54 protein-coding genes are annotated in these 55,707 nt (G+C 65.6%); 33 read left to right on the top strand and 21 right to left on the bottom strand.

Features of this window, described 5'->3' with window-relative positions; genetic code table 11:
- Positions 1 to 144: 144 nt before the first annotated feature.
- Positions 145 to 798, top strand: a complete 654-nt coding sequence (locus ACWGQ2_RS14195; protein ID WP_452018342.1) for a TetR/AcrR family transcriptional regulator C-terminal domain-containing protein — start codon at positions 145 to 147, stop codon at positions 796 to 798.
- A gap of 69 nt (positions 799 to 867) precedes the next feature.
- On the opposite strand, the gene ACWGQ2_RS14190 is transcribed toward ACWGQ2_RS14195, so the two are convergent.
- A complete protein-coding gene (locus ACWGQ2_RS14190) occupies positions 868 to 1,602 on the bottom strand; it encodes a helix-turn-helix domain-containing protein (RefSeq protein ID WP_452018340.1) in 735 nt (244 codons plus the stop codon).
- 224 nt (positions 1,603 to 1,826) lie between these two features.
- Between ACWGQ2_RS14190 and cynS the strand changes: the two genes are divergently transcribed.
- The 5 genes from cynS to ACWGQ2_RS14165 all read left to right on the top strand — a co-directional run bounded on the left by cynS (position 1,827) and on the right by ACWGQ2_RS14165 (position 6,596).
- On the top strand, positions 1,827 to 2,279 hold the full coding sequence (gene cynS, locus ACWGQ2_RS14185) for a cyanase (protein WP_452018338.1): 453 nt from the start codon (positions 1,827 to 1,829) through the stop codon (positions 2,277 to 2,279).
- Positions 2,280 to 2,289: 10 nt separating this feature from the next.
- A complete protein-coding gene (locus ACWGQ2_RS14180) occupies positions 2,290 to 3,117 on the top strand; it encodes a formate/nitrite transporter family protein (RefSeq protein ID WP_452018336.1) in 828 nt (275 codons plus the stop codon).
- Between the two features lie 236 nt (positions 3,118 to 3,353).
- Positions 3,354 to 4,814 (top strand): SLC13 family permease, encoded by a 1,461-nt coding sequence (locus ACWGQ2_RS14175; protein ID WP_452018535.1) that lies wholly within the window; start codon positions 3,354 to 3,356, stop codon positions 4,812 to 4,814.
- A gap of 152 nt (positions 4,815 to 4,966) precedes the next feature.
- A complete protein-coding gene (locus tag ACWGQ2_RS14170; RefSeq protein WP_452018334.1) occupies positions 4,967 to 6,100 on the top strand; it encodes a baeRF2 domain-containing protein in 1,134 nt (377 codons plus the stop codon).
- Positions 5,982 to 6,596, top strand: a complete 615-nt coding sequence (locus ACWGQ2_RS14165; RefSeq protein WP_452018332.1) for a DUF2127 domain-containing protein — start codon at positions 5,982 to 5,984, stop codon at positions 6,594 to 6,596. The genes ACWGQ2_RS14170 and ACWGQ2_RS14165 overlap by 119 nt, the downstream gene beginning before the upstream one ends.
- A gap of 23 nt (positions 6,597 to 6,619) precedes the next feature.
- Here ACWGQ2_RS14165 and ACWGQ2_RS14160 read toward each other — a convergent pair whose 3' ends face one another.
- The gene (locus ACWGQ2_RS14160) at positions 6,620 to 7,333 is read right to left on the bottom strand and encodes an alpha/beta fold hydrolase (protein WP_452018330.1); all 714 of its coding nucleotides are present in this window, start codon (positions 7,331 to 7,333) and stop codon (positions 6,620 to 6,622) included.
- Positions 7,334 to 7,403: 70 nt separating this feature from the next.
- Between ACWGQ2_RS14160 and ACWGQ2_RS14155 the strand changes: the two genes are divergently transcribed.
- A complete protein-coding gene (locus ACWGQ2_RS14155; protein ID WP_452018328.1) occupies positions 7,404 to 8,096 on the top strand; it encodes a helix-turn-helix transcriptional regulator in 693 nt (230 codons plus the stop codon).
- Positions 8,097 to 8,125: 29 nt separating this feature from the next.
- Here ACWGQ2_RS14155 and ACWGQ2_RS14150 read toward each other — a convergent pair whose 3' ends face one another.
- The 7 genes from ACWGQ2_RS14150 to ACWGQ2_RS14120 all read right to left on the bottom strand — a co-directional run bounded on the left by ACWGQ2_RS14150 (position 8,126) and on the right by ACWGQ2_RS14120 (position 15,234).
- Positions 8,126 to 9,727, bottom strand: a complete 1,602-nt coding sequence (locus ACWGQ2_RS14150) for an alpha-amylase family glycosyl hydrolase (protein WP_452018326.1) — start codon at positions 9,725 to 9,727, stop codon at positions 8,126 to 8,128.
- Positions 9,728 to 9,732: 5 nt separating this feature from the next.
- Positions 9,733 to 10,623, bottom strand: coding sequence for a carbohydrate ABC transporter permease (locus tag ACWGQ2_RS14145; RefSeq protein ID WP_452018324.1), 891 nt, complete (start codon positions 10,621 to 10,623; stop codon positions 9,733 to 9,735).
- Entirely contained in the window at positions 10,620 to 11,630 is a 1,011-nt protein-coding gene (locus ACWGQ2_RS14140) for a carbohydrate ABC transporter permease (RefSeq protein WP_452018322.1), read from the bottom strand. The genes ACWGQ2_RS14145 and ACWGQ2_RS14140 overlap by 4 nt, the downstream gene beginning before the upstream one ends.
- An 80-nt stretch (positions 11,631 to 11,710) precedes the next feature.
- Positions 11,711 to 13,027, bottom strand: a complete 1,317-nt coding sequence (locus tag ACWGQ2_RS14135; RefSeq protein WP_452018320.1) for an ABC transporter substrate-binding protein — start codon at positions 13,025 to 13,027, stop codon at positions 11,711 to 11,713.
- Positions 13,024 to 14,052, bottom strand: coding sequence for a LacI family DNA-binding transcriptional regulator (locus ACWGQ2_RS14130; RefSeq protein ID WP_452018318.1), 1,029 nt, complete (start codon positions 14,050 to 14,052; stop codon positions 13,024 to 13,026). The genes ACWGQ2_RS14135 and ACWGQ2_RS14130 overlap by 4 nt, the downstream gene beginning before the upstream one ends.
- A gap of 175 nt (positions 14,053 to 14,227) precedes the next feature.
- On the bottom strand, positions 14,228 to 15,028 hold the full coding sequence (locus tag ACWGQ2_RS14125; protein ID WP_452018316.1) for a PIG-L deacetylase family protein: 801 nt from the start codon (positions 15,026 to 15,028) through the stop codon (positions 14,228 to 14,230).
- A gap of 29 nt (positions 15,029 to 15,057) precedes the next feature.
- Complete coding sequence (locus ACWGQ2_RS14120; protein WP_452018314.1) at positions 15,058 to 15,234, bottom strand: YegP family protein; 177 nt, start codon at positions 15,232 to 15,234, stop codon at positions 15,058 to 15,060.
- 454 nt (positions 15,235 to 15,688) lie between these two features.
- Between ACWGQ2_RS14120 and ACWGQ2_RS14115 the strand changes: the two genes are divergently transcribed.
- The 12 genes from ACWGQ2_RS14115 to ACWGQ2_RS14060 all read left to right on the top strand — a co-directional run bounded on the left by ACWGQ2_RS14115 (position 15,689) and on the right by ACWGQ2_RS14060 (position 27,756).
- Complete coding sequence (locus tag ACWGQ2_RS14115; RefSeq protein ID WP_452018312.1) at positions 15,689 to 15,970, top strand: hypothetical protein; 282 nt, start codon at positions 15,689 to 15,691, stop codon at positions 15,968 to 15,970.
- Between the two features lie 10 nt (positions 15,971 to 15,980).
- Entirely contained in the window at positions 15,981 to 16,364 is a 384-nt protein-coding gene (locus ACWGQ2_RS14110; RefSeq protein WP_452018310.1) for a hypothetical protein, read from the top strand.
- 154 nt (positions 16,365 to 16,518) lie between these two features.
- Complete coding sequence (locus ACWGQ2_RS14105; RefSeq protein ID WP_452018308.1) at positions 16,519 to 17,205, top strand: ABC transporter ATP-binding protein; 687 nt, start codon at positions 16,519 to 16,521, stop codon at positions 17,203 to 17,205.
- A gap of 3 nt (positions 17,206 to 17,208) precedes the next feature.
- Positions 17,209 to 18,753, top strand: coding sequence for a DUF6297 family protein (locus ACWGQ2_RS14100; protein WP_452018306.1), 1,545 nt, complete (start codon positions 17,209 to 17,211; stop codon positions 18,751 to 18,753).
- A gap of 198 nt (positions 18,754 to 18,951) precedes the next feature.
- Positions 18,952 to 19,872 (top strand): sce7726 family protein, encoded by a 921-nt coding sequence (locus ACWGQ2_RS14095; RefSeq protein ID WP_452018304.1) that lies wholly within the window; start codon positions 18,952 to 18,954, stop codon positions 19,870 to 19,872.
- The gene (locus tag ACWGQ2_RS14090; RefSeq protein WP_452018302.1) at positions 19,830 to 20,816 is read left to right on the top strand and encodes a sce7725 family protein; all 987 of its coding nucleotides are present in this window, start codon (positions 19,830 to 19,832) and stop codon (positions 20,814 to 20,816) included. Before ACWGQ2_RS14095 ends, ACWGQ2_RS14090 begins: the two co-directional genes overlap by 43 nt.
- Positions 20,813 to 21,883 carry an RES family NAD+ phosphorylase gene (locus ACWGQ2_RS14085; RefSeq protein WP_452018300.1) on the top strand — a complete coding sequence of 357 codons (1,071 nt, stop codon included), beginning with the start codon at positions 20,813 to 20,815 and terminating at the stop codon, positions 21,881 to 21,883. The genes ACWGQ2_RS14090 and ACWGQ2_RS14085 overlap by 4 nt, the downstream gene beginning before the upstream one ends.
- A gap of 244 nt (positions 21,884 to 22,127) precedes the next feature.
- The gene (locus tag ACWGQ2_RS14080) at positions 22,128 to 23,591 is read left to right on the top strand and encodes a fumarylacetoacetate hydrolase family protein (protein ID WP_452018298.1); all 1,464 of its coding nucleotides are present in this window, start codon (positions 22,128 to 22,130) and stop codon (positions 23,589 to 23,591) included.
- Positions 23,588 to 24,265 (top strand): GntR family transcriptional regulator, encoded by a 678-nt coding sequence (locus ACWGQ2_RS14075; RefSeq protein ID WP_452018296.1) that lies wholly within the window; start codon positions 23,588 to 23,590, stop codon positions 24,263 to 24,265. Before ACWGQ2_RS14080 ends, ACWGQ2_RS14075 begins: the two co-directional genes overlap by 4 nt.
- Positions 24,266 to 24,307: 42 nt before the next feature.
- Entirely contained in the window at positions 24,308 to 25,825 is a 1,518-nt protein-coding gene (gene hpaE / locus ACWGQ2_RS14070) for a 5-carboxymethyl-2-hydroxymuconate semialdehyde dehydrogenase (protein WP_452018294.1), read from the top strand.
- 28 nt (positions 25,826 to 25,853) lie between these two features.
- Positions 25,854 to 26,924: a 3,4-dihydroxyphenylacetate 2,3-dioxygenase gene (gene hpaD / locus ACWGQ2_RS14065; protein ID WP_452018292.1), complete on the top strand. Its 1,071-nt coding sequence runs from the start codon at positions 25,854 to 25,856 to the stop codon at positions 26,922 to 26,924.
- Positions 26,925 to 27,174: 250 nt separating this feature from the next.
- Positions 27,175 to 27,756 carry a dihydrofolate reductase family protein gene (locus tag ACWGQ2_RS14060; RefSeq protein WP_452018290.1) on the top strand — a complete coding sequence of 194 codons (582 nt, stop codon included), beginning with the start codon at positions 27,175 to 27,177 and terminating at the stop codon, positions 27,754 to 27,756.
- Between the two features lie 91 nt (positions 27,757 to 27,847).
- Here ACWGQ2_RS14060 and ACWGQ2_RS14055 read toward each other — a convergent pair whose 3' ends face one another.
- Together ACWGQ2_RS14055 and ACWGQ2_RS14050 are read right to left on the bottom strand one after the other, a co-directional pair.
- Complete coding sequence (locus ACWGQ2_RS14055) at positions 27,848 to 28,609, bottom strand: SDR family NAD(P)-dependent oxidoreductase (protein WP_452018288.1); 762 nt, start codon at positions 28,607 to 28,609, stop codon at positions 27,848 to 27,850.
- Between the two features lie 8 nt (positions 28,610 to 28,617).
- The gene (locus ACWGQ2_RS14050) at positions 28,618 to 29,619 is read right to left on the bottom strand and encodes an acetamidase/formamidase family protein (RefSeq protein ID WP_452018286.1); all 1,002 of its coding nucleotides are present in this window, start codon (positions 29,617 to 29,619) and stop codon (positions 28,618 to 28,620) included.
- 152 nt (positions 29,620 to 29,771) lie between these two features.
- Here ACWGQ2_RS14050 and ACWGQ2_RS14045 point away from each other — a divergent pair, with 152 nt between their 5' ends.
- From ACWGQ2_RS14045 to ACWGQ2_RS14035, 3 genes are all read left to right on the top strand, one after another.
- A complete protein-coding gene (locus ACWGQ2_RS14045; protein WP_452018284.1) occupies positions 29,772 to 30,371 on the top strand; it encodes a M23 family metallopeptidase in 600 nt (199 codons plus the stop codon).
- A 78-nt stretch (positions 30,372 to 30,449) separates the two neighbouring features.
- Positions 30,450 to 31,445: a magnesium and cobalt transport protein CorA gene (locus ACWGQ2_RS14040; RefSeq protein WP_452018282.1), complete on the top strand. Its 996-nt coding sequence runs from the start codon at positions 30,450 to 30,452 to the stop codon at positions 31,443 to 31,445.
- Between the two features lie 12 nt (positions 31,446 to 31,457).
- Positions 31,458 to 31,886 (top strand): META domain-containing protein, encoded by a 429-nt coding sequence (locus tag ACWGQ2_RS14035; protein WP_452018280.1) that lies wholly within the window; start codon positions 31,458 to 31,460, stop codon positions 31,884 to 31,886.
- A 92-nt stretch (positions 31,887 to 31,978) separates the two neighbouring features.
- Here the strand turns inward: ACWGQ2_RS14035 and ACWGQ2_RS14030 are convergent, their stop codons facing one another.
- Positions 31,979 to 33,325 carry an MFS transporter gene (locus ACWGQ2_RS14030; protein WP_452018278.1) on the bottom strand — a complete coding sequence of 449 codons (1,347 nt, stop codon included), beginning with the start codon at positions 33,323 to 33,325 and terminating at the stop codon, positions 31,979 to 31,981.
- 361 nt (positions 33,326 to 33,686) lie between these two features.
- Here ACWGQ2_RS14030 and ACWGQ2_RS14025 point away from each other — a divergent pair, with 361 nt between their 5' ends.
- On the top strand, positions 33,687 to 35,195 hold the full coding sequence (locus tag ACWGQ2_RS14025; protein ID WP_452018276.1) for a S10 family peptidase: 1,509 nt from the start codon (positions 33,687 to 33,689) through the stop codon (positions 35,193 to 35,195).
- Between the two features lie 62 nt (positions 35,196 to 35,257).
- Here ACWGQ2_RS14025 and ACWGQ2_RS14020 read toward each other — a convergent pair whose 3' ends face one another.
- Positions 35,258 to 35,875, bottom strand: a complete 618-nt coding sequence (locus tag ACWGQ2_RS14020; protein WP_452018274.1) for a YdeI/OmpD-associated family protein — start codon at positions 35,873 to 35,875, stop codon at positions 35,258 to 35,260.
- A 152-nt stretch (positions 35,876 to 36,027) separates the two neighbouring features.
- Between ACWGQ2_RS14020 and ACWGQ2_RS14015 the strand changes: the two genes are divergently transcribed.
- The gene (locus tag ACWGQ2_RS14015; protein ID WP_452018273.1) at positions 36,028 to 36,618 is read left to right on the top strand and encodes a dihydrofolate reductase family protein; all 591 of its coding nucleotides are present in this window, start codon (positions 36,028 to 36,030) and stop codon (positions 36,616 to 36,618) included.
- 9 nt (positions 36,619 to 36,627) lie between these two features.
- On the opposite strand, the gene ACWGQ2_RS14010 is transcribed toward ACWGQ2_RS14015, so the two are convergent.
- A complete protein-coding gene (locus ACWGQ2_RS14010) occupies positions 36,628 to 37,128 on the bottom strand; it encodes a DUF456 domain-containing protein (RefSeq protein WP_452018271.1) in 501 nt (166 codons plus the stop codon).
- Positions 37,129 to 37,277: 149 nt separating this feature from the next.
- On the opposite strand from ACWGQ2_RS14010, the gene ACWGQ2_RS14005 reads away from it, so the two are divergent.
- On the top strand, positions 37,278 to 38,309 hold the full coding sequence (locus ACWGQ2_RS14005; RefSeq protein WP_452018269.1) for a hypothetical protein: 1,032 nt from the start codon (positions 37,278 to 37,280) through the stop codon (positions 38,307 to 38,309).
- Positions 38,310 to 38,369: 60 nt separating this feature from the next.
- Here the strand turns inward: ACWGQ2_RS14005 and ACWGQ2_RS14000 are convergent, their stop codons facing one another.
- Entirely contained in the window at positions 38,370 to 39,278 is a 909-nt protein-coding gene (locus ACWGQ2_RS14000) for an SDR family oxidoreductase (RefSeq protein WP_452018267.1), read from the bottom strand.
- Between the two features lie 258 nt (positions 39,279 to 39,536).
- Complete coding sequence (locus tag ACWGQ2_RS13995) at positions 39,537 to 40,739, bottom strand: multidrug effflux MFS transporter (protein ID WP_452018265.1); 1,203 nt, start codon at positions 40,737 to 40,739, stop codon at positions 39,537 to 39,539.
- 99 nt (positions 40,740 to 40,838) lie between these two features.
- Here ACWGQ2_RS13995 and ACWGQ2_RS13990 point away from each other — a divergent pair, with 99 nt between their 5' ends.
- A complete protein-coding gene (locus ACWGQ2_RS13990; protein ID WP_452018263.1) occupies positions 40,839 to 41,279 on the top strand; it encodes a universal stress protein in 441 nt (146 codons plus the stop codon).
- A gap of 9 nt (positions 41,280 to 41,288) precedes the next feature.
- Here the strand turns inward: ACWGQ2_RS13990 and ACWGQ2_RS13985 are convergent, their stop codons facing one another.
- On the bottom strand, positions 41,289 to 42,977 hold the full coding sequence (locus ACWGQ2_RS13985; RefSeq protein ID WP_452018261.1) for an MFS transporter: 1,689 nt from the start codon (positions 42,975 to 42,977) through the stop codon (positions 41,289 to 41,291).
- Between the two features lie 139 nt (positions 42,978 to 43,116).
- On the opposite strand from ACWGQ2_RS13985, the gene ACWGQ2_RS13980 reads away from it, so the two are divergent.
- A complete protein-coding gene (locus tag ACWGQ2_RS13980; protein WP_452018259.1) occupies positions 43,117 to 43,683 on the top strand; it encodes a TetR/AcrR family transcriptional regulator in 567 nt (188 codons plus the stop codon).
- Between the two features lie 72 nt (positions 43,684 to 43,755).
- Positions 43,756 to 44,223, top strand: coding sequence for a ribonuclease E activity regulator RraA (rraA, locus tag ACWGQ2_RS13975; protein ID WP_452018257.1), 468 nt, complete (start codon positions 43,756 to 43,758; stop codon positions 44,221 to 44,223).
- 43 nt (positions 44,224 to 44,266) lie between these two features.
- On the opposite strand, the gene ACWGQ2_RS13970 is transcribed toward rraA, so the two are convergent.
- The 4 genes from ACWGQ2_RS13970 to uraD form a co-directional block, all read right to left on the bottom strand.
- Entirely contained in the window at positions 44,267 to 45,112 is an 846-nt protein-coding gene (locus ACWGQ2_RS13970; protein ID WP_055242495.1) for an HpcH/HpaI aldolase/citrate lyase family protein, read from the bottom strand.
- Positions 45,113 to 45,201: 89 nt separating this feature from the next.
- Positions 45,202 to 46,122 (bottom strand): factor-independent urate hydroxylase, encoded by a 921-nt coding sequence (gene pucL, locus ACWGQ2_RS13965; protein ID WP_452018254.1) that lies wholly within the window; start codon positions 46,120 to 46,122, stop codon positions 45,202 to 45,204.
- A 3-nt stretch (positions 46,123 to 46,125) separates the two neighbouring features.
- The gene (uraH, locus tag ACWGQ2_RS13960) at positions 46,126 to 46,461 is read right to left on the bottom strand and encodes a hydroxyisourate hydrolase (protein WP_452018252.1); all 336 of its coding nucleotides are present in this window, start codon (positions 46,459 to 46,461) and stop codon (positions 46,126 to 46,128) included.
- Entirely contained in the window at positions 46,458 to 46,973 is a 516-nt protein-coding gene (gene uraD / locus ACWGQ2_RS13955; protein ID WP_452018250.1) for a 2-oxo-4-hydroxy-4-carboxy-5-ureidoimidazoline decarboxylase, read from the bottom strand. Before uraD ends, uraH begins: the two co-directional genes overlap by 4 nt.
- A gap of 538 nt (positions 46,974 to 47,511) precedes the next feature.
- Here uraD and ACWGQ2_RS13950 point away from each other — a divergent pair.
- The 5 genes from ACWGQ2_RS13950 (at position 47,512) to ACWGQ2_RS13930 (ending at position 54,704) form a co-directional block, all read left to right on the top strand.
- A complete protein-coding gene (locus ACWGQ2_RS13950) occupies positions 47,512 to 48,354 on the top strand; it encodes an FAD binding domain-containing protein (protein ID WP_452018248.1) in 843 nt (280 codons plus the stop codon).
- Complete coding sequence (locus ACWGQ2_RS13945; protein ID WP_452018246.1) at positions 48,351 to 51,116, top strand: molybdopterin-dependent oxidoreductase; 2,766 nt, start codon at positions 48,351 to 48,353, stop codon at positions 51,114 to 51,116. The genes ACWGQ2_RS13950 and ACWGQ2_RS13945 overlap by 4 nt, the downstream gene beginning before the upstream one ends.
- 54 nt (positions 51,117 to 51,170) lie before the next feature.
- The gene (locus tag ACWGQ2_RS13940; RefSeq protein WP_452018244.1) at positions 51,171 to 51,452 is read left to right on the top strand and encodes a hypothetical protein; all 282 of its coding nucleotides are present in this window, start codon (positions 51,171 to 51,173) and stop codon (positions 51,450 to 51,452) included.
- A 36-nt stretch (positions 51,453 to 51,488) separates the two neighbouring features.
- Positions 51,489 to 52,133: a TetR/AcrR family transcriptional regulator gene (locus tag ACWGQ2_RS13935; protein ID WP_452018242.1), complete on the top strand. Its 645-nt coding sequence runs from the start codon at positions 51,489 to 51,491 to the stop codon at positions 52,131 to 52,133.
- 72 nt (positions 52,134 to 52,205) lie between these two features.
- Entirely contained in the window at positions 52,206 to 54,704 is a 2,499-nt protein-coding gene (locus ACWGQ2_RS13930) for an MMPL family transporter (protein ID WP_452018240.1), read from the top strand.
- The last annotated feature ends 1,003 nt before the right edge of the window (positions 54,705 to 55,707 follow it).

Here is a 55,707-nt window from a genome sequence, read left to right as displayed (position 1 = left end):
AGGATAGGCGTACTGCGTACACCAAGTGGTTCCGACCGTAGGTGTATGCCGTACACTTCGTCAAGAGGCAGTTTCCAGGAAAGGCCGACGACCATGAACCCGAAGCAGCAGGAGCCACCCGCTCCCGCCGCGCGGCGAGCGCGCTTGAACCGCGAAACAGTGCTGCGCACCGGCGTCGTACTGGCTGACCAGGTGGGCATTGACGGTTTCACCATGCGGACGCTGGCGCAGGAACTCGGCGTGGTGCCGATGGCACTGTACAAGCACGTGGCCAACAAGCAGGAGCTGCTGGAGGGCATGGTGGACCTGGTCTGGGCCGAGGTCGCGGAGCCGCACGCGCGCGACGGCTGGAAGCCGGCCATGCGGCAGCGCGCGGTCTCGCTGCGGAATGCGATGGTCCGGCACCGCTGGGCGGTGGGCCTGATGGAGGCCGCCGGAAAACCGGGGCCGGAGAACCTGAAGCAGCACAACGCCATGATGGGGTGCCTCCGGGAGAGCGGCTTCAGATTCCGCACGACGGTCCACGTGACCTCACTGCTGGACGCCTATGTGTACGGCTTTGCACTGCAGCAGAAGACGCTGTCCTTCGAGACTCCGGAGGAATCCGCCCAGGCAGCGGCGGACACTCATGCGGGCGAGGGCGCCGAGGCCGCCGAGCGGTATCCGTACCTGCTGGAGGTCGTATCCGAGCTGGCGGAGAGCGGGTATGACTACGACGCCGAGTTCATCGTCGGGCTGGATGTCCTGCTCGACGGCGTCGAGACCCTGCGCGGCTCCTGGCGTGGGGAGGGGCCCTGAGTTACGGATTACCTGCGGTGAGCAAGGCTCAGCGGATATAGGGGCCCAGCCTGAATGGGAGGAGCGTACTCAGCCGGCCAGCAACGACGCCGCGACCTGGCTGGGTGCCGTGCCAAAGCGCTGGCGGAACGCCCGGGCGAACGTACCCGGATCCAGGAACCCCGAGGCAAGGCAGGCCGTCTGCACGGCATGGCCGCGTTCCAGCAGCGCGCGGGCGTGCTCAAGGCGGACACGGCGGATTTCAGCCGCCGGCGACGTCCCTGCATCGGCAAACAGCGCCTGCACCGACCGGACGGAGAGGTGCGCCGCGGCGGCGAGTTCCGCCGTCGTAAACTGCGGGTCGGTGAACCGGGAACTGATGGTGCGGCACAGGGACTCGCGGAGCTCGGCGCGCGCCTGGACGGGTGAGGTGCGCGGCGCCGACCCGCGGCGGCGCAGCTCCCGCACAATCTGTGCCTCCGCCCGCGGCTCCGGGCTGAAGCTCAGCAGCGTTGCCTGGCCGTCTCCGATGGTGCGCGTGGTCCAGCGCACCGGGCGGGTATCCCCCGCACGGGTGACAAACCATTCCGTTGCCGGCTCTGCTCCGGCGGAGCAGACAATCGGGCACTCATGCTGCGGATAGGGTGAGCCGTCCGGACGGCTGCGGTGCAGCAGATCGTGGCTGGGGCCGCCCACGACGTCGTCATCTCCCCGGTAACCCAGGAAGCGGATCGCTTCGCGGTTGGCGAGCGCCACCAGACCCTGTGCATCAATGACCCACAGCGGTACGGGTGCTTCGCGGACCACCTGTGTCAGCAGATCCATGCCCTCTCCTGTCCCGGACGCAGCAAACTTCATTTCCATTCGGTTTCACCGTACGGACCGCTCAGGCGGAGGAAGTTGCGGCGGTGTTTCATGCAGGTAAAACCCTGAGCTGGCTGCGCAAATCGCGCGATGGGCTGCGCAAAAAGCCTGACGTGCCGCTTTCGGGCGCTCCTAGTTTGGGTTCAAGGCAAGTGCCTGCAGAACCACGTACGAGGAGATTGAAAATGACGAACTGGAACACCAACCGCGATCAGGCCACACTCAAGGTCCGCACCGCCGTCGCCCGTTCGGAGTCTTCCTGGGCGGAGCTCGCTGAGCAGCTGGACCGCCCGCTGCTGTGGACTATCGCGGCACTCCTGGGCTCCCATCCGGTGCCGGCGGAACTGGCCGAAAAGGCCGGGGAACTGCTGGACCTGGATGAGGAGACCGTGCTGGCCCTGCAGGAACAGCCGTACCGGATCGCCGGGGACTCACTCAAGGACGACCCCACGATCTACCGCTTCTACGAACTGCTGGCCGTCTACGGACCCGCACTGAAGGAAGCCATCCACGAGGAATTCGGCGACGGCATCATGAGCGCCATCAACTGCAACGTCGAGCTGACCCGCCGCGAGGATCCCGAAGGGGACCGTGTGCGCGTGATCATCGACGGCAAGTTCCTGAAGTACCAGTGGTAAGGGGCCCGCGATGAGCTATGTGATCCCCAAGGACTTCGCGGTCCGTATGATCGACGCCGGGCATTCCAAGGTGCTGCTTTCCACCCGGGACACCCTGATCCGCAGTTACATGGCCGGCGCCATCCTGGCCCTCGCCGCAGCGTTCGCCGTCACGGTGAGCACGCAGACCGGCTCCCCGCTGCTGGGCGCGGTACTGTTCCCCGTCGGGTTCTGCATGCTGTATCTGATGGGCTTTGACCTGCTGACCGGTGTGTTCACGCTGGTGCCGCTGGCCTGGCTGGCCAAACGGCCGGGCGTCACCCTGAACTCGATGCTGCGCAACTGGGGACTCGTGTTCGTCGGCAACTTTGCCGGCGCCCTGACCACTGCGCTGCTGATGGGGATCGTCTGGACCTACGGCTTCTCCTCTGCGGTCAGCGAGGTTGGCCAGGCGATCGGGCACCTCGGCGAAGGACGGACCGTGGGCTACGCGGAGCACGGTGCCGCCGGCATGCTCACCCTGTTTGTGCGCGGCGTGCTGTGCAACTGGATGGTCTCCACCGGCGTCGTCGGCGCCATGATGTCCGACAGCGTGTCCGGCAAGGTGATCGCCATGTGGATGCCGATCATGCTCTTCTTCTACATGGGCTTTGAGCACTCCGTGGTGAACATGTTCCTCTTCCCCATCGGCCTGATGCTCGGCGGCGAATTCACGCTGATGGACTACCTGATCTGGAATGAGATTCCCACCGTGCTCGGCAACCTGGTGGGCGGGCTGACGTTCGTCGGCCTGATGATCTACGGGACCCACGCCCGGACGGCGCCGGGCCGCCAGTTCGCGGCGAAGGTGAAGGTCTAGCTTTTTCAGGTCGCCGGGCGGGCCGGTATCCGGGGGTTCCCGGGTGCCGGCCCGGTCCGTGTCGGGACGGGGGTAGTCAGCGTCTGACATGGGCACATATACAAAGGAGGCTTTGCATCCGCGGCGCGGCTGGGGTTGGATTGTGAGACCGCCCACCCGTTTATCCGGAGGACAGCACCGTGACACAGCCCAGCACTGCATCGAGTACTGAGACTGAGGAAGAAACCGCTCCCGGGATGCTTGCCCCGGCTGAGGATAGGCGGGTGCTGCTGCGGAAACGCGTCGGGCTGGCGCTCGGCGTCCTGCTCGCAGCAGTGGTCTACCTGATCATGCCCCAGGATGTGGAACAGCCCGCCCGCGCGACCGCTGCCATTGCCGTGCTGATGGCCGTCTGGTGGATGACCGAAGCGATTCCGCTGGCCGCGACGGCGCTTCTTCCCCTGCTGCTCTTTCCGGCTCTGGGCGTGTCCACCATCAAGGAGACGGCGCCGCCCTACGCCGATCCGATCATTTTCCTGTTTATGGGCGGCTTCTTCCTGGCCCTGGCGCTGCAGCGCTGGAACCTCCACCGCCGGATAGCGCTGGCCACAGTGCTTCTGGTGGGAACCAAACCCAAACAGCTCATTGCCGGCTTTATGATCGCCACCGGATTCCTGAGCATGTGGGTATCCAACACGGCAACGGCAGTGATGATGCTGCCCATCGGCATTTCCGTGCTCACACTCGTAGCCAACCTCAACGAAGAAAAGAAGGCACCGCGGAATTTCAGCATCGCGCTGATGCTCGGCATCGCCTATTCGGCTTCCATCGGCTCCCTGGGCACCATCATCGGAACCCCGCCGAACGCCCTGATGGTCGGTTACATGGCGGACGCCCATGACGTGAACATCGGCTTTGGCCAGTGGATGCTCGTCGGCGTGCCGCTTGCTGTCATCTTTATGGCGCTTGCCTGGTACCTCCTGACCTTTGTCATCTTCAAGCCGGAGATCACGGAAATCCCCGGCGGCCGGGAAATGATCCGCGGAGAGTACCAGCGCCTGGGCGCGATGTCCGGCGCTGAGAAGCAGGTGCTGGGCATCTTTGTCCTCGCCGCCGCGTCCTGGATCACGGTTCCGCTGCTGTGGCCCGACTCGAACTTTGCCGACGCCGTGATCGCCATGGGTGTGGCCATTCTGCTCTTTGTCATCCCGGCCAACGTGAAGAAAGGTGTCCCGCTGCTGGACTGGTCCAGTGCGAAGGACCTGCCGTGGGACATCCTGATCCTCTTCGGCGGCGGTCTTGCTTTGTCCTCCCGTTTCACTGCCAGCGGCCTCAGCGAGTGGATCGGCACCAAGGTATCCGGGCTGGAGGCTCTCCCGCTGATCCTGATTGTGGTGCTGATCGCAGCACTGGTCCTGGGCCTGACCGAACTCACCAGCAACACCGCGACGGCGGCAACTTTCCTCCCGCTGATTGGCGGGGTGGCGCTTGGCCTGGGGGTTGATCCGATGCTGCTGGTCATTCCGGTGGCCATCGTCGCCACCTGCGCGTTTATGCTGCCGGTTGCGACCCCGCCCAACGCCATCGCCTTCTCCTCCGGCCACGTCCAGATTGCGGACATGGTCAAGGCAGGTATCTGGCTGAACCTCATTGCCCTGGTGCTGACCACACTGGTGACGTTCACCCTGGCCGTCTGGGTCTTCGGAATCGTGTACTAGGCAGATCCGGGGCAGCCCAACACGTCCGGAGAGAGTCCGCGGCAAGGTGCGCAGCAGCTTCGCCGCACCTATAAATTCCGCCGACGCCGGTGCTAGCGTGGGGCACGGATTGATTCGCTGTGGGGCCGCAGGCCCTGCGGAAGGAGATCGTCATGACCCGGAAACTCCACGAATTCGCTGACCTTTACCGGCGCCGGGGGCCCTGGTGCGCCGCGTACCTAGACGCCTCCGCAGGGAATGTGGACAGTCTGGAAGCCGCAGAGGTCCGCCCGGTTGATGTCAGGAGGGCGCTGGCTAAACAGGGCGCATCACCCCAGGACCAGGAAGCCGCGGAAACCGCCGTGCTTCCCGCCGACGGATTTCCGTCCCCGGTCTCGCGCTTCCTCCTGGTCCAGCAGGGCACGGTGGCGTTGAACGAAGTGCTGCCCGGAGAGCTGGTGGTGCCGGAGCGGGTCTCGGTGGATCCGGTTCCTGACCTCCTGCCGCTGCTCAAACACCGTCCCGAGGAGCTCCCGTATATCGTTGCGGAAGTCTCCCGGGAGGACGCTGAGATCCGCCTGCGCTTCGTCGGCCGTGAAGACTCCTCCGTCGAGGATGTGGAGGGGGAGAAAGAAGACATCACCAAGCTCCCCGCCGGCGGCTGGTCACAGGACAAGTTCCAGCGGCAGACCGAGCAGATCTGGCGGCGCAACGCGGATCAGGTGGCCGAGGAGATCGACCGGATTGTGGACAGCAGCGGCGCCCGGCTGATCGTGCTTGCCGGTGACGTCCGGGCGCGCGGACTGGTACGGGACCAGCTCGCCGAAGCCCACAAGCCACTGGTCAGCATGATCGATTCCCACATGCCTGAGTCCGGAGCGGGCCGCAAAAGTTTCGAAGACAAGGTCCAGGAACGCATTGCCCTGCTGTGGGCTGAAGAGCAGGAACAGATCATGGATCGCCTGGCTCAACAGCAGGGGCAGGCCAACCCGGAATCTGTCACCGGTTTCGGTGCGGTGGTGAAGGCCCTCCAGCAGGCCCAGGTGGATCTCCTGATTCTGAATGACAATGCGCTGGCGGACCGCCATCTGCTGGCCCTCGGAGCCGAGCCCTGGGTGGCCAGCGCTCCGGAGCAATCCCTCGGCGCTGAGGTCCTGGGCCAGGTGCCTGCTCCGGCGGCTCTGGTGCGTGCGGCAGCCCTCACCGACGCCAGTCTGCTGCTGGTGCCCGACGGCGTCCTCCCCCACGGCGTCGACGCTGCCGCCCTGCTGCGCTGGCCTACCGGCCCTGCGGCGCCGCGGGGCTGAAACGGCCGCCCGGAAAGGCGGGAAGTTCCTTACCGTCACCTTCAGGATCACGCTCGTCCTCAAAGGAGTGGACGGGCTGCTGGAAGTGGTCGGCGGCGCGCTTCTGCTGCTGGTGACACCGGGCCAGATTTCCTCGCTGGTGAGGGCCCTGACGCAGCACGAACTGTCCGTTGATTCGGGCGACCTGCTGGCCAATGCCGCCAGACACGCCGCCGATTCCCTGACGGTATCCGCGTCGACCTTCGCCGCCGTGTACCTCCTGCTGCACGGCCTGGTGAAAATCGTGCTGGTCTGGGCCGTGCTCAAGGACTACCTCTGGGCGTATCCCTGGATGATCGCGTTCCTGCTGATTTTCATTGGCTTCCAGTGTTACCAAATCGCGGTGTCATTCTCCTGGGCCCTGGTGGTGCTCACCCTGTTCGACATCCTGGTGGTGTGGCTGACCTGGCGCGAGTACGGGGTTGAGCGGACCCGGGCGGCCGGCTCCCGGCTCTGACGCTCCGCGTTCGCCGCCTCCCGTCAGCCGGCCGCAGCAGCAAGAACCTCCGCCAGGTCACCCGGACGGCTCCACATGGGCCAGTGCCCGGTGGGCAGGTCGAGAACCTCCACGTCCGTGAGCTTCGCAGTTTCGGCGAACATGGGATGCCCCGACTCGGCGAGCTCCATCATCTGCGCGCTCGGAATCGAGCAGCACACCAGCGTGGTGGGGACCTGCCGGCGGGCATCGTTGGTCAGTGCGAGCGGCTCGCGCAGCACGGGGCCGGGTTCGGGCACCGCCCGCTCGCGGAACCGGTCGAGGACCTCATCGCTCAAGCCTTCCAGACTGGCCTGCTGCCCCAGTGACTCGAAGTCCGGCAGCGGCAGCTCGGCCGCGTCCTCCGGGAAACCGGGAAGGAAGACGCTCCCCGGCGCCACCGGACCGGAGTCCACCCAGACCATCCGGCGGATCAGCTCGGGGCGCCGGTCCAGCACCAGGCTGACGGGGAAGTTGGCGCCGCTGTGCGCGACGAGGGTGACCGGCCCGCCCGCGCGGGTGACGACGTCGGCAATTGCCGCTGCCTGCTCATCCAGGGTCCGTGCCGTGCGGCTGGGGTCTTCTGGGTCCAGACCCGGCAGGGTCACTGCGGTCGCGGGGACGTTCGCTGCGGACAGGTGTTTCAGGACTTCATCCCAGGCCCAGGCGCCCAGCCAGTGGCCGGCGATCAGGACGATGGGGCTCTTCACAGTGTTCATGTTCCTACTTTCACCCCTCGTTTGGGCAGGTGTATGTCACTATTTATGTCATGAATTCTCCGGCGGCCGCATGAAGCGGACCGAGCGGCTCGTGGCGCTGTCCGAGATGCTGCGCCGCAGCGGCAACCGCGGTGTCTCGGCCGAGAAACTGGCCCGTGAGTTCGGCGTCTCCGTGCGGACCGTGAAGCGGGATCTCGATGCACTGGAGAACAGCGGCGCCCCCATCTGGTCCCGCCCCGGCCCCGGCGGCGGATACGGCCTGGCGAGCAGCGGCTCCCTGCCGCCGGTCAGCCTCTCCCCGTCCCAGGCCGTGGCACTGATGGCCGCTGTCTCAGCGGCGTCGGACGCTCCGTACGCGGATCTCGCGGCAGCGGGGGTCCGGAAAATCCTGGACGTCCTGGACCCGTGCACCCGTGCCCGGGCCGATGAGCTGGCCTCCCGGGTGTGGGTCAACGCCCCGCCCGCGTCCTCGCGCACGGTCCGTTCCGCGCTGGAGGAAGCCATGGCGGATCAGCGGGTGGTCCGCATCCGTTACACCGCGAAGGACGGCGCGGTGACCACGCGCGACGTCGAGCCCATCCTTTTCGCGTCCACCAGCGGCCGGTGGTTCCTGGTGGGCTGGTGCAGGCTGCGGGACGGGATCCGCTGGTTTACCGTCTCCCGCATCGAACGGGCGAGCGTCACCGCGATGGCGTGCACCGGGCACACTGTGGAGGAGGTCGGCGAGCCGCCGGCGAATGCCCGGCCGGTGCACGGCGGGTAGCCTCGAACGTTGCCCTGCCCCGGTGCCTGTTACGGACGGCTTCTGAGAATCCAGGCAGCCGCATCCGGCGGCAGATGCCCGGCCGCGGTCAGCGGCGACGACGCCAGCAGGACGTCCCCGGCGGGAAGCGGCACGGGTTCATCCCCCATTGCCACGGCAAGCAGGAACTGGTCCCCTCGCTCGCACACGAGCAGCCCGGCGTCGGCGACGCGCCACACGCAGGCATCATCCGGGGAGAAAACCTCTTTGTCTCTCAGCTGCCGGCGCAGGGTGAGTGCATCTCGAACCAGCTGCGGCGTCGAATCCTTTGTCTCCAGGTGAGCTTCCACGGACAGCTCACCCCAGGACTCGGGCACCGGCAGCCAGGGGGCAGCATCTCCAGCGGAGAACCCGTAGGCATTTTCGGGCGCGACCGTCCACGGCAGCGGAACGCGGGCCCCGTCCCGGGAGACTCCGCCGCGGGCCCACATCGGATCCACCCGGGCGGAAAGCGGCACGTCGACGTCGGGCAGGTTCAGTTCCTGGCCCTGGTAAATGTAGGCGCCGCCAGGGAGCCCAAGGATGGCGAGCAGGCCGGCACGCGCACGGCGGACCCCGCGGTCGCCTCCGCCGAACCGGGTCACGGACCGGGCGATGTCGTGGTTCTCCAGCGCCCAGGTGGGCGGCGCCCCGTGGGCACTGCGGGCAGCGTCAAGCTCACGGCCGACGGCGGCCCACGCGCCGGCGTCCCAGCCCAGCTTCACGAAGGCGAACGCGAACGCCTGGTGCATCTCGTCCGGCCGCGTGTATCTGGCGGCCCGGTCCGGTTCCAGGTTCACCTCACCGACGAGGATCGGCTCAGACGCATAGCTGTCCGCGAGGCGGCGCCAGCGCCGGTATACCTCGTGGACGTCCTCCTGGTCGGAGACCTGCGGGTTGGAGCGCAGGCCGTTGACGACGCCGCCGGTGGCGTCGGTGTCCGGCAGCCCTTCGGCCTTGAACAGGGCGTGCGCGACGTCGATCCGGAGGCCGTCCACACCCTTGTCGAACCAGAAGCGGAGCACGTCCTCGAAGTAGTCCCCCACCGCCGGGTTGCGCCAGTTCCAGTCCGGCTGCTCCGGGGAGAAGAGGTGCAGGTACCAGTCCTGGTCGGTCTCCGAGCCGGGCTTCACGCGGCTCCAGGCGCGTCCGCCGAAAACGCTCTGCCAGTTGTTCGGCGGCAGGCCGCCGTCGTTCCCGGTTTCGAAGTGGAACATTTCCCGTTCCGGCGAACCCGGACCGGCTGCCACGGCCGCCTGGAAGAGCGGGTGCTCCGAGGAGCAGTGGTTGGGCACCACATCCAGGATGATCCGCAGCCCCAGCGCGTGGGCCGAGTCGAGCAGCTCGTCGAACTGCTCCATGGTGCCAAAGAGCGGATCGACGCCGCAGTAGTCGCTGACGTCGTAGCCCTGGTCCACCTGCGGGGACGGCTGGAACGGGGTCATCCAGATGCCGTCCACGCCCAGAGAGGCAATGTAGGGCAGCCGCTCCAGGAGACCGGCCAGATCGCCCACCCCGTCGCCGTCGCCGTCCGCGAAGGAGCGCGGGTACACCTGGTAGATGACGGCGTCCTGCCACCAGCCCGGCTGCTGCCCGCTGGCCGTCGTCGTCATTCCGGTCATTTGGTGCCGCCGGAGGTGAGGCCTTCGACGATGCGCCGCTGGAAAATCAGAACCATGATGACCAGGGGAATGGTGACGATCACGCCCGCAGCCATCTGTTCACCGAAGGGTGCCTGGAACTCCGTGGCCCCGGTGAATTTTGAAATGGCGACCGTGGCAGTCTGCAGTTCAGGGTTGTTGATCATGGACAGGGCGATGATGAACTCATTCCAGCTGTGGATGAACGTAAGGATAGCCGTTGTGAACACACCGGGAGCGGCCAGCGGCAGCAGGATCTTCCGGAACGCCTGCCATTTGGTGCAGCCGTCGATCAGGGCTGCCTCTTCCAAATCGAAGGGCAGGGCCTTCATAAAGGTGGTGAGGTTCCAGACCGCCAGCGGGATGGCGAAGGACAGGTTGGGCACAATCATGGCCTGGTAGGTGTTGATCCACCCAATGTCCGTGAACAGCCGCAGCAGCGGCACCACAACGGAAATGCCGGGGAACATCGAGGTGGCGATGACAAGACCCAGGATCACGGACTTGAACCGGAAGTTCAGCCGGGAAATGGCATAGGCCGCAAAGATCCCCAGCACCAGTGCCAGCGTAGTGGTGATGCCGGCAACGATCAGGCTGTTCAGCAGGGCCCTGCCGAACATCGTGGATCCGTCGAACACCTTCAGGTAGTTCTCCAGCGAGAACGGCTCCGGGATCAGGCTGTTGTCGAAGATGTCGGCGGTACGGCGGAAGCTGGAAACCAGCATCCAGTAAAACGGCGATAGGCAGTACACAAAGATCGCCGCGAGCCCGGCGTAGGTGAGGTAGCTCTTCCATCCGCGCTTCTTCGGATTCCGCTGCGGTGCCTCGCTGGGGGTGTCGCTGCGTGTGAGGAGTGGGATCTGGGTCATGAGACTGCCTTTGCCTTCCGGGAGCGGCCTGCTTTGCTGAGGGTGCGCATCTCCTTGGTCCCGGCGACGTCGGCTCCGAGGATCTTCACGAAGACGATCGCAACGAGGGCCACGTAGAGGAACAGGATGATGGCAAACGCCGACGCCGAGCCGTAGCGCAGCTGGTTCGATTCGTCCCAGGCGAGCATGGAGAGGGTTTCCACCGATTGTTTGCCGGGACCAATCAGAACAAACGGCAGGTCGAACATCCGCAGGGCGTCGAGAAGCCGGAACAGTACGGCGACGAGCAGGGTCGGTTTCACCAGCGGAAGTGTGATGGAGCCGAGCTGGCGCCACCAGCCGGCGCCGTCGATGCGTGCGGCCTCGTAAACCTCCTCCGGAATGACCTGCATGCCGGCCAGGACCAGCAGGCCTATGAACGGCGCGGTCTTCCAGACTTCGGCAATGATCACTGCGGCCTTGGCCTGGAAACCCTCCGCGGTCCAGAGGATTTCGGTACCGATGAGGGTGTTGGCGATTCCGTCCGACTGGAAGATCCAGCGCCACAGCAGGCCGGAGACGGCGGTGGGAACGGCCCACGGAATGAGGATGCTGGCGCGGAGGATGCCGCGTCCGCGGAACGCCCGGTTCATGGCCAGTGCCAGGCACAGTCCAAGCACGGTTTCGAGGGTAACTGTGGTGAGCGTGAAGAAGGTGGTGTTGCCGAGGGCGTTCAGGAACCTGGCTCCGGATTCCCCGGCCAGGAGATCGGTGTAGTTGGCCAGCCCGACGAAGGTCTCGCCCTCGGCAACGAAGCCGTTCTCATCGAGGCCGGACTCCTCCCGGAAGAGCGACTGGTAAAGCGCGGATACGAGCGGATACGCGATGACCAGGCCAAGGACGAGCAGGGTCGGAGACAGCAGCAGGGCTGCCATCCTGCCTTCGCCGGCAGTGCGGCTGTCCGGCTTGCGTTTGCCGGGGGGCTGTCCGTGGGAACGGCGCGGGGGCGCAGCAGTACTGGTAGTCATGGAGTTCCTAACTGGGCGCGCGGGAGGGAATCAAGCAGCGGAGGCGGCCGCCGGCAGCTGCGCCAACGGCCGCCTGCGGCCTATTCGGCCGAGAGCTCTTCGAGCTTTGCCTGCATGTCAGCGAGGGCCGTCTCCGGATCCTTCTCCCCCGTGAGTGCCGCGTACGCTTCTTCCTGGATCGCGGTCGTCGTCGCACCGTACTTGACGACCTGCGGCCTCGCCTGAGCGTTTTCCAGCGATTCCAGCAGCGTCGGGTAGAACGGGCGCTTTTCGACGACGGCGGGGTCCTCGAGCAGCGACGGGTAGACCGGTGCCCGCGAACTCTTGTCCAGGCGTGCCCGTGATTCTTCTTCACTGGTGAAGAACTTGATGAAGTCCAGGGCTGTTGCCTTGTTCTGGGTGAACGGCGAGACGGCGAGGTTCCGTCCGCCCAACGTGGAGACGCCCGGATTCTCACCAATGCCGGGAACCGAGCTCATGCCGAATTTATCCACCACGGCGCTGGAGCCGTCCGTGGCGGTGAGCGAGGAGTAGACGAACGGCCAGTTGCGCAGGAACACCAGATCACCTTCCTGGAAGGCGCGGCGGCCCTGCTCCTCCAGGTAGGTGATGGCGTCGCTCGGAACGAGGCCGTCGTTGAAGGCGTCGGTGAGCTGGGTGAGTCCGGCGAGGGCCTCGGGGGTGTCCACCGTCGGAGCGCCCTCGTCGAAGACCTGGCCGCCGGCTGATCCGACGGCTTCCGTAAAGTTCACCGTCAGCGCTTCGTTCTTGTCGAACTGCCCCGCGTAGCAGGACATGCCATCCGCCTCGGGCAGAGCCAGCACCTTCTCGCACGCCGCCGTCATCTCCTCCCAGTTCGTGGGCGGGGCATCGATACCCGCCGCCTGCAGGAGGTCCGTGCGGTAGTAGAGCAGGGCGCCGTCGGTGTAATACGGCGCGCCGTACAGGGTGCCGCGGTAGGTTGCGGTTTCCACTGCGGCAGGGACCATGCTGTCCGTCGGCAGTGCGTCCTCCGGCATTGGCATGATCCACCGGTTTGCGGCGAACTCTGAAGTCCAGACGACGTCGAGGTTCAGCACGCTGAAGGTGTCCGACTCGATTTGGGCGTTCTGCACCAGCTGCTGGCGCTGCTGGTCCGCGGAGTCGGGCAGTTCGATGAATGTCACCTGCTCATCCGGGTGCTCGGAGTTCCACTTGTCGATGGAATCCTGTGCAGCGCCGGAGGCGTCCCGGGAGGAGACATAGTTGATGGGCCCGCGGCCCTCGAAGGCTGCGGCTGCGTCCTGCTGCGTTTCCGGTTCCTCGCTGCCGGCTCCGCAGCCCGTGACGGCGAGGGCGGAGATGGTGAGTACTGCCGTTCCGAGAAGAATCCGTCGATTGTGGCGTCGTTGCCTCATGCTGTGCTCCTTGTAATGGCGAGTGGTGCTGGTGGACTGGGCTCGTGCTGATTCAGGGGCGGTCCGGTGGATCCGCGGGCAATGATTGAGTGCGGCACAATCCTGGGCCCGAGGTCACGGGCACGCAGCAGTTTGCCAACCGCCGTTCTGCCCATCTCCTCCAGCGGCTGGGCGACGGTGCTGAGCGGCGGGTGGACGTGCTGGGCCGTGGAGGTGTTGTCGAAGCCGAGCACCGAGACGTCCTCGGGAACGCGCCGCCCGCGCTCCTGCAGTTCGTTGACGGCGGCGGCCGCCATCTCATCGCTGACCGCGAAGACGGCCGTGAGGTCCGGTTCCTGGCGGAGCAGCTCATCCAGGGCCGGGGCCCCGCTGTCATAGAAGAACGTTCCATGTGCGGTGACGGGCGTCTGCCCGGCCTCTGCCATGGCTCGCTCGTAGCCGCGTTGCCGTGGGTGCGCTACGAAGACCGACGACGGGTCTCCGGCGAGCAGGCCGATGCGCCGGTGACCGAGGGAGAGCAGGTACCGGGTGGCGTCGTAGGCGGCCCGCTCATCATCAATGGAGACACTGGGTGACCCTGACTTGTCACTGATGGCGACGGAGATCAGTGGAATGTTCGGACCGAGTGACTGCCTCATGTCCTCCGTGATGACGGCGGAAATCAGGATCACGCCTGCTGCGCGGTAGGTCCGAAGCGTCCGCAGGTAACCGTCGATGAAGACCGACTTCAACCCGGTGCGGCCGAGCATTACGGCGTATCCCTGTTCCCGGGCTGCTTCCTCAACGCCGCGCATCACTTCCGATGCGAGGGCGTCGGAAACCATGGGGGCAAGAAGCCCGATGACGGAGGTCTGACGCGTCTTTAGGCCCCTGGCCATGAAGTCGGTCTCGTAGTTGAGCTGGGTGACGGCCTCCTCGACGCGCCGGCGGGTTTCCTCGGAGTAGCCCACGAGCCCGTTGACCACCCGGGAAACAGTTGCCGGAGACACACCGGCATGCTTCGCGACGTCCCTGATCGTTGCCATGTCCCTCCTCTCGGACTCACGCACGGGCGCAAACGGTTTACGTAAACGGTTGCGCGATCTGCGTCACACCCTAGAGGGAGATTTCCGGGATCCATGACGTTTCGTAAACGAAGTGTGGAATCCGGCGGACATGGCGGCCTAAGGCAGAACACGGCCGGCGGTTCAGCCCGCCTGTTCAGCCGAGCCCTTCGAAGACATCACCCAGCACGGGCGCTCCAGGCGGTCTTGGCGGCCAGGCCAGCACCAGCGGTTCGACGCCGACCATCCGGTTCCAGCGGGCGTCGTCCTCCGCGTCCGGAGGCACCCCCGGGGAGATCACGTGGCGCTGCGTGCGGTGCTGCAGCAGCCCTGCCACCACCCGGTCCGCCACGGCGCTGAGATCAACCTCAACGCCGATCTCTTCATCCGGAACGGGGTTCACGTCATACATGCGGCCCGCTTCCCACGGCTGCAGCCCGCGCCGGATCCGGCCGTGGTTCCAGCGTTCCCAGACGGAGCGGCGCATAGCGCCGTGCAGCAGGCGCTGCAGGCCCGGGCCGCCGCCGTCGCGCAGCCGGAAGAACGCGGCGTCGGTCGCTGCGCCCACGGCAATGTGGTCGGGATGCCCGGTGAGTCCGTCCGGACCGAAGGTCGCGACGACGTCGGGCCTCTCCTGCGCCAGGATCCCGCCGATCCGGTCCACCAGCTCGGCAAACGGCACCTGGTCCACGCCGCCGTCGTCGTAATCCAGCCATTCATGCCGGTCCGGCGGCCGGCCGTGTGCGGTCCACGCGGCGTCCATTTCCCGGCGGCGGATGCTGCCGAGCTCCTCGCTGACCGGCGGATAGGCGGGATCGATCTGTCCGGCGCCGCCGTCGGTCGCGTGGACCAGCACAAACCGGAACCCGGGATCATGCTCGTGAAGGGCTACGGTTCCGGCGAGGCCGTAGGCGTCGTCATCGGGGTGGGCGACAATCAGGGCCAGGCTGCGGGCCATAACGGCACCTGTGCTCCGGCATCCTGCTGTCAGGTCACATCTGTGATCTTCGCGTTGGCGTTGGAGCGGACGGATTCCACTCCCTTGAGCGCCGATGCCTTCGATTTATAGCTTTCGGAGGAAGCGATGATCTCGCCGTTGCCTGCCTTCAGGCGGAACCTGAATCCGCCGGCCTTGTCCTGATAGACCTCGAATTTGCCTGCCATGGCTGCCTCGCTTTGGTTTGGTCCGGTACGTCCATTCAGCGATTGCCGTTCGGGGAAGTCAACCGATCCCGGAAAGTTCTCAACGTCGCTTCCGCGGACTTCGACGTTGATGCCCTAGGGGAGATTCTTACCCGTTGTCTGCCCTTACAGGCCGCCCTTCCGCCAGATCCACGAGGGGTAGGCGCCTGCGGCCCCTCGTGCAGACATCAAGGACCGGCCAGGTCGCGGGTGGAGGGGAATGAGACCCGGGGGAGACTTCCTGATGGAGTAGCCACGGATGGTGTCGCAGGGCTGGGAGAAGTTCACGTCATTACGTGTGGGGCGATGCGCGCTGACACAGCCGGGGAAGCGTTAGGCTGACCGCGATGACAATCAGGCTGCCATCAAGGAGCGGCGCCGGGCGGATGACCGGGCCGAGTGGTGGAAACGGGTCCAGTGGGCACTGGATGCGTCCATGTCCCTCAGTCCCGTCCGGCAGGACTTGGGATTCCGGATGCTAACCCGGCTCGCCAAGGTCGGGGGCGTCGATGAGGAAGACTTGGAGCTGCTGGAGCCGTCTTGGCTCGAGACCGTTGCCGGCAACACCACGAGGGCCGAGGAAGCCCTGAAGGAGCAGCAGAGAACTCTTCAGGACATGGTGGACCAGGGGTTGATCAGCCAGGACTATCTGAACGAATACCGGCGGATAATGGACGAAGAGAACGGGAACGAGCACAATGGGACCGACACCGACTAGGAGGTCCTCAATGACCGCCCGCAATCTGAGCCGTCGCGAAGCGGCAAAGCTCCTTGAGGAGCTCCGCCGGGACATCTCAGCTGCGCGTCTGCGCGTCACTGTGGATGGAAAGCTTGGCCATGACACTCCGCTATCCGTGAAGAAGCTCGCATCCCTCCCCGACCCTCCGTCGATTGAGGGCACTGATGAATCCCAGGGCACCGGTCCACAGGCAGACCCAATCGCTTCCTTCCGGTCAGGTTGGGAAGCCATGGCCCAAACCGCGGCGCAGGCTTCCCGCGGCATCTCAGACATAGATTTCCCGGAAATATCCGGAATCCTCCTCCTCCCGGAAGCACCGTGGAGGGCACTACCGCTCCTCACAGGGCTGGAGCAACGGACGACCAAGCCGTAGGTCAACTAAGACCGAGACAGCAGCGAACGGCAAGAAGATGGTTCCCTGGTGTCCCCAGAGGCCCGGGCCCCCTCCAGCGGTGTGCAGTGGGACTCGCCCGCATCAATCCGCCGGGTACTGAATAACGCCAACCGCGCTCGGCTAAATTGATCCCATGACATCCCCGGGGGCCGTGCTCGAAATTTCCAACCTGTCCGTAGGCTACGGCGGCATGCCTGTGTGCGGGCCGATCACGGCACGCGCCGACGCAGGCGAGATCCTCGGCGTCGTCGGCTTCAACGGTGCCGGGAAGTCCACGGCCGCCCGTACCATTGCCGGGAAGCAGCAGATGCTCGACGGCGAGGTGTGGGCCCACGGGCTGCCGGTCAACGAAGACGCCATCCCGTTCCGCCGCTCGGTCGCCGCCCTGTTCGATGAGGACGCGTTCTTCCCGTCGCTTTCCCTGCGCGAGCACCTGCAGCTGGTCGCCCGTGGCCACTCGGTCCCGGACCCGGACGCCGCCGTGGACGCCGAACTGGAGTTCTTCGCCCTGCAGGAGCGGGCCGACGCCGTTCCCGCCTCTGTCTCCTCCGGTCAGCGCCGCCGGCTGCTGCTGGCGTCTGCCCTGATCCGGCAGTCGTCGCTGCTGATCCTCGATGAACCGGAGCAGCGCCTAGACCCCGCCATGCGCGAACGGGTGGGAGAACGCATCCAGGCCTATGCCGACGGCGGCGGGACGGTCCTGCTCGTCACCCACGATCCGGCGCTGCTGCTGGCCACCGCACAGCGGTGCCTGCTGATTGACGACGACATCCGGGAGATCGCGCCCGAGCGCGCCGCCGCGGAAATCGCCGGACGCTGACGGATGACCACCGAAACCGTCCAAGCCCCTCCCCCGTTCGACCCGGTCCGTTACACCCGGCAGGCCACGCGGGCGTTTTCCCGCGGCCGGACCCGGTTCCGGGATGTCTTCGTCGACGTCTACACCGCTGTGCTGGCGCTCGGAACCATTGCAGCCCTGGCTGTGGGACTCGTCCTGGCCCTGCGCGAGCAGGTCGCCCAGGCTTGGAACGTCGGTTCCGGGCGCACCCTGGTGGCGCCGCCGTCGTTCTCCCTGCCCGACGGCGCGGCAGCTGCTGTCCTGGTCTTCGCAGCCCTGGCGGCGGTGATGGTGATCGCCCGGAAACTGGGCCCCGCGGCGGTCAGCGGCCCCGAAGGGTACTGGTGGCTGGGCCTGCCGCTGGAGCGGCGGCCGATGGTGGCCGGCCGGCTGGCCCGGCGCCTGCTGCTGGTGTGGGCGGGCGCGTGCGTGCTGTATCTGCCGTTCGGGTTTGTGATGGACCTGGAGACCAGTGTTCGGGGACAGATCCTGGCGGCTGCGACGTTTGGGGTGGGTGCTGTCTGTGCCGTGCTGCTGGCGGGTTTGCAGCAGGCCCGGCCGGCTCCGCAATCGGCGGCTGAGCAGCGCCGCGACATGCTTCCCGGCCTGCTGGTGCTGGCGCTTCTGAGCCTGGGCACGGTGCGGGTCGCCGCGGGGTCCTGGGCGCTGGCGGTCGGTGGCCTGGGTGTCACCGTTGCGCTCGGCTTGCTCGTATTCTCTCGGCTGGATCGGATCCCGGGCCGGGAGCTGATCCGCGGCGGCGCGGTGTCCGGGCACACGGGTGCCGCGGTGTACCTGATGGATCTCAATGAGGTGGGCCGCGCACTTTCGGCAGAGCCCGACGGCGTTGCCTCCGCCCGTGCGGCGCGTTGGTATGCGCGGGGCGGGCGGACTCCGCTTGGAGCCCTGCTGCGTGCCGATACCGCGGCGTTTCTGCGGACCCGCGGCCTATGGGTCCGTCCGGTGCTGGTGCTGGCCGTGTTCGTGGTCGTGTTGCTGGCCGGCGGCGTGCAGCCTCCGCTGGTGCAGCTGGGGATGATTGCAGTGGCCGTGTTTGCGGCGGTTCCTGCTATGGGTGCGGTGGCCCGGCGGACGGCGATCATGCCGGGCCTGGACATGCTGCTGCCGCTGTCGGTGTCCGTCGTGAAGCTGAGTCGGATGGCGCTGCCTGCTGCTGCGCTGGCGCTGTGGACTGCGGTGTTGTGTGCGGTGCTGGTGCTCCTCGGCGCGGGTGATCCTTCACTGATCGCACTGGGTGCAATGGCTGGTGTGGGGTTTGGCGCCTCGGCGGTGCGGGGCGCCTACAGGGTCCAGCCCGACTGGTCTCTTCCACCCAAGGACACTCCGTTCGGGCCGATGCCCAGCGCCCAGGCCGGATCCATGGTCCGCGGTTTCGACACGACGCTACTGGCGCTGGTTCCGCTGCTGCTGGGGCTTTTCCTGGGTAATGTTCCCGGGGTGCTGCTGCTCGCACAGGCTGGGTTTTCGGCGGTTTGTGTTCTTGTGCTGATTTACTCTCGTCCGAAATAGCGGCAAGGCTACTCACCGCGTCGGGTCACCGCCGCGGCCACGGGCGCGCACGGGTACTGCCAATGAGGAGAAGGCTGATAGTCTCCGGGAGCCTTAGGGTGGACGCTCGCAGTGGCGTCACTGGTAAGAGGTGCTTGCAAAAGACAAGGCCCGGTGCATCGGGAACCTAGAATGGGAGAATGCGACAAATGAGGACGGATGGCAGTGATGATCATGCTTGACGCCCGGCTCGCGAGACTTGCAGCGTCACTTTTCTCATCCGCGACCTTCCGTCAAATTGCGAGAGGTAAGCGGCCCGACCACGCTGAGAAAGTTCTAGAATCGCTCGCCTCCGCCGGTGTGGTGTCCAGCGACGCACCTCGTCACGAAGCGCTGGAGATACTAGACACACTACTTCGTAGATCGTATCGGAACGAGCACATTTACAAATCCGCTATCACCACGAAAATATTGCTGGGCCGCCACAACTTGCGTACTGCCACAATGATCAACGAGTTCGCTGTAGGTGCGTCCTGCGTTGATACAGTAATAATCAACGGTGAAGCAACCGCATACGAGATAAAAACCGAACTGGACTCCGCCGCCAAACTGCACAAACAACTGGCAGATTACTATAGAGTTTTTCGCAAAGTAAACGTAGTCGTTCACGAGTCAATGATCGATGCTTACGCCGACATAGTGGACGGTACCAATGCCGGTCTCCTCGCGTTGACCACACGGCACACGCTCGCCACCAAACGGGTCGCTAGAGACTCTTCCGACAATCTAGATGTCACTACGATGATGAAGTCGCTCCGCAAGGGCGAGTATACGGACATCCTAGTTCGGCACTTCGGAGGCAGCCCATCAGTGCCGAGCACCCGCCATTTTTCTGCCTGCTTGGATATGGCAACCACAATCGAACCGACGGTATATCAGAGATACTTCGAAGACGTTCTGAGATTACGAAAACCACGGGAACCAGAGCTTGCGGTAGGCGCAGTATGTGATCCGTTGCGCTATGTATACTTGCAGTTGGATCTTAGTCGTTCAGAACATGAACGTGTTGACCAGTGGCTGAGAGGCAGCGTAGGCAAATGTACTTCCCCTATTTACGCGGAAAGCAGTTCGAGCTCTTAGCCGTTAAGGAAATGGCACAGAGTGGAACGTTGAAGAAATGGGTCCACCCAGTAATTGAACCTGTCCGGGTCCTGCAAAAAGGTGCACTGGAGCGCTGCATCACCGAGCTTCGAGATAACGGTATCGAATGCACTCTCATCTTGAACCCTCAAGTTGGAGATCTGGCGAGAGATGGTCAATCCACGAAGACCATCATCGAATTCTTAAATGATAAGCCAGAGCTGACCGGTCACATCAATCTCGGCATGCTAATAACTCCCACAACTAGTATTATGGAACTAGTAGGTCAATTGGCCAATCTCTCAAGCACAAACAAGAAAGTCACACTCCTCCACCTCGATTACCCAGAAAACCAAGACCAGGTAATTCAATTGTTGGATGAATATGATGTCGAACGACAGTTCGCTACGTCTAAGTCGGCACTGCGCTTATACAGCCGGTTGGACAGCTTCGAGGCCTACAGAGGCAGGTGGGAATCCATTCCGACAGTGAAGTGGAAAGACCAGTTCCCTAAGCAGATCCGAAATTTAGATTATGTAAATGTTCCCGAACAAATATTCTCGGATGAACACTTGTATTATTCAATGGATGGCTACGAAGGAATATCCGATTTTCAAACCATTGGCTCCGAGTATCAAGATGGAGGTAGACTTCCACGCGCCGTAGTCCTTCATCTGACATTCCAAAAAAGGGGTCAAGGGCCTATCTTTATTAGACATTTTGCGTCCGACTCCAATCTTGATTCGTCCGACACTGCGGGAAAGTTCGCAGAAGCGGTAAAAAAGCTCGTAGATTTTGCAGATGAAACCGGGTTGGAAAATATGGCCCTGGAAAAATACCGGCTCTTGCATTCAGAAGGCGGCTTCCCCGGCCTGGGATCGCTGAAGAAGTTATCCATCCAGAACCATATATATGTTATGCAAGAAGCGATAGCCCAGCTGTGAAAGCTTGCCGTTCCTGCTTCGCCGGCGACGGGCCCATTTATGTTGCCACAGTCAAGTCGTCCATAGGCGTCTGTGACTTCTGCCCGGGAGCGAGAGAGTCTAAAGTTTGGGACGTCAGGGACTGGGAGGATCAGTTTGCTGCCCTTCTGGACAACTACGAAGTTGCAGACCATTCGACAGGAAGACCTATAGAAGAGTTCATCGCTGCCGACTGGGAGTGTTTCAGCTTTAATGATCCAGTCAGAATCCGACAGTTCCTGAATGCAGCTTTTACCAAGCCTCACTCTTTGCTTCAGAATGGAGTGATGTCGCGCAGGATGAATACCACCGGAGTCATCGACTATGTTTCGGCATGGGATGAATTTATTCACCACATCAAAACAGTAAACAGGTTTTTTGGCCCCAGAAAGTTGTCCTCTGGCACTCAGAGCAGCAGTAGTTATTGGGATGAAGTTTTAATTTCTCTGGGTGTCGTCATCACCGATAACGCACGGAAAATTGAATCTGGTCAGATATATTATCGTGGGCGGATTTCCTCCCCTGCCAAGAAATTACCACTTTCCAAGATGGGAATGCCTCCAGCAGATGTAGCAACAGGCGGTAGGGGTAACCCTGTCGGCATCCCGCATCTTTACCTCGCGACGGATAAAGAAACGTGCGCCGCTGAATGTAGGGGGGGCGTAAATTCTTATCTGTCTATTGCAGAATACAAGACGCTTTCGCCTGTTAGAGTTTTGGATCTAGCAGAAATTGATTTATTGAGTCCTTTTATCAACGATGGCGACATTGAAAGCTATCTACAGGCACGTGCGTTCCTTACGAGATTGGGTGAGGAGATCTCCAAACCTGCTCTAAGTGCAGACAGCCAAATGGACTACGTCTCCACACAGTTTCTCTGTGAGTATTCCAAGTACCTGGGGCTTGATGGGGTGGTTTACCCAAGCACTTTGAGTGCGTCTGGAAAAAATCTTGTATTATTTAGCGATGAATTCGTAGACGCGACTAAAAAGGTTCAATTGTACCGGGTTGTCAAAAACGATCTCAGTGTCGAGAAGGTTTCTTCCTAAGCGTTTTCCTACTTCGATCAAGCCCTTTCTGGCCTGCGGAGCGACGGCCCGTTGAACTCTCAGGAACTCGTCAGTCCCAGCCACTCGTAAATGCATAGCCGATTGGGCAGGGGTTAGACAGTTCCTCCCCCGGTCCCGCCCCAGAGCTGTGGCTTGTGCAATACCCACTCACGCCCCCTTGACGTGACCCACCCCACAAGGCACTATGGATCATATACGATTTCGTACTTGATCCAGGAGTGAGATGTCCACGAGCAGCACCGCCACATCGGAGACACTGGCACAGGCCGGCAAGGTCATCGCCGTCCACATCAACTACCCCAGCCGGGCAGCAGAACGCGGACGCACCCCCGAGCAGCCCTCCTACTTCCTGAAGCCCAGCTCCTCCCTCGCCCTCACCGGCGGCACGGTGGAGCGCCCGGCCGGCTGCGAACTGCTCGGCTTCGAAGGCGAAATCGCCCTGATCATCGGCAAGACCGCCCGCCGCGTCTCTGTTGAAGACGCCTGGAGCTACGTCGGCGGCGTCACCGCCAGCAACGACCTCGGCGTGTACGACCTCCGCTGGGCAGACAAAGGCTCCAACCTCCGCTCCAAGGGCGGCGACGGCTTCACCCCCGTGGGCCCGGCCATCCTCGACGCCGCATCCGTGGACCCCGCAGCCCTGCGCATCCGCACCTGGGTCAACGGCGAACTCGCCCAGGATGACACCACCGCAGACCTGCTCTTCCCCTTCGCCCAGCTGGTCGCCGACCTCTCCCAGCTGCTCACCCTCGAACCCGGAGATCTGATCCTCACCGGCACCCCCGCCGGCGCCTCCGTGGCCGTCCCGGGCGACGTCGTCGAAATTGAAGTTGACTCCCCCTCCACAGGCCAGACCACCGGCCGCCTGAGCACAACCGTCACCGAAGGCACGACGCCGCTGGCGCCCTTCGGCGCGCAGCCCAAGATCGATGACAAGCAGCGCGAGGAAGCCTGGGGCACCGCCGAAAAGGCTGGACTCACCCCGAAGCAGCCCGCACTTACCCTGGAGCTGAAGGCCAAACTCGAATCCGTCGCCACCGCCACTCTCAGCTCGCAGATGCGCGCCCGCGGCCTGAACAACGTCTCCATCGACGGCCTCACCGGCACCAAGACCGGCCGCAAGGTAGTGGGCACCGCCCGCACCCTGCGCTACGTCCCCAACCGCGAGGACCTCTTCAAGACCCACGGCGGCGGCTACAACGCGCAGAAGCGCGCCATCGACTCCGTCCGCGACGGCGAAGTCTTGGTCATGGAAGCCCGCGGCGAAAAGGGCACCGGCACCCTGGGCGACATCCTCGCCCTCCGCGCGATGCACAACGGCGCCGCAGCCATCATCACCGACGGCGGCGTCCGCGACTACTCCACCGTCGCCAGCTTCGACCTGCCCGTCTACTGCGCCAACCCGCACCCCGCCGTGCTCGGCCGCCGGCACATCCCCTGGGACACGGACATCACCATCGCCTGCGGCGGCTCCACCGTCCAGCCCGGTGACATCATCGTGGCCGACGACGACGGCATCCTGGTCATCCCGCCGGCCATTGCCGAAGAACTGGTGGAAGCCTGCATCAAGCAGGAACACCAGGAAGAGTTCATCGCCGAAATGGTCAAGGCCGGCAATAGCGTCGACGGCCTGTACCCGATGAACGCCGCGTGGAAGGAAAAGTACGAGGCCTGGGCGGCGGAATGAGCACCTCGTCCAACGCTGGGACGGTCAGCAAGGCCGAACAGGCCTACCAGACCGTCCAGTCGAAGATCGCCTCCGGTGAATACGGCCCCGGGTACCGCCTGGTGCTCGGCCGGATCGCCGCGGACCTGGGCTGCTCCGCCGTCCCGGTCCGGGAGGCGATCCGCAGGCTGGAGGCCGAAGGGCTGGTCCGGTTCGAGCGGAACGTCGGCGCCACTGTCACCGGCATCGACCCCACCGAGTACCTCTACACCATGCAGACCCTGAGCCTGGTGGAAGGGTACGCGACGGCGCTCTCCGCACCGCTCGTCACGGCAGAGGACCTGACGAAGGCCAAGGAAATCAACGCCCAGATGCGCGACTGCCTGGAGCACTTCGATCCGGTCCGCTTCACCGCCCTGAACCGGGAGTTCCACTCGGCCCTGTTCACCAACTGCCCCAATCCGCACATCCTGGACCTGGTCCACCGCGGCTGGAACCGGCTGGGCGCCCTGCGCTCCTCCACCTTCAGCTACGTTCCGGGCCGGGCCCAGGACTCCGTTGCCGAGCACGAGCGCCTGCTCGAACTGATCGAGGCAAAGGCCGACGCCGGCACCATCGAGGCCGCGGCCCGCGCCCACCGGATCGCCACGCTCGACGCCTACCTCAAGCACACCCCCGCAAGCTCCACCCCATAAACACAGAACCGCCACAGACCCCCGCATCAAAGGAGACGCCCCATGGCTGAGCACTACATCCCGGAGAACCTTCCGACCCACATCCAGCACTTCATCAACGGCGAATTCGTGGACTCCATCAACGGCGCCACCTTCGACGTGCTGGATCCGGTAACGAACCAGAACTACGCCACCGCCGCCGCGGGCCAGAAGGAGGACATCGACGCCGCCGTCGCTGCCGCCCGCGAAGCCTTCGTGAACGGCCAGTGGCCGAAGATGAAGCCGCGTGAGCGCGCCCGCATCCTCAACAAGATCGCCGACGCCGTCGAAGCCCAGGAAGAACGCCTGGCCGAGATGGAAACCTTCGACACCGGCCTGCCGATCACCCAGGCCAAAGGCCAGGCCCTGCGCGCCGCCGAGAACTTCCGCTTCTTCGCAGACCTGATCGTCGCCCAGTTCGACGACGCCATGAAGGTCCCCGGCTCCCAGATCAACTACGTGAACCGCAAGCCGATCGGCGTCGCCGGCCTGATCACCCCGTGGAACACGCCGTTTATGCTCGAATCCTGGAAGCTCGCCCCGGCGCTGGCCACCGGCAACACCGTGGTGCTCAAGCCCGCCGAGTTCACCCCGCTCTCCGCCTCCCTCTGGGCGGACATCTTCACCGAAGCCGGCGTTCCGGCAGGTGTGTTCAACCTGGTCAACGGCCTGGGCGAGGAAGCCGGCGACGCGCTGGTGAAGCACCCGCAGGTTCCCCTGATCTCCTTCACCGGCGAGACCACCACCGGCCAGACCATCTTCCGCAACGCGGCAGAGAACCTGAAGGGCCTGTCCATGGAGCTCGGCGGCAAGAGCCCGTGCGTGGTCTTCGCGGACGCGGACCTCGACGCCGCCCTGGACTCCGCCCTGTTCGGCGTCTTTTCCCTCAACGGCGAGCGCTGCACTGCCGGCTCCCGCATCCTGGTGGAGCGCCCGGTCTATGACGAGTTCTGCGAACGGTACGCCGCCCGCGCAAAGACCATCGTCGTCGGCGATCCCCACGATCCGAAGACCCAGGTTGGTGCGCTCGTGCACCCGGAGCACTTCAACAAGGTTGCCTCTTACGTGGAGATCGGCAAGACCGAAGGCCGCCTGCTGGCCGGCGGCGGCCGCCCCGAAGGCCTGGAAGAGGGCAACTACATTGCTCCCACCGTCTTCGCCGACGTGAAGCCCGACGCGCGGATCTTCCAGGAGGAGATCTTCGGCCCCGTCGTCGCAATCACCCCGTTCGACACCGAAGAGGAAGCCCTGGAGCTGGCCAACAACACCAAGTACGGCCTGGCCGCCTACATCTGGACCCAGGACCTCACCCGCGCGCACAACTTCGCGCAGAACACCGAGGCCGGCATGGTGTGGCTCAACAGCCACAACGTCCGCGACCTGCGCACCCCGTTCGGCGGCGTGAAGGCCTCCGGCCTCGGCCATGAAGGCGGCTACCGCTCGATCGACTTCTACACCGACCAGCAGGCCGTGCACATCACCCTCGGCAAGGTGCACACGCCCAAGTTCGGCACCGACGACGCCGCCAAGACCGACGCCTAAATCCCCCCGCTCTGTTCGAAGGAGAACCATGAACGCCAACCCCATTCCCAAGCCGTCCATCAACCCGCCGGACATTGTCCGCTGCGCCTACATGGAACTGGTGGTCACTGACCTGGCCAAGTCCCGCGAGTTCTACGTGGACGTGCTCGGCCTGCACGTGACTGAGGAAGATGAGAACGCCATCTACCTGCGCTCCCTCGAGGAGTTCATCCACCACAACCTGGTGCTGCGCAAGGGACCGGTCGCCGCCGTCGCGTCCTTCGCCTACCGCGTGCGCACCCCGGAAGACGTGGACATCGCCGAGGCGTACTACAAGGAAATGGGCTGCCGCACCGAGCGCCGCGCCAACGGCTTCACCAAGGGCGTGGGCGACTCCGTCCGTGTGGAGGATCCGCTGGGCTTCCCGTACGAGTTCTTCTACCACGTTGACCACGTGGAGCGTCTGACCCAGCGCTACGATCTCTACTCCGCCGGCGAGCTGGTGCGCCTGGACCACTTCAACCAGGTCACCCCGGACGTTCCCCGCGGCCGCGCCTACCTGGAGAACCTGGGCTTCCGCGTTTCCGAGGACATCAAGGATTCCGAGGGAGTCACCTACGCTGCGTGGCTGCACCGTAAGGACACCGTGCATGACACCGCCCTCACCGGCGGCGACGGCCCCCGCATGCACCACGTTGCGTTCGCCACGCACGAGAAGCACAACATCATCCAGATCTGCGACAAGATGGGCGCCCTGCGCATCTCCGACCGGATCGAACGCGGCCCCGGACGCCACGGCGTCTCCAACGCGTTCTACCTCTACATCCTGGATCCGGACGACCACCGCATCGAGATCTACACCCAGGACTACTACACCGGCGACCCGGACAACCCCACCATCACCTGGGACGTCCACGACAACCAGCGCCGCGACTGGTGGGGCAACCCCGTTGTTCCGTCCTGGTACACCGAGGCCTCCCTGGTCCTGGACCTGGACGGCAACCCGCAGGAAGTTGTTGCCCGCACCGACTCCTCCGAAATGGAAGTGACCATCGGCGCTGACGGCTTCTCCTACACCCGCGGCGACGAGACCGACTTCAAGGTCGGTTCGCAGCTCTAGGGTCTAGCTGAATTACGACGGCGGGAGGGACAGCTTTGGCTGCCCCTCCCGTTTTCGTGGGGGCTGGGTCGGGTTGGCCTGCCGTGCTTCCCACGCTCTGTTACTGCTGTAGCCAGGTGTGACCACTCCAGGTAACAGCCGTCACGAAGGGTGGGAAGGGCGGCAGGCGAACCGTTTCACCAGGGGGCTGGTCCGGCCGCTGCGAGTCGGCCATACTTATTCCTCTCCCCCGAACCGCAGGAGTCCCCCCATGGGCAAGGTCGTTCTGAACAGCACGGTGTCACTCGACGGGTACATCGCCGACGAGCAGGACCAGCCCGGCGCGCTCTTCGAGTGGCTGCTGGAAGGGGACGTGCCGCTGGATGAGAGCGGATTGCTGAAGGTCTCCCAGGTGTCCTTCGACCACACCCGCCCGTACTGGGATTCAATTGGCGCAACCATCGTCGGCCGCCACGTGTTCGACCTGACCGACGGCTGGGGCGGACAACCCCCGGGCGGAGTGCCGCATGTAGTTGTGGTGACGCACCGCCCCGCACCGGAGGACTGGGATCCGGACGCGCCGTTCACCTTCGCCGGCAGCATCGCCGAGGCCATGGAACGGGCGCAGGACCTTGCTGGGGACCGGGTTGTGGAGGTGGCGGCGGGCGACGTCGGCGGGCAGGTGTTCGCTGCCGGGCTCGTGGACGAGGTGCGGATGGACATGGTCCCCGTGGTGCTCGGTGCCGGGAAACGCTACTTCGGTGCGGTCCACGCCGAACACCTGCTGCGTGACCCGGTTGTGGTGCTGCAGGGCAGCCGGGTGCTGCACCTGCGCTATCCGGTGCGCCGCTAGACGCGGTTCCGCTCCGCTTTGTGCAATCGCTCCGGTACGCCGCGGAGCGATTGTCACAAACCGGAGCAATTCCGGAACGGACCCTAAACGGCTAGAACTGGATCCCGCGGGACAGGCCGCCGTCCACGAGGACGTTCGCGCCGGTCATCCGGGAGGCACGCGGACTGGAGACAAAAACGACGACGTCGGCAACCTCCTGCGGTGTGCCCATCCGTCCGGTGGGGTTCAGGGCAAGGGACTCGCTGAACATTTCCGGAGCATCCGCTTCGAGTCCCTGCCAGACGCCGCCGTCGAAATAGGTGTTGCCCGGAGAGACAGTGTTAGCGCGGATCCCGGTTTCGGCCAGCTGGAAGGCCAGCCCTGCCATGTAGGCGATCAGCGCGGACTTCACCGTTCCGTACGGTCCGGAGGCGAAGTCCACCTCCCGGCCGGAGACACTGGAGATGGCCACGAGCGACGGCGAGTCGCTGCGGCCCACATGCGGGATCGCCGCCTGCATCAGCCGGACGGTGCCGATCAGGTCCACGTTCAGGCTCGCTTCCCAGGATTCGCGCGTGTCCGGGATCGCGAGCGCACTGACGTTGCTCACCACCGCGTCCAGTCCCCCGAAGCCCGCGGCGACGGCATCAACCCAAGCGGCCACGGCATCGCCGTCGCCCACGTCCAGGACCGTGCCCTCCACTTTCACGCCACTGTCAGCGAGGTCTGCTTCCGTCGCAGCAATCTCCGCTGCGTCCCGGGCGCAAAAGGCAACGTTCGCGCCCTCCGCGGCGAACGCCTCCACTATGGCCCGCCCGATCCCCCGTGTTCCGCCGGTGACCAGTGCCGTCTTGCCGTTCAACTGCAGGTCCATGAGTGCTCCTAGAGAAGTTCTGCGCTGCGCCGGCGCAGGTCGGCGTGCAGGCCGTCGTACGCGTCGGCCTTCGGGAACAGGGATTTGCGGGCCTTGACCACCACTGAGTAGTTGGCGTCCACGGCGTTGGCGATCGGTGCCTGGGCGGTCTGGGTGAGCAACTGGTAGGCGTCCATCTGGTGCAGGCCGAACAGCTCACCGAACCAGCGCACCATTTCCACCTGTCCGATCCGCCAGGAATCCTCCATGGGACGGGAGGATCCGACGGCCATCCACTCGCCATCGGTCTCCAGCCGCGGCCAGGCCGGTGCGCCGCCCTTGATCAGCTCCACCAGGATCGTGGAGTGCATGGCGCCTTCGACGGCGGTGCCGCACGCCTCGCCCTCGCCCTGCCGGTAGTGCCCGTCGCCAATCGAGAAGAGTGCACCGGGCTGGTTCACGCCCAGGTACACGGTGGTGCCGGCTTTGACCTCGGGGGCGTCCATGTTGCCGCCGAACCGCTCGGGCACCAGGGAAGACCGGACTTCGCCGCCGGGCGGAGCCACGCCCACGGTGCCGAGCATCGGCTCCAGCGGCAGCGCGACGTCGAAGTCCCCGAACCTCGCCTGAAAACCGACAGTCTGCCGGGCGGAGTCCACGTGGTAGATCCAGGTGGTGTCCGGCAGCGGATCCTGCAGGAACGCGGTGCGGTCGGTGCTGGTCAGGCCGCCGAAGAACGGGATGGTGGCGGAAGCGCCGTAGTCCCGGGCCGGGATCAGCTCGACGATGTGCAGCGCCAGTGTGTCACCGGGCTCGGCCCCTTCCACATAGAACGGGCCGGTCTGCGGGTTCACGAAGTTCAGGTTGACCTTCTCACTGGAGAGATCGTCCACGGAGGTCAGCGCATTGTTGAAGGCGTCCTCCGACCAAAGTTTCAGCGCGGTTCCCGGCTTGATCCGCATCACCGGCTCAGCACCGCCGAAGGTGTAAACCAGCTGGTCCGGGCGTGGGCGATACTCAATGATCTCCATGCGCCGCGAGCCTAGCCGAGGTTTTAGGTTCTGGATATAGCGGCCGTGGCGCGGACCGGCCGGGCCAGTGCCGGGCCAGGCCCGAGCCCCGGCCCTACTCTGAGAGGATGGACCCGCTGCTTTTGGACTTCCCCTTCACAGGACGCTGGACTGTGCAGAACAGTCCGGCCAACCGGGTACCCAGCCACGGAACCCACCTGCTCGGCACCACCTACGCCATCGACTTTGTGGCCGTGGATTCCCAGGGCCGCTCCGCACCGCCGTCGTGGCGTGCCGTCCTGGGCACCGAGGGTCCGGAGAGGTTCACCGGGTTCGGCGTTCCGGTGCTGGCTCCGGTTGCCGGAACGGTTGCGGCAGTGCACGACGGCGAACCGGACCACAAGGCGCGCCGCTCGCCGCTTTCATTGGCCGGCTATGCGCTCACGCAGCGCGAGCGTGTCCGGCAGGGCCCGCCGGGGATCGCCGGCAACCATGTGGTGCTCGCGACCGGCGGCGGGCCGGAGGCGGCCTTCGTGCTGCTGGCGCATCTGCGCCGCGGATCTGTCCGGGTTGTGCCCGGGGACCGTGTGAGACCCGGAACGGTGCTGGGCGAGTGCGGCAACTCGGGCAACAGCACCGAACCCCATGTCCATGTCCAGGTGTGCGATTCGATGGACTGGGAGCACGCGCGCGGGCTGCCACTGGCGTTTCGGCATCCCGGGACCGGGGAGGCATGGCTGCCGCGCAATGCCGAGGTCTTCAGCGCCGGCTAGGTCCGGCTGGCCATTTCCGGTTCCCGGGCGAAGTAGGCTCGGGAGGACAGAACGAACCGGGGGCGCAAGGAGGCAGCAGTGACACTGGTCGATAACGCCGTGTATGTGGACGGGAAGCGTCTGCACAGCCCCGAGACTCTCGAGGAGACGTTTGATCTCACCCGGGAATCCGGTGGCATGGCCTGGATTGGCCTTTACCGTCCGGATGACATCGAGCTGCTGGCCGTCTCCGAGGAGTTCGGACTGAACCTGCTGATCGTCGAGGATGCACTGGCCGGACACCAGCGCTCCAAACTGGAGCAGTACGGCGACCAGCTTTTTGTGGTGCTGCGACCCGCCCGCTACCTTGACGACGTCGAACGCGTGGAACTCGGTGAACTGCACCTTTTTGTGGGCCCGAACTTTGTAGTGACCGTCCGGCACGCTGAGTCGCCTGACCTTGCGCGGGTCCGCAAGCGCCTGGAACACGAGGTGGATCTGCTCTCCCTTGGCCCGCAGGCGGTGCTGTACGCCATCCTGGACCAGGTGGTGGATGAGTACGCCCCGGTGTCCGCCGGACTTGAGAATGACATTGATGAGATCGAGGACCAGCTCTTCGGCGGCGATGCCGAAGTCTCGCGCCGCATCTATGAACTCTCCCGGGAGGTCATCGGCTGCCAGCGGGCCATCAGCCCGCTGGAAACGGTGGTTGGCGAGCTGCAGCAGAACCCGGAGAAGTACGCCGTTCCGCCCGAACTCAAGGACCGGCTGGGTGATGTCCTGGACCACGTCCTGCGTCTGATCGACCGCATCACGGCCTACCGGTCCCTGTTGGACAACGCCCTGGCCCTCAGCTCCACACTGGCGTCGAACCGCCTCGCGGAGACTTCCATCGCGCAGAATGAACAGACCAAAAAGATCTCCTCCTGGGCTGCCATCCTCTTTGCTCCCACGCTGGTGGGGACCGTGTACGGTATGAATTTCCGGAACATGCCGGAGCTGGACTGGGCGCTTGGCTATCCCATGGCGCTGGCCCTGATGGTGGTGCTCGGCATCCTGCTCTACGCAGCGTTCAAACGGAACAACTGGCTCTAGGAGGCCTCGATTATGCGCACCCGGTTTTCGCTTCTTGCCCTGGCTCTGCTGCTGGGCGTGTCCGCCTGTGCCGCGGATCCCGGCTCGCCGGGCCCGGCACCGGATGACTCCGGGAGCGACGGCGGAGCGCCGTCGCTCCCGGCTTCTTCATCCGATGCGGCCGCCGCCGAAGGGATCTGGGGCAACCCGGAGAACTCCCGGGAACCGTCCCTGGAGCTGCACAAGGACGGGCGGCTGACCGGCACCGACGGGTGCAACCGCATGATGGGCCACTGGGTGATGGAGGACGGAACGGTCCAGTTCCAGGAGGTGGCCATGACCCTGATGGCCTGCCCCGACGTGGACCAGTGGCTGGCTTCGGCGGCCACCGCGGTCCCGGCCGAGGACACGCTGCTGGTGTACGACGGCGCCGGCAACCAGATCGGCTCCCTCACCCGGTAGCGTCCCCCCTCATCGAAATGACAGAAACTGCCCGTATCAGGACTGATACGGGCAGTTTCTGTTATCTCGTTGTGGGGGGGGTCGAGAAAGGCTTACTTGGACTGCGGAGCGCGGTGCGAATCCTCGATGCCCAGGTCTGCACCCTTGGTCTCCTTGACCATGGTCACGGCACCGAAGGAGATGACGCAGAGAACCATGATGTAGATGCCGATCGAGCCGGACCAGCCGGTCTCATCCAGCAGGAGCTGGGCGATCATCGGAGCGAAGGCTCCGCCCAGGATGGCGCCGATCGCGTAGCCGATGGAAACGCCGGAGTAGCGGATGCTGGCGGGGAACATCTCGGCGTACAGCGCAGACTGCGGGCCGTAGGACAGGCCCAGGCCGATGGTCAGCACGAAGATGGACAGACCGAACAGGAACACGTTTGCGGTGTCGATCAGCAGGAACATCGGGATGGCCCAGAGGAACACCCAGGCGTAGCCGATCTGGAAGGTGCGCACGCGGCCGATCTTGTCCGACAGGATGCCGCCGTACATGGTGAAGATGAGCCAGCCGAAGGAGCCAACCGTGGTGGCCAGCAGCACCGACGGACGCTCCATGCCCAGCGCCTTGCCGGCGTAGGAGGCGAAGAACGCAATGACCAGGTAACCGGCGGCGTTGTTGGCGATGAAGATCAGCGCGGCAAGGATGACCTCGCGGGAGTTGTACTTGAAGAGCTTGCCGAGCGGCGCGGAGGAGTCCTTCTTGCGCTCCTGCATTTCCTTGAAGACCGGGCTTTCGTCCACCGAGCGGCGGATGAAGTATCCCACGAAGATCAGGACCACCGAGAGCAGGAACGGAACACGCCAGCCCCACTCTAGGAAAGCCTCTTCACTCATCGAGCTGGTCAGGAGGAACATGACGAACGTTGCCAGGATCATGCCGATCGGCACGCCGATCTGCGGGTAGGCACCGAAGAAGCCGCGCTTGTTGATGGGTGCATGCTCAACGGAGAGCAGCGCAGCGCCGCCCCATTCGCCGCCGGCGGAGAAGCCCTGCAGGATACGCAGGACCAGGAGCAGGATCGGAGCAGCAACACCGATCTGCGCGTAGGTCGGCAGCACGCCGATCAGCGCCGTGGCGGCACCCATCATGATCAGGGTGAAGACCAGCATCTTCTTACGTCCCAGCTTGTCGCCCAGGTGGCCGGCGACAATGGCGCCCAGCGGACGGAAGAGGAAGCTGATGCCGATGGTGGCCCAGGAGACGACCTGCGCCAGTGGGGTGCCTTCGCCCAGCGGGGCGAAGTACAGGGACGCGAGCACCAAGCCTGCAGCCTGGGCGTAGATGAAGAAGTCGTACCACTCGATAGTGGTACCAACCAGGGTGCCCGCAAGTACCTTGCGTTCCTCCCGGCTCATCCGCTGGGACGGCGCAGCAGACGCGCTTTTTGTAGTCATCGAAACTCCATTATTTGTTGACTGGGGAAACATTACTGAAAGAACGGTCGGTAACCTGTCGCATCAAGATACCTTGATCTGTGACCGGGAACACACTGTTTTCCGTTTATGACAACCCGATCCTCAGAAATGTTGCTGTCCAGGCATGCAGCCCATAGCTCCAGCAGTTTTCAGCGGACCCGCAGGCCCTGGTCCGGGTGGACGGCGGAGTGGCTGAATGGGTCTCATCCGCACTGCTCCGTCGCTCCGTAAATACAGCAGTTCGATAATTGAACACATGATTCTTATAACGAACTAGTGGAACTATAGATGAGGTGTGATTGAGCACACAAGCCGGGTTTTTGGCCGCTAGGCTGGACGGATGCCTTCACAGCCTTCAGAAGCCGGCCCCGCGCCGGAGCCCACCGGCAAACCGGCCGGTCTTTCGCCGTCGGACACCGGGCCCGGGGACGTTACCGATGACCTGGTGCAGCGCAGCCACCGTCTGCCCTCCGGCCTCGAGTACACCACCACCACCGGCCGTGTGGTGTTCCGGCGGGAAGAAACCTCCGACGGCAAGGCGGACGGATTCAAGCCCAAGGCGGAGATCTTCCTGACCGCCTACACCGCGGACCGGACGGAGACGGACGTTCCGAACCCGCGCCCGGTGGTCTTCGCGTTCAATGGCGGTCCGGGTTCGTCCTCGGTCTGGCTGCACCTGGGCCTGCTGGGCCCGCGCCTGGTGAATTCCGGCGACGCCGGAACCCTCACCCCGCCGCCCTACGGCCTCCTCGACAATCCGCAGACCCTGCTGGAGCACGCCGACCTGGTGATGATCGACCCGGTAAACACCGGCTTCTCCCGGGTAGTGGACGGAAATACTGCGGACGAGTTCCACGCCTTCGAACAGGACCGCGATCTGGTCGCCGAGGTCATCCGGCTCTGGACCACCCGCAACAACCGCTGGCTGAGCCCCAAGTATCTGGTGGGAGAATCCTACGGAACCCTGCGCGCCGTCGCCGTCGCCGGCCGCCTGTTCGACGCCTACGGCATGTCCGTCAACGGACTCGGCCTGATCTCCACGGTCCTGAACCTGGGCACGCTCACGTTCGCTCCGGGCGTGGACACTCCCTACGCGCTGCACCTGCCCACTTATGCCGCCATTGCGTTCTACCACGGACGGCATCCGGGCCGGGAGCTGGCGGACGTGGTCCGCGAGGCCGAGGAATACGCAGCCAGGGACTACGGCTACGCGCTCAGCCAGGGTTCACGCCTGACGCCGGAGGAATACGACGCCGCGGTGCAGCAGCTGGCGAAACTCACCACTCTGGACCCAGGGTTCATCCGCCGCACCAATCTGCGCTGGGACTACGCGCAGTTCTCCGCCGAGCTGCTCCGCGAACAGGAGCTGGCGGTTGGGCGGATCGACGGACGCTTCACCGCCCCTGCCGAAGACCCCCAGGCGTCCACGAACTGGGACGATCCCAGCCTGGCAGCCATCAACGGCCCCTACGCGGCGGCGATCAACCATTACGTCCGCGCTGAACTCGGCTACGAGAACGACCTGCCCTATGAGATCCTCACCGGCCGGGTCCAGCCGTGGAGCTACAAGGAGTTTGAGGGTGTACCCATCGACGTCACACAGACCCTGGAGCGGCTGATGGCGCACAACCGGCGCCTGCGGGTGCATGTGGACTACGGCTATTACGACGGCGCCACACCCCACTTTGCGGCGGAGTACGTGTGGGCGCACATGCGCCTGACGGAGGAGGCACGTGCCCGGTTCACCCACCACTACTACGAAGCCGGGCACATGATGTACCTGCAGCCCGAAGCGCGCCTGGGGCAGCTGCAGGCGCTGGCCGAGTTCGTTGCGCCGCCTGCGGGCTGACTGCCCTGCCGCCGCGGAGGCACCCGCCGGCTGGGGAACTCCGCCGGTTAGGTAACGCCGCCCTACGTAACGCCGCCGGCCAGGCGGGCGACCTGCCGGGCGATGCGGGCTGCCCGCACCTTGTCATTCGGTGCGGTAACCACCGTGTGCAGGATCGGATACCGCGCTGAACGCCCCAGTTCACCGAACGCCTCCGCTGCCTTCGGAACCGCCGCCAGGGCAGCTTGCAGATCCGCCGGAACCTCGAGCGCGGCCGGTCCGCCATAGGCGCGGTCCCAGCGGCCGTCGGCCCTGGCCCGGTCGATCTCGGCCTGCCCGCGTCCGCGCATTCGGCCTGCTTCGATAAGCCCGGCGACCAGTTCCACATTCCGCTTTGACCAGAGGGACCGTGCCCGTCTGGGCGTAAAGTGCTGGCGGTAGGTCTTATGGTCCACGGTGTTCCTCCGGCCGTCGATCCAGCCGCTGCACAAGGCCTCTTCCAGCGCCTCAGCATAGGTCAGCGCCGTTGGGGCCAGCGTGCCCTTTTTCGCGAGGATCAACCACACGCCGTCGCTCGCTGCGTCATTCTCCCCCAGCCAGGCACGCCAGGCAGCGGCGTCGGCGACTACCAGCTCCGGCGGAGCGCTGCGCTCCGCGTTGACCGGTGTCCCGGCGGACGGGGACGGCGGGTCTTTTGGCATGATTCGAGTATTCCCCAGATTGAGGACAGCTTCTGTCCGCATGCCTCCCCCCTGGGAGGAGGACCCGCTTGTGGCACAACCACCGTGTTCGGTAGCTTCTCCAGCAAGCGGCCGGCCGGCGCGGCCCGGCGGACACCAACAGGAGGCAGGCCATGGGCAAGGTGGCGTGGGGATTTACCAGTTCGATTGACGGTTTCCTGGCCGGACCCGGCCACGACATGAGCTGGTTTGACGCACTGGAGCCGCTGCCGCCTGGGATCACTGAACGGATGGCTGAGGCCGTGGGGGTCATCATCTCCGGGCGGAACGGCTACGACGCCGCCAAGGCACAGCAGGAGCAGCGGGACGAGACAACGGCCGAGGCGTACGGCGGTGCCTGGTCCGGGACCGAGTTCATTCTCACCCACCGCCCGGAAGAACTCGCCGGTGATTCCTCGGTGACCGCACTGAACTGCGGAGTCGTGGAGGCCGTGCGCCGGGCACAGGAGATCGCCGGGGAGAAGGACGTGCAGATCATCAGTGCGGACATCGCCCGGCAGGCGCTGGAACATGACCTCATCGATGAGCTTCAGGTCTTTGTTGCTCCCGTCCTGCTGGGCGACGGGATCCGCATCTTCGAAGTTCCCGGCGGACGGCGCTACGACTGGGAGCTGACCGGCATCATCGAGGGTGCGGAGCGCAGTTTTGGCCGCACCTACCGGCCCAGGCGGTCCGGTCGCTCCCGCCACTCCGGCCGGCAGTGATCCGCTGCGCTAGCGCGTAGCGAAGTGGACCCAGACGCCGATGATCCAGGCGGTTCCAGCAGCGAGCGCCAGCCCCAGTTCCACGAGCATCCCCAGACCGGTGGCCTTCAGCGCCGCCCAGGACGAGGACGCCGCAGCCGGCAGGCTGCGCTGGCGGACATACTCGCTGATCAGCAGACCGCCCGCGAAGCCGACGATCAGCCCCACGACGGGGATAAAGAACATTCCGGCAATGCCCACAGCGAGTCCCACCAGGACGGACCGGTTGGGGATTTTCCGCTGCTTCAGCTTCCTGCCGGTCAGGACAGCACTGGCGGAGAGCCCGGACAGCGCGAACAGCGCCCCAAAGGCGAAGGACCACCAGCCGGCGCCGCTGCTTACCCCGATCGCCCAGCCCAGGAACCCCAGCAGAATCAGGATGCTGCCTGGAAGGACCGGCACCACAATGCCGGCCACGCCCACAGCTATCAGCAGGCCGGCGACGAGGGTGATGATGAGGTCCGTATCCATGCAGCCAAGTCTTCCACGCGGCGGGGCAACACTGTTTCAGGGTGCATTGCCGGCCAGTCCGGCCGAAATCCGCTTTGCGGCGCTACAGTAAGGTTACTTATGAAGTCATCACCTTCAGTCCGCACCCCCAACGGCAAGAGGAGAAGCAGATGAGCATGGATTCAGGCAGCACCGCTGCGGGCGATCCCCGCCGCAGGCAGGCAGACGATGTTCCTCCCCGCGAGGACGCGGACGCCGGAGTCACCGGCACACCCGGTGCAGCAAACGGTCCCGGTACGCCGCATACCCCGGACGCTTCCAGCGCCTCCGGCACCACAAACGAACCGGACGTCACCCGCCGGCTGGAAACGCAGCCCCGCGCTGAACGCACCGGCCGCGCCGATACGCCAGGCAGCACTGGCGCACCAGGTGGCACCGGCAGCACAAGCGCTAATGACACCGAGGTGCTGAATGACAGCGTCACCGGCACCAGGGACCCGAACGACGCCGCCTACCGCACCGATGCGGCTCCGGCCGGCACCGGGCGCCGCGCGGCACCCAGGGACGAAACCGGCGCAGCAGCCTCCGGACACGACGGTCACCACCGGACCGCCGAGCAGCCGGTCATGCCGAACCGGGAAGCGCTGCTGGCCGCCGAACGGGAGCGTTTTGGCGGCATCAAGTTCGGCGCAGCGTTCTTTGGCTGGCTGACGGCTACCGGAATGGTGGTCCTGCTGTCGGCGCTGGCCGCTGCCATTGGGGCCGCCGTCGGCGTTTCAACGGACACGGACCTGGGCGCAGCACTGGACCAGGCGGCTGCGAACCAGTCCTCGGGGCTGATCGGCGCGATCATTACCCTGATTGTGCTGCTGCTGGCCTACTACGCGGGCGGCTACGTTGCCGGCCGGATGGCCCGCTTCAACGGCGCCAAGCAGGGCGTGGCCGTCTGGCTGTGGGCCCTGGTGGCTGCCGCCGTCGTTATTGTCCTTGGCCTGATCTTCAACGATGACATCCGCAGCCTCACCCAGCTGAACTCCGTGGCTCCCCTGCCGCAGGATCTCAGCCAGGTGAGCGCCGGATCCTGGCTGGCGCTTCTGGCCACCGTGGTGGTCAGCCTGGTCGGTGCGATCCTGGGCGGACTGGCCGGCATGCGCTTCCACCGCAGGGTGGACCGCGCCAAGTTCACGCCGGCAACGGCCTAGCCCGGACAGCAAGAAGCCGGCCCCGCAGTTGAACTGCAGGGCCGGCTTTTTACATGGAGCTTAGGGGCTGGGCATGCCACCGTTGACGTTCAGCGTTTCGCCCACCACGTAGCTGGACTCCGGGGACGCCAGGAAGACGTAGGCCGGGGCAAGCTCAGTCGGCTGGCCGGCGCGGCCAAGCGGCGTGTCCTTGCCGAACTCCGGCAGGGCATCCTTGGGCTGTCCGTCGGAAACCTGCAGCGGTGTCCAGAACGGGCCGGGTGCCACCGCGTTCACGCGGATTCCCTTCGGCGCCAGCTGCTGGGCCAGGCCCTTGGTGAAGTTGTTGATCGCAGCCTTGGTGCTCGCATAGTCCAGCAGGTGCGGAGACGGGCTGTAGGCCTGGATCGACGTCGAGTTGATGATGCTCGAGCCGGCCGGCAGGTGCGGAAGCGCTGCCTTGGTCACCCGGAAGAACGAGTAGATGTTGGTCTTGAAGGTGTCATCGAGCTGTTCGTCGCTGAGGTCTTCAAGGTTCTCCACCGCAACCTGCTTGCCGGCGTTGTTGACCAGGATGTCCAGGCCGCCCAGGCCGTCAACGGCATCCTGCACCACCTGGATGCAGTACTCGCGGTCCCGGAGATCACCCGGAAGCGGGACGGCGGTGCGGCCGGCATCCTTGATGAGCTCGATGACCCTGGCGGCATCTTCCTCTTCCTCCGGCAGGTAGGAGAGGGCGACGTCGGCGCCTTCCCGGGCGAAGGCAATGGCCACCGCCGCACCGATTCCGGAATCCGCGCCGGTAATCAGTGCCTTGCGTCCTTCAAGCCGCCCGGTTCCGCGGTAGGAATCCTCGCCGCGGTCTGTCTTGGGCTCAAGGTCCGCGTCGAGGCCGGGCTCGGGCTGATCCTGCTTGGGCGGGCTGACCGAGGGATACCGGTTGACCGGATCCTGGAATGTGTACTGGTCCGAAGTGTTTTCGTTGGCCATTAAGTTTCCCCACTTCCCATTGTTCATGGATATGGAGCCGCAACTCGCGGCCGCCTACTTAGGTAAGCATGCTTAGTATCCTATTGCGGAACGGCCACGCCGAGCAAACCCGGCCACTGGCCGGGCGGGGAAAGGAAGCTGGAGGGCCTAGAAGAAGAGGCCGAGGAATCCGACGCTGATGCTGCCAACCAGGCCGATAATCAGGAGCCAGACAATGGGCGTGCGGTACTTGTTCATGTGTCGCATGGTCCCCACAGTCTACGCGGAATGCCGCTGGCGGGTCAGGAACAATGCGGTGGCCGCCAGCAGCGCCGAACCCATCATCACCAGCGCTAGCGGGAAGGCCGTGAATTCCCCGCCCAGACCGGTCAGCGGCGAGACGGCCGCGCCCATCAGGAACTGGGCTCCGCCGAGCACCGCACTGCCGCTGCCGGTGGCGCCCTCTGCCTGGGCGAGGGCCAGCGCCGTCGTGTTTCCCATGATGAATCCCAGGGAGGAGACCATGCAGAACAGGGGCAGCGCCAGCAGCAGCGGCGGAACCGCTGCGAGAACAAGGACCAGCAGCACGACGGCGAAGCCCACCAGCACGCTCACAGCCCGCAGAACGGTGCGGCGGGGAGGCACCCGGCGGCTGAGCCGTGCGGCAATGAATCCGGCCGTCACCATGCCTGCGGCGTTCAGGCCAAACATCAGCCCGTAGGTTTCCGGCCCAAGACCCATGATGCTCTGGTAGACGAAGGGGGATGCGGAGATGTAGCTCATCAGCACCCCAAAGGAGCTCGCGAACAGCAGCACGTAGCCCAGGAAGCGGCCGCGGCGCAGCACCACCCCCAGACCTGCGAAGGGCGGTCCCGTGGAGCGGCGCTCCGCCGGCAGGCTCTCCCGCACGGCGCCGGCCGCGCAGATGAACATCAGCACGGCAATTCCCGCCAGCGTCCAGAGCACCCCGCGCCAGCCCCAGAGCCCGGTGAGCAGGCCGCCAACAACCGGGGCCACCACGGGAGCTACACCGCCAATGGTCATGAGCAGGCTGAAGGTGCGTGCCGCTGCCGGTCCTGAAGTCAGGTCGGCGGCCACGGCGCGGGCAATCACCGGACCGGACGCCGCGCACAGGCCCTGCACAAAGCGTGCAGCGATCAGCACACCCAGGTTTGGTGCGGCCGCGCAGGCGATCGAGGCGAGCACAAAGGCACCGGTTCCGATCAGCAGCGGACGGGTGCGGCCGTACCGGTCGGAGATGGGACCGAACCCCAGCTGGCCGGCGGCCATGCCGGTCAGGAAGGCGGTCAGGGTCAGCTGCACCCCCGACGCCGGGACGTCCAGGTCTGCCGCTATGCCCGGAAAGGACGGCAGGTACAGGTCCGTTGTGAACGGTCCCGTGGCAGCCAAGAAGGCGAGCACCAGCAGCAGGCCGGCGCCCAGCGGGGCAGCAGCCTGGGGCTTGGACTCTTTGGCGGGCACCTGCTGATAGTACGAACAATGCCCGCCTCTAGTGAAAAGCGGGCGTGGGCGGCAGACTTTTGGCAGGGATGCGTCGCCTCTAGAGACGGGACTGGAACCATGACAACCAACCAAGACAACCTGATCGTGGTGGGCGTAGACGGTTCCGCCCTGTCAGTCGTGGCGCTGCAGACGGCCCGCCGGCTGGCAGAACTCCTGCAGTGCCGGCTGGAGGCGGTCACGGTCTGGTCATTTCCGATCTCGCTTGCCGCTCCCGTGGCGTCCACGGAGTGGTCACCGCGGGTGGATGCCGAGGAAGCCCTCAACCTCGCCGTACTTGAAGCCTTCGGCGAGGACGTTCCGGAAGGACTCCGGAAGGTCGTTGTGTCCGGCCAGCCGGTGCAGGTGCTCGTGGAGGCCAGCAAGGGCGCACAGATGCTGGTGCTCGGCAGCCGGGGCAGGGGCGGCTTCGCGGGGCTGCTGCTGGGTTCAGTCAGCTCCGCCGCTGCAGCCCACGCCCACTGCCCCGTGCTGATTGTCCATCCGCCGGAGAAGGACTAGCTGCTGCCGCTAGCGGCGGACCGCGCAGGCGTCCTGGCGTTCAGCCTGCGCTGCGGCTTCGGATTCTTCCTCTGAGGCAAGTCCGCCCGGAGCGGTGAGCGCAGCCTCAGGTGCAGCCGACGGGTCGGCGGGAGCACCGGCGTCGGTCACGGCGTCAGCCTCAGGAGCTGCATCCTTGTCCGCAGCAACCCGGCGCAGCGTATAGACGGCTCCAACGGCCGCGGCCACCATCAGCACAATGCCGATCAGCGACGTCGCCACCACACCGGAGTCGAACGCGGACTGGGCTGAGGTGAGCAGATCCGCGGCCTGCGGGCCGGGCAGGGTCTTGGCTGCTTCGACGGCGCCGCCGAGGGTCTCCGACGCTGCGGCTGCTGCGGCGGGATCCATGCCGTCCGGGATCACGATGCCGTTGCGGTAGCCCGCGGTCAGGATGCTGCCCAGCACGGCGGTGCCAAGGACGGCACCCACTTCATAGGCGGTTTCGGAGATGGCCGACGCCGCACCCGCTTTGGCCGGCGGGACGCTGCCGAGGATGAGGTCATTGGAGATGGTTTCAGCGGAGCCGACGCCGATGCCCAGGATCATAAAGGCGATCACCAGTCCCAGCGGGCTCTCGTCGTGTCCGGTCAGCAGCACCACGGTGTAGCCGACGGCGCTGAAGGTCAGGCCTGCGGCGACGGCGTAGGCCGGGCGCACGCGCCGGACCACCCGGACGACGGCGAGGCCGGCGACCACGGTGAGCATCAGGCCCGGGAGCATCATCAGTCCGGCTTCGCGGGGCGTCTGCCCCAGCACCAGCTGGAGGTGCTGGGAGAGGAAGAGGATGAAGCCCACCTGCGCGAAGACGCTGAGCAGGTTCGCCGAAATGGACCCGGTGAAGACGGGGTTGCGGAAGAGCCGCACGTCCAGCATCGGCTCGGAGCGGCTGAGCTGGCGGCGCACAAACGCAAACCCGAAGATCAGGCCGGCGGCCATGGGCAGCAGGGAGTAGGCGTCGAGTCCGTGGGTGGAGATGGACTTGATGCCGTAGACCAGCGGGAACATGGTGGCCATGACCAGCAGGATGCTGATCGGATCCACCTTGCCCGGCTTGGGGTCACGGGATTCGGGCAGCAGCTTCGGGCCGAAGACCAGCAGCGGGATCAGCACCGGTACCGCGAGCAGGAAGACCGAGCCCCACCAGAAGTGTTCCAGCAGGGTTCCGCCCACAATCGGACCCAGCGCAGCGCCGCCGGAGAAGCCGGCGGCCCAGACGGCGATCGCGATCCGGCGCTGGCCGGGCACCACGAACATGTTCCGGATGATGGAAAGCGTGGCAGGCATCAGCATGGCGCCGAAGAAACCGAGCAGGGCGCGGGCGCCGATCAGGGCACCGGCGGTGGGGGCAAAGGCCGCCGCGACTGAGACCAGGCCAAAACCGGCCGTACCGATCATCAGCAGCTTCCGCCGTCCGAGCCTGTCCCCCAGGCTGCCCATCGGCACCAGCAGACCGGCCAGGATCAGCGCGTAGATGTCGATGATCCAGAGCAGTTCAGTCCCGGTCGGTGCCAGGGCACGGGACAGGGACGGGACGGCAAAGCTGAGCACGGTGTTGTCTACCGCTACCAGCAGGACGGCGAGCATCAGCACCGCCAGTCCCAGCCATTCACGCTTTCCGGCCCGCTGAAGCACGGGCCGTTCCTGTACCGCAGGCACAATTCCTCCTTGGACTTGGCAGGGCTCCGCCTGCCGCAAAGTGATGGGTCAAAAAGAGATGCCAGTAGCCGCCGGGTCCACCCCGAAACGTTACTGTACCGTCTAGACTGTACAGCACGGAATGGCGTAGCGTAAAGCCATGCCTGAACAGACACCCGCCCGGGAACGCGTCCTCTCTGCGTACGAGGAACTGCTGATCAATGAAGGTCCCCGCGGGGCCACCCTCGACGCCGTCACTGCCCTCGCCGGCGTCTCCAAGGGCGGACTGCTCTACCACTTCAAGAACAAGGAAGCGCTGGCCACCGGACTCCTGGACCGGCTGCGGGTATTTGCGGCCGAAGATCTGGAACGTATGCGGACCGACCCCGAAGGCCCGGCGCGCTTCCTGGTCCGCACCTCTGTCTATGTGGACAGCGGACTGGACCGTGCCCTAATCGGTGCGGTGCGCCTGGCACAGGCGTCCGACGCCGCTGCGTCCGAGCTGCTGCAGCAGATCCACCGCGACTGGTTCGATCTGGTGCTCGGCGAAGTGGGTGACCGCGCGATTGCCCGGGCCATCATGCTGCTCGGCGACGGGCTGTACTACAACGAAGGCCTGCCCGGCGGGTGGCCGCAGGAGGAGAACTCCCCCACTTCAGGTTCCGTGGAGGAACTTCTACAGGTGGTGGACCTGCTCAAGGCCCAGGCCGCCCTCAAGCACGCCTAGGCAGCGGTTCCCGACTGCCGCCGCAACGGCCGCCGGCACGTAACAAATGTGCCCTGTGGCACAGTATGTGCCATGGAAATGAGCACAGCAGACCTCTATGACGAACACGGCGAAGCCCTCGCGTCGGTGTCCCTCCAGTTCCAGGACCTGGGCGGACACACCCGATTCACGGGCCCGGTGCGCACCATCCGCTGCCATGAGGACAACGGGCTGGTGAAGTCCACCCTGAACTCGCCGGGCAACGGCGCGGTGCTCGTGGTCGACGGCGGCGGATCGCTGAACACCGCCCTGATGGGGGACATGATTGCGGAGGCCGCGGTCGCGAACGGCTGGGCCGGCGTCGTCATCAACGGACCAATCCGTGACCGTGCGGCCGTGGCCAAGCTTCCGCTGGGCGTGAAGGCGCTGGGTTCGAACCCGCGCAAGAGCGCCAAGGACTCAGCCGGCGAAGTGGACGTCCCGGTGGAGTTCGGCGGTGTTCTCTTCCGCCCCGGCGCCGTGCTCTATGCCGACGAGGACGGAATCCTGGTCGAGCGGTAGATCCGCAGGTGTCCGCGCAGGCTGGCCCCGCGCGGACGTCCAGCTACGCGTTCCAGAGACCGTAGGAGTCCGCGAGGGAGGAAATCTTCTGTGCACGGGCCAGGCGCGGCAGGTAGGAACCGTCGCCCACCACGGCTCCGGCGGCGTGTGCCTCCAGCAGCTCGTGCGCCCAGACGATTTCCGATTCGCTGGGTGAGAGGCCCTTGTTGATGGTGTCCGCAGCTTCGGGCATCAGGCAGAGCTTGCCCGTCATGCCCATGGACGCGGTCACCTTGCAGGCGTCGAGCAGTTTTTCGCCCAGGGTTCCGGGCGTCGGGCCGTCAATCGGGCCGGGCAGCTGTCCCACACGGGAGGCAACCACCAGCTTGGAGCGGGCGTAGGCCAGTGCCATCGGGTCATCCGAGGCGCCGGTGTCGCGGCGGAAGTCGCCCACGCCGAAGGCCAGCCGGAACGTACCCGGTGCGCTGGCAATCGCCGTCGCGTTCTCAATGCCGAGGGCGGATTCAACCAGTGCGAGCACCGGAGTGCCGGCCTGGAGCCGCATGGCGGTGTGGGTGACCTGCTCGGGCTTTTCGGTCATGGCCAGCATGACACCGCGCAGGCCGGGAGCCTTCGACAGCGCAGCCAGGTCATCTGCCCAGTAGTCGGTTTCGATGCCGTTGACGCGCACCCAGGCGGTCATGCCGGTGGAGAGCGCCTCAACCACGCGCTCACGGGCTTCTGCCTTGCCTTCGGCGGGAACGGCATCCTCCATGTCGAACACGACTGAGTCCGCTTCCGAGGCAAGCGCGGGAGCAAAATTCGCTTCATCCGCGGCGGAAGCCAGCAGCCAGGAACGGGACAGTTTCGCGGGCAGCGCTGCAGCGCGGCTGTTTCGGAATGGAGCCATACCGTCGAGCCTACTTTCCGCCCCCGCGATACCCCAATGCAGACCCCTCCGGTGTGACCACCGTTACTGTCGCTGCGCTGCGGGGTTGCTTAGCAGAAGCCCGCGATGGTATTCCAGACGGGATCATCCTCCGCAGCGCCGTCCCGCAGCACGGCGGCTTCGATCAGACCATAGGGGCGGTCGGCAGCAAAGAAAACCTCGCCCGGGTTATCCAGTCCGAACGGGTCCAGGTCCACCAGGAAGTGGTGGTTGTTGGGCAGCGAGAGCCGCACCTCGGCGATCTCCGGATGTCCCTCAAGCACGGCCCGGCCCATCTGGAACATACTCTGCTGCAGCGCCAGGGAATGGGTGTTCGCGAACGCATCCAGCAGGGCGGACCGCACGGACGCGTAGGCAGCGTCAAAGTCCGGAACGTCCGCGTTCGAGTACCGCCATTTGGCGGTGACGTCCGTGGCCAGGATCCGGTCCGACGTCTCCGCCAGCGTGGTGTACCGGTCCCGCGGGAAGCCGTGGAACTCCGAACCGGTGGACTTCAGCACGGTCAGCCCGCTGATCCCGGCCACCAGATGCTGCCGGCCTCCCTCGACGAGCAGGACGGCGGTGCGGACCTCGGATTTGTCCTTGCTGAAAGCGTGGTCGTGGCCGTTGATCCGGTTCCAGAAGTACTGCTCCGCGGCCCAGCGTCCGCCGCTTACCCACTCGAAGCTGCCGGTGAAATGCCCCGCCAGGCGCAGCAGGAATGCCTCAGGGGAACCCACGCCGTCCCGGGCCAGGGCGTAAATGGTGTTCTTCTGGGTATCCGTCGCCACCACATGGGAGTTATCCCCCCGGGTGTGCGCGGCACCAAAATCCCCATGCAGCTGCGAGGTGATGCTTAGGTCCTCCAGGCTGTGGCGCGCCGTGTCCCGGGTGACTTTGACCAGCCGCACCTCGGCTTTGCCGTACTGGTTGGGCCCCAGGATGATCCGGGAGGTGCCTTCCCGGCGGGAAACGTCTTCAACTGCGTCCATGGGTCAGCTTCCCCGGTAGGTGGAGTAGGCATACGGGCTGATCAGCAGGGGCACGTGGTAGTGCTCCTGGTCCGCCACCGTGAAGGTCACGGTGACAGAGGGAAAGAACGACGCCGTTCCTGCCGTGGCGAAGTGCGCATCGGTTGTGAACTCCAGCCGGTACGTCCCCGCTGGCAGGTTGTCCGGCCCCAGGCCCGTTATCCGGCCGTCAGCGTCCGTTGTGCCGGCGGCAAGTTCCCGCCAGTCCAGCTCCCCGAGGATCTGGAGGGAGACCGGAACGCCGGCCGCAGGACGTCCGGTGGAGGTATCCAGCACATGGGTGGTAATCCGCCGTGTCATCCTGCCAGCAGTCCTTCAAGCCGAAGGATCGCGATCTCCCGCAGCGCTGCGGCGGTCGCAGCCAGCTCATCCTCGGCACTGTTTTCCAGCCGCTGGTTAAGGACGGCCAGGATCTCCTCCGTGCTGCGGCCCGCAGCACGGATCAGGAAGACCCGCCCAAAACGCTCTTCGTAGCGGCGGTTTCCTTCTTCGAGCTGTTCCCGGCTGCCGCCGGCGAACTCGAGTCCGGACTGTTCACTCCTGGACATCTCCGCTTCCTGCCCGCTGCCGGCGGAACGGCTGCCAATCCGCGGGTGACTGGCCAGCGCACCGCTGATCTCAGCCGCGGTCCAGTCCGGAGCAGCCAGCTCGGCGAAGGAGAGCAGTTCAGCTGCGGTGCCGAACGGCCGGGCGAAGGAGATCTCAGATGTCCAGCGCGGCAGGTCAACGCAGGGCCGAAGCATTTCCTGGGCCTTCGCATAAGGTGCCGAGTTGAACTCGGCCAGGAAATCCTGCGGAGGGAATGCGTTCATTGGTGTCAGCTTTCACTGGTGCCGGCCTCTGCCGGCGCTGAACACCCTTGACCATCGGTTATATGCCTGCCGACTTGATTCGATGTTTCCGGAGAAGGTATTACTCACCTGAATTCAGGTCCGCTCATTCTTCAGCCGGGGCAGCACAGTGTCAAGGGTTCATCCCACCGGGAATCACCGCAAACCTGCGCACACCAAAACCGCCCCGGCACCGGGATCCGCACTCCGCGCGGGAACCTGGCCCCGGCCCCCGAATGCCTGCCTCGACCCTCCTGCGGGCGGGGTCCGTGCATGGTAGGCTCCAACCCAATTCTGGGCCCGGCCCCGGCGAATAACCTCGATGCAATAACAATTGCCGGAATTGTGCGCAGTCTCCTGCAGCTTTCCGCCGCGGGTGGTCAATAAAAAGAACTTTGTATGCCTTGAACAGCGATTTCTTTCCAGAACCTGCTGTGCAGAATCCGCAGCCGGGCTGGGGACAGCTGCCGAGCCGGGAGGGCAGAGCAGCCGTCCCGGCGAAGTTAGGAGTGAGCTGGACTTGGATCTGAACACAGTGGAGGACCTGATCATCACGGCGGACCCGGCGGATTACCGCCCGGGGGATGCGTGGCTGGCCGGCGGCACTGTGCTCTTCTCGAACGGTTCGTCCTCCCTTCGCCGGCTGCTGGACCTCAGCCGCGCCGGATGGGAACCGCTGACGGCCGGCGACGAGGGCCTCGAGATCGCCGCGACCTGCACAATCGCCCAGCTGCATGGCTTCGCCGCAGCCCTCCCTCCGGCCGCGGCCGCCTGGCCGGCGCTGAACCTGGTTCACGCCTGCTGCGACGCGTTTGTTGCCAGCCACAAGGTCTGGAATGTTTCCACCGTGGGCGGCAACCTGTGCACGGCCCTGCCCGCCGGCCCCATGACGGCTCTCACGGCAGCGCTGGACGGGCAGGCGCTGCTCCTCTCCCCCGCCGGAACCCGCCGCACCCTGCCCGTAACAGAGCTCGTCACCGGCGACGGACAGACTGCCCTCGCCCCCGGCGAACTGCTGCGCAGCATTACCCTTCCCGCAGAGGCCCTCGCCTCGCGCACCGCGATGCGCCGCCAGTCGCTCACCAACCTGGGCCGTTCCGCTGTGCTGCTCATTGGGCGGGCGGATCCAGGCGGAACCTTTGTTCTCACCGTCACCGCCGCCACGGTCCGGCCGTTTCAGCTGCGCTTTGACGCAGTTCCGTCCGCAGCCGAGCTTCGCGCGGCGCTGGATGCCGCCATCCCCTTCTCCGCCTACCACGATGACGTGCACGGACTGCCGGAATGGCGGCGGTTTATGACCGAACAGTTCAGCGAAGAAATCCGGTCCGAACTGGCCGGTGACCCCGGCGGAGGGACCGCATGAGCTACACCGTCAACGGCGAATCAACAGACGCCGAACCGGCGCCGGGCCAGTGTCTGCGCACCTTCCTGCGGGCACTGGGCAACACCGGGGTGAAAAAGGGGTGCGACGCCGGTGACTGCGGCGCCTGCACGGTGCATGTGGACGGCACGCCCGTGCACAGCTGCATCTTTCCGGCCCGCCGCGCGGAGGGCCGGGAGGTCACCACCATCGAAGGACTGGCCGGCGCGGGCACGCTGCATCCGGTGCAGCAGCAGTTCCTGGACGCCCAGGGCTTCCAATGCGGCTTCTGTACTGCCGGAATGATCATGACCGCAGCTGCATTTGGTCCGGCGGACCGGGCCGACCTTCCCCGTGCACTGAAGGGCAATCTCTGCCGGTGCACCGGCTACCGGGCCGTGGAAAACGCCGTCGCCGGCGTGCAGGGCATCGACGGCGGCAGCAGCGGAGTGGGTGAGAACGTTCCGGCCCCGGCAGGCCCGGCGATCGTCACCGGCACTGCCCGCTACACCCTCGATCTGCCTCCCGGCACCCACCCGGGGCTGCTGCATTTGGCGCTGGCCCGGTCACCGCATGCCCACGCCAGGATCACTGCGGTTGACGCCTCGGCCGCCCTGGCGGTTCCCGGTGTGAAGGCAGTGTTTACCCACGAGGACGCCCCCGCACTCCGGTTTTCCTCCGCCCAGCACGAACTGCACACCGATGACCCGGCGGACACCCGGGTGCTGGACGACATCGTTCGGTTTAAGGGCCAGCGCGTCGCCGCCGTGGCAGCGGATTCTGTGGCGGCAGCCCAGGCCGGTGTCCGGGCGCTGCGGATCGAGTACGAAATCCTGCCCGCAGTGTTTGAGCCGGACGAGGCGCTGGCTCCCGGAGCGCCGCTGCTGCACGCGGCAGCGGCGGCGGAACCCGGCGTCGGAACCCCCGCTCCCAGTAACGTCGTGGCCGAGCTGCACTCGGAACTGGGGAACCCGGATGCGGGGTTCGCTGCCGCCGCGGCCATTCATGAAGGCACCTATTACAGCCAGCGCCTGCAGCATGTGGCACTGGAAACCCACGCGGCCGTCGCTTCCTTTGATGAGCACGGACGGCTGGTCATCCGGACCTCCACCCAGGTTCCGTTCCTGGTCCGGCGCACACTGTGCCGGGTGTTTGACCTGCCGCTGGAGAAAGTCCGGGTGGTATCCGGCCGCGTGGGCGGCGGGTTCGGCGGCAAGCAGGAAGTCCTGGTGGAGGACATCGCGGCCCTGGCGGCTCTCCGGCTGGGCCGGCCCGTGCAGATCGAGCTGAGCCGCGAGGAGCAGTTCACTGCCACCACAACACGGCATCCGTTCCGAGTCCGGGTGAAGGCCGGAGCCGACGCCGCCGGTGTCCTGACCGCCCTGGCCGTGGACGTCACCACCAACACCGGTGCGTACGGCAACCACGGGCCGGGCGTGATGTTCCACGGCTGCGGCGAGTCTGTGGCGGTGTACCGGTGCGCGAACAAAAAGGTGGACGCCCGTGCTGTTTACACCAATACAGTCCCCGCCGGGGCCTTCCGCGGCTACGGATTGAGCCAGATGGTCTTCGCCGTCGAATCGGCGCTGGATGAACTCGCCCGTACTCTGGACCTTGATCCGCTTGAGTTCAAACGCCGGAACCTCGTGGTGGAGGGTGACCCCATGCTTTCCACATCGCCGGAAGCCGTCGGAGACGTGCTCTACGGCAGCTACGGGCTGGACGAATGCGTGGATCTGGTCCGCGGTGCGCTGCAGGAAGGGGCACAGGATCCGCGGCGTTCCGGCTCGGACCTGGGGCCGGCCTGGCTGGTGGGCGAGGGCACCGCCGTCGCCATGATTGACACGGTGCCGCCGCGCGGCCACGTTGCCCACACCCGGATAGCGCTGCGTCCGGACGGGCGGTACGGGCTCGACGTCGGCACCGCCGAGTTCGGCAACGGCACCACCACCGTCCATGCGCAGCTTGCCTGCAGCGCTCTGTCCACCCAGCCGCAGAACGTTGTGATCCGGCAGTCGGACACGGACCTGGTGGACCATGACACCGGCGCCTACGGCTCCACCGGAACTGTGGTTGCGGGCAAGGCCACGCTGGCGGCTGCCGCCGAACTTGCCACCCGCCTGCTGGGATTCGCGGCGTCGCTGTTCCGCAGCACCTCCGCCTGGGTCAGTCTCGAGACGGATTCCGTGGTCTGCGGTGATGAACGCGTACCGCTGGCGGAGGTGTACCTGCGCGCCCGGGAGGCCGGCGTCGAGCTGGTGGCAGAAGGACGCTGGGGCGGCACGCCGCGCTCTGTTGCCTTTAACGTGCAGGGCTTCCGGGTGGGTGTGGACCCGTCCTCGGGAGAGATCCGGATCCTGCAAAGCGTGCAGGCCGCGGACGCCGGGGTGGTTGTGAATCCACTGCAGTGCCGCGGGCAGATTGAAGGGGGCGTGGCGCAGGCGATCGGCGCGGGCCTGTTCGAGGAGCTGCTGGTGGATGCCTCCGGTGAGGTTCAGACCAGGGTTCTGCGCCAGTACCATGTGCCCGCCTTTGCCGACGTGCCGCGCACGGAAGTCCTGTTTGCCGCCACCAATGATTCGCTGGGTCCCCTGGGCGCCAAATCAATGAGTGAAAGTCCGTTCAACCCCGTGGTTCCGGCGCTGGCCAATGCACTGCGCGAGGCCACCGGCCTGCGCTTCACCCGGCCGCCGTTTGCCCGTGACCGGGTGTATCTGGCCCTGCGCGAAGCTGGTGTTGGGTCCGGCCCGCCTAAGCCCCGGTGAGCTCCCCGGACATCCCTGCCAACACCCGTGCCGGAAATCTGGAAGACTTAAGCCATGAGTGAGCAGAGCAGCGGCAAGAATACGCAGCCCGGCCGCCGGGGCTGGCTGACCGGGGGGCCGGTGCTGACGGTCCTCCTGATCGCCGGTCCGCAGATCCCCGGACTCCTGAGCAGGCTGTTTTCCGGCGCCCCGGAGGGGGTCTACTCACTGGCCACCGTGTATGGGGGCGCCCTCCTGACGCTGATCGGCGCCGGCCTGCTGGTGTACTTCCTCGGATCCCGCCAGTCCGCGGGCGCCGGCCGTACCCCTGCGGCCTCGGAACCCGAGCGGGACTAGTTGCACCCGGTGCAACGATGCACTTAGTGTAGGAGTGTGCTTCCAGCCAGTTCCACCCCCGACCGCCGGACGGCCATCAAAAGTAGGCACCGCCAGGCAATAGTCGATGCCTGCGCTGCCCTGCTGACCGAACGCCGTGGCACTGATTTCACCGTCGATGAGCTGGCCCAGCGCGCCGATGTTTCCCGCCGCACTGTTTTCAACCATTTCGCCTCGCTTGACGACGTCGTTACCGAGGTAGGCACCGACGTCGTCGCCTCCTCCCTGACACTGCCGGACGGCACGGCACCGGAGGGCTATTCACCGCTGGATGACCTCGTGGACCTGGTAAGTTCACCCCGGTTCATCGAAGCGGTTTCCTATCTCACGCAGGTTCTTGGCCGTGCCGACGCACGTTCCTCGCCGCAGCAGGCCATTATGGCTTTCCGCTCCGTCACCATGGCAGGCGACCAGGTGATGGCCGCCCTCGCTTCCCGGCACCCCGAGTCCGATCCGGAGGACATCCAGCTTCTGGTGGGCACCTTTGCGGGCGGAATCAGCGTGCTTTACGAACGCTGGTGCGCCCAGACCGGAGCCGTAGACACCCCTGAATCCCGCACCGCCTGGATTGAGCTCCTCCAGCGGCTCGTCACAGCCCTGCGCACCGGCACCGGGGCGGGCACGCCCCCCAGCCGGTCCTAATTTTTCGCTCGCGGCGATTCACCCCGCCGCCCCCGTCCGCAGCAGAACCAAGATTTTTGATAAGGACCACCAATGGCTGAATTCCTTTACCGCCTGGGGCAGGGCGCCGCACGGCGCGCCCGCACCGTGCTGGGCGTGTGGATTGCAGTGCTGGCAATTGCCGGCATAGCGTTCGCACTCTTCGGCGGCACTCTCTCCACCGCCATCTCCATCCCGAACACTCCCACCACCCAGGTCACCGACCGCCTGCAGCAGGAGCTCCCCGAGGCCTCCGGCGGCACCGGTTCCGTGGTCTTCCAAACCGAGGACGGCTCACCCTTCGCCCAGGAGCAGAAGGACGCCATCGCTGCCCTCGTGACCGATGCGTCCGAGGTAGACGGTGTTGAAAACGCCGTCGACCCCTTCGCCACGGAAGCCGAACGGGATGCACAGCGCGCCCAGCTGGAAGAGGGTCAGGCACAGCTCGACGCCGGCCGGGCCCAGCTGGAGGCTGCACGTGCCGAGCTCGACGCCGGCCAGCAGCAGCTCGATCAGGCCCGGGCCCAGGCCGAGGCCGCCGGCGCACTGGCAATGGCCCAGCCGCAGCTCGACGCACAGCAGGCGCAGCTTGATGCAGGCCGGGCGGAGCTGGATGCCCAGGCCGCAGCCGCCGAAGCGCAGGCCCCGCAGCTGGAACAGGGCGCAGCCCTGCTGAACATGGCGCAGGAAATCCGGATGGTTTCCGAAGACGGCAGCGCTGCCATCGTGACCGTGGTCTTCGAAGACACGCAGATGGAGGTCACCCAGGAAACCAAGGATGCCCTCGTGGCTGTCTTCAACGACGCCCCCGTGGAAGGGGTCACCACTGACTTCTCCACCGACATTGCCCAGGGCATCCCCAGCATCTTCGGCATCGGCGAGGTCATCGGCCTGATCGTTGCGGCCGTTGTCCTGGTGGTTATGCTCGGCACCCTGGTGGGTGCCGGCCTGCCGCTGATTACCGCGCTGATCGGCGTCGGAATCGGCGCCCTGGGCGCGCTGGCTTTCTCCGGCGTCGTCGAAATGGTCTCCGTAACCCCGGTGCTGGGCCTGATGCTGGGCCTCGCCGTGGGCATCGACTACGCCCTGTTCATCGTGAACCGGCACCGCCGCCAGCTCAAGGCCGGCTACGGGCTGGAAGAATCGATCGGCCTGGCCAACGGAACCTCCGGCAACGCCGTCGTCTTCGCCGGGTCCACCGTGCTGATTGCACTGCTGGCCCTGAATATCACGGGCATTCCGTTCCTGGGCCTGATGGGTACCGTGGGCGCTGCCTGCATCGCGATTGCCGTGATGATCGCCGTGACCCTGACGCCGGCCCTGCTGAAGCTGACGGGCATGCGCATCCTGAGCAAGAAGGAACGCGCTGCGGTCACGCACGCCGAGGAAGCAGCTTCACCGGCCCCCGTGCCCGCTGCGGCCAAGCCCATGTCCACCATGAGTGCCGTGTTCACCGCCCTGGTTTCAATCGCGGCACTGCTGGTCATCGCCATTCCGGCGCTGGACCTGCGTACCGGCCTGCCGGACGGATCTTCCGAAGCCCACGACTCCACGCAGTACCGCGCCTACTCCACCCTCTCGGAGAAGTTCGGTGAGGGCCAGAACGGCACCCTGCTGGTGGTCGCCGAGCTGGAATCCGAACCGACCGACGCCGAGGCCACCGCGGCCCAGGCCGAGATCGCCGGCATCCTGTTCGAGCAGGACGGCGTCTCCGCCGTCGCACCCATTGGCTCCTCCGAGGACGGCAGCACGGTTGCCTTCCAGGTGGTTCCCGAGCAGGGACCCACGAGTGAATCCACCGAGAACCTGGTGCACACGCTCCGGGACATGTCCCCGCTGAACGGCGAATATGAGATCGGCGTGGCTGGAACCGCGTCCGGCAACATCGACATTTCCGACAAGCTGTCCGACGCCCTGCCGATTTACCTCGGCGTGGTGGTGGGCCTGTCCCTGCTGATCCTGATCCTGGTTTTCCGGTCCATCTACGTTCCGGTCATTGCAACCCTCGGCTTTGTGCTCTCCTACTTCGGTGCCCTCGGCGGCGTCGTGGCGATCTACCAGTGGGGCTGGCTTTCCGGTGTCTTCAACGTGGAGTCCCCCGGCCCGATCCTGAACTTCCTGCCGACCATCCTGGTGGGCATCCTGTTCGGTCTGGCTATGGACTACATGCTCTTCATCGGCTCCGGTATGCGGGAGGCCTACGCCCACGGCGCTCCGTCCCGGGTGGCCGTGGTGCAGGGCGTCCGGGCGGGCCGCGCCGTGGTGACCGCGGCGGCGATCATCATGGTCTCCGTGTTCGGCGGCTTCGTCTTCTCCCACAGCGCCATGATCCGCCCCATCGGCTTCGCGCTGGCTTTCGGTGTGCTGCTGGATGCGTTTGTGGTCCGCATGCTGCTGATCCCCGCGCTGATGCACCTGGCCGGAGACAAGGCCTGGTGGCTGCCGAAGTGGCTGGACAAGATCCTGCCGGATGTCGACGTCGAAGGCTCCTCGCTGGAGCGCCGCCACCCGCATGTTGACCACCACGAACCGGAACCGGCCAGCCGCAGCTAGCGGCGTCCCGCCCCGGCTTCTCGAAACAGCAGCTGCCCCTCTTGGGGCGGCTGCTGTTTTTGTTATGGGCGAGGCCATCATTGCGGGACATGCGTAATTTCTGGACTCCGTCCAATAAGTGGACTATAACTGTCTGGACGGAGTCCATAATTGGTCTTCGTCTATTTACTTACGGCATGCGGGTCCCGCTGGGGGAGGACCGCACCGCGCAGGTTCTGCGGCCACTCTCCCCCGCCCTGTCCCGAAAGACGACCCAGGAGATACCCGTGAACCGCCCCGTCCCCCGGCTCGTGCCGGCGATTGCAGCAGCGGCCGCTGCTGTTCTGGCACTCTCAGCGTGCACACCCGCTTCCTCAGGTTCGGCCTCCTATCACGCTTGCCTCGACGACACCTCGCTACAATTCACGAGCATTGCCACATCAGCCGGGGACCTCGATTGCGGCCCTGGCAGTATCCCGGTGTCCTGGTTGGCTGCCGGAGCTGACGGGGAGGTCTCCAGCGTGGCGGCCACGGCGTCGGCCGATACCAAGGGAGACAAGGGCGAACCGGGCGCTGACGGCAAGCCCGGAGAATCCGGGCCCGCCGGCGCTCCGGGGCAGACGGGACCGGCTGGCCCAGCGGGTGCTCCCGGCAAGGCGGGGGCGCCCGGTCAGGCGGGGGCACCCGGGGCGACGGGAGCGACCGGGGCGACCGGAGCGCCCGGGGCGACGGGAGCGCCCGGCAAGGCGGGAGCGCCCGGGGCGGAGGGGGCCCCGGGAGCTACCGGGCCCGCCGGAGCTGACGGTGCCGACGGTGCCGACGGAGCCGACGGAGCAACTGGGCCCACCGGGCCCGCCGGCGAACAAGGACCCACCGGGCCTTCCGGACCCACCGGACCAGCCGGCGAACAAGGCCCAACCGGACCTACCGGACCCACCGGACCAGCCGGCGAACAAGGCCCAACCGGACCTACCGGACCCACCGGACCAGCCGGCGAACAAGGCCCAACCGGACCTACCGGACC

It is taken from the genome of Arthrobacter sp. NPDC055585, from assembly GCF_053619115.1.
This window is presented reverse-complemented; position numbering and strand designations above follow the sequence as displayed.

Coding starts and splice junctions, on each gene's coding strand:
- ACWGQ2_RS14080 (WP_452018298.1), top strand. CDS start 22,128: ATGTCCACGAGCAGCACCGCCACATCGGAGACACTGGCACAGGCCGGC.
- hpaD (WP_452018292.1), top strand. CDS start 25,854: ATGAACGCCAACCCCATTCCCAAGCCGTCCATCAACCCGCCGGACATT.
- ACWGQ2_RS14130 (WP_452018318.1), bottom strand. CDS start 14,052: ATGGCAACGATCAGGGACGTCGCGAAGCATGCCGGTGTGTCTCCGGCA.
- uraH (WP_452018252.1), bottom strand. CDS start 46,461: ATGACACGGCGGATTACCACCCATGTGCTGGATACCTCCACCGGACGT.
- ACWGQ2_RS13930 (WP_452018240.1), top strand. CDS start 52,206: ATGGCTGAATTCCTTTACCGCCTGGGGCAGGGCGCCGCACGGCGCGCC.
- ACWGQ2_RS14180 (WP_452018336.1), top strand. CDS start 2,290: ATGAGCTATGTGATCCCCAAGGACTTCGCGGTCCGTATGATCGACGCC.
- ACWGQ2_RS14090 (WP_452018302.1), top strand. CDS start 19,830: ATGTACTTCCCCTATTTACGCGGAAAGCAGTTCGAGCTCTTAGCCGTT.
- ACWGQ2_RS14025 (WP_452018276.1), top strand. CDS start 33,687: ATGCCTTCACAGCCTTCAGAAGCCGGCCCCGCGCCGGAGCCCACCGGC.
- ACWGQ2_RS14075 (WP_452018296.1), top strand. CDS start 23,588: ATGAGCACCTCGTCCAACGCTGGGACGGTCAGCAAGGCCGAACAGGCC.
- ACWGQ2_RS14145 (WP_452018324.1), bottom strand. CDS start 10,623: ATGACCCAGATCCCACTCCTCACACGCAGCGACACCCCCAGCGAGGCA.
- ACWGQ2_RS14010 (WP_452018271.1), bottom strand. CDS start 37,128: ATGGATACGGACCTCATCATCACCCTCGTCGCCGGCCTGCTGATAGCT.
- ACWGQ2_RS14175 (WP_452018535.1), top strand. CDS start 3,354: ATGCTTGCCCCGGCTGAGGATAGGCGGGTGCTGCTGCGGAAACGCGTC.
- ACWGQ2_RS14120 (WP_452018314.1), bottom strand. CDS start 15,234: ATGGCAGGCAAATTCGAGGTCTATCAGGACAAGGCCGGCGGATTCAGG.
- ACWGQ2_RS14005 (WP_452018269.1), top strand. CDS start 37,278: ATGAGCATGGATTCAGGCAGCACCGCTGCGGGCGATCCCCGCCGCAGG.
- ACWGQ2_RS14000 (WP_452018267.1), bottom strand. CDS start 39,278: ATGGCCAACGAAAACACTTCGGACCAGTACACATTCCAGGATCCGGTC.
- uraD (WP_452018250.1), bottom strand. CDS start 46,973: ATGAACGCATTCCCTCCGCAGGATTTCCTGGCCGAGTTCAACTCGGCA.
- ACWGQ2_RS13940 (WP_452018244.1), top strand. CDS start 51,171: ATGAGTGAGCAGAGCAGCGGCAAGAATACGCAGCCCGGCCGCCGGGGC.
- ACWGQ2_RS14155 (WP_452018328.1), top strand. CDS start 7,404: ATGAAGCGGACCGAGCGGCTCGTGGCGCTGTCCGAGATGCTGCGCCGC.
- ACWGQ2_RS14030 (WP_452018278.1), bottom strand. CDS start 33,325: ATGACTACAAAAAGCGCGTCTGCTGCGCCGTCCCAGCGGATGAGCCGG.
- ACWGQ2_RS14020 (WP_452018274.1), bottom strand. CDS start 35,875: ATGCCAAAAGACCCGCCGTCCCCGTCCGCCGGGACACCGGTCAACGCG.
- ACWGQ2_RS14105 (WP_452018308.1), top strand. CDS start 16,519: ATGACATCCCCGGGGGCCGTGCTCGAAATTTCCAACCTGTCCGTAGGC.
- ACWGQ2_RS14095 (WP_452018304.1), top strand. CDS start 18,952: ATGGCAGTGATGATCATGCTTGACGCCCGGCTCGCGAGACTTGCAGCG.
- ACWGQ2_RS14100 (WP_452018306.1), top strand. CDS start 17,209: ATGACCACCGAAACCGTCCAAGCCCCTCCCCCGTTCGACCCGGTCCGT.
- pucL (WP_452018254.1), bottom strand. CDS start 46,122: ATGGACGCAGTTGAAGACGTTTCCCGCCGGGAAGGCACCTCCCGGATC.
- ACWGQ2_RS14125 (WP_452018316.1), bottom strand. CDS start 15,028: ATGGCCCGCAGCCTGGCCCTGATTGTCGCCCACCCCGATGACGACGCC.
- rraA (WP_452018257.1), top strand. CDS start 43,756: ATGGAAATGAGCACAGCAGACCTCTATGACGAACACGGCGAAGCCCTC.
- ACWGQ2_RS14115 (WP_452018312.1), top strand. CDS start 15,689: ATGTCCCTCAGTCCCGTCCGGCAGGACTTGGGATTCCGGATGCTAACC.
- ACWGQ2_RS14150 (WP_452018326.1), bottom strand. CDS start 9,727: ATGACGACGACGGCCAGCGGGCAGCAGCCGGGCTGGTGGCAGGACGCC.
- ACWGQ2_RS13990 (WP_452018263.1), top strand. CDS start 40,839: ATGACAACCAACCAAGACAACCTGATCGTGGTGGGCGTAGACGGTTCC.
- ACWGQ2_RS14055 (WP_452018288.1), bottom strand. CDS start 28,609: ATGGACCTGCAGTTGAACGGCAAGACGGCACTGGTCACCGGCGGAACA.
- ACWGQ2_RS14135 (WP_452018320.1), bottom strand. CDS start 13,027: ATGAGGCAACGACGCCACAATCGACGGATTCTTCTCGGAACGGCAGTA.
- ACWGQ2_RS13980 (WP_452018259.1), top strand. CDS start 43,117: ATGCCTGAACAGACACCCGCCCGGGAACGCGTCCTCTCTGCGTACGAG.
- ACWGQ2_RS14110 (WP_452018310.1), top strand. CDS start 15,981: ATGACCGCCCGCAATCTGAGCCGTCGCGAAGCGGCAAAGCTCCTTGAG.
- ACWGQ2_RS14160 (WP_452018330.1), bottom strand. CDS start 7,333: ATGAACACTGTGAAGAGCCCCATCGTCCTGATCGCCGGCCACTGGCTG.
- ACWGQ2_RS14060 (WP_452018290.1), top strand. CDS start 27,175: ATGGGCAAGGTCGTTCTGAACAGCACGGTGTCACTCGACGGGTACATC.
- ACWGQ2_RS13970 (WP_055242495.1), bottom strand. CDS start 45,112: ATGGCTCCATTCCGAAACAGCCGCGCTGCAGCGCTGCCCGCGAAACTG.
- ACWGQ2_RS14015 (WP_452018273.1), top strand. CDS start 36,028: ATGGGCAAGGTGGCGTGGGGATTTACCAGTTCGATTGACGGTTTCCTG.
- ACWGQ2_RS14190 (WP_452018340.1), bottom strand. CDS start 1,602: ATGGATCTGCTGACACAGGTGGTCCGCGAAGCACCCGTACCGCTGTGG.
- cynS (WP_452018338.1), top strand. CDS start 1,827: ATGACGAACTGGAACACCAACCGCGATCAGGCCACACTCAAGGTCCGC.
- ACWGQ2_RS14140 (WP_452018322.1), bottom strand. CDS start 11,630: ATGACTACCAGTACTGCTGCGCCCCCGCGCCGTTCCCACGGACAGCCC.
- ACWGQ2_RS13945 (WP_452018246.1), top strand. CDS start 48,351: ATGAGCTACACCGTCAACGGCGAATCAACAGACGCCGAACCGGCGCCG.
- hpaE (WP_452018294.1), top strand. CDS start 24,308: ATGGCTGAGCACTACATCCCGGAGAACCTTCCGACCCACATCCAGCAC.
- ACWGQ2_RS14170 (WP_452018334.1), top strand. CDS start 4,967: ATGACCCGGAAACTCCACGAATTCGCTGACCTTTACCGGCGCCGGGGG.
- ACWGQ2_RS14035 (WP_452018280.1), top strand. CDS start 31,458: ATGCGCACCCGGTTTTCGCTTCTTGCCCTGGCTCTGCTGCTGGGCGTG.
- ACWGQ2_RS14050 (WP_452018286.1), bottom strand. CDS start 29,619: ATGGAGATCATTGAGTATCGCCCACGCCCGGACCAGCTGGTTTACACC.